Below are 56085 nucleotides of genomic sequence, written 5' to 3' on the forward strand. Positions count from 1 at the left end.
GGCGCCATGACCGGTTCCGGTTGGACACTGGTGTCGAACCGGTGGCTGCCGGTCGACGAGACCAGGACGACTGCCATGCAACATGACACGACACCCACGGCCCGTGCGACGGACGTGGTCTCCACGAGTGACGCCTTCGGTGCGCCCTGCTGGGTGAGCCTCACCAGCCGCGACGTGCGCGTCACCGAGGAGTTCTACACCGCCGTACTGGGCTGGGAGTGGCGGAAGGCCAAGCTCGGCGACCACTTCCGGATCGCGGTCGTCGACGGCGCGCCGGTGGCCGGCATCGCCGCGGTGGCCGCGATGTGGCAGATGGCGGTCGCCTGGACGCCCTACTTCGCCGTCCCCAGCGCGGACCTGGCGGTGGCCAGAGCACAGGAGCGCGGCGGCACGGCGGCGGTGGGGCCCATCTCGCTGCCGCCCGGCCGGGCGGCGCTGCTCGCCGACCGCGACGGAGCGACCTTCGGCATCTGGGAGGGCGAGCTGGTCACCGACTGGGAGACCTGGCACCGCGCCGCGCCGGCCTTCATCCGGCTGCACACCCGGGACGCGTTCGACGCCGCGATCTTCTACGGAGAGGTCCTGGAGTGGGCCTCGGCGACCCGCGGCTGCTGCGAGATCAACTACGAGGGCGAGGAGGTCGTCCTGCGCAGCGGCGGCGACGTGGTGGCCCGCATCGAGTCCGGCGCCCTCGGGGCGGCTCCCGATCCGACGATCCGGCCGCACTGGCAGATCCACTTCGCCGTCGGCGACGTGGCGGCCTGCGCCCGGGCGGCGGAACACAACGGCGGCAGTGTGCTGCGTCTGCACACCGAGGAGGCCGTGCTGCGCGACCCCGACGGGGCGCAGTTCACGGTGACGTCGCGCCGGGAGCCATGAGGGCCCCCGGCGTTCTCGCCTCCTAGGAGCCCGAGGGCCGCGTGCTCCGTGACGGCCGGGACAGCAGGACGAGGCTGCGCGCCTCCACCGTGAGGACGGTGGCCGCCTTGTGCTCGGTCTCGTCCGGCGGCCCCTGGGGATCGGCGGTGTCGATGAGGGTGGTCCAGTGCTCGCCGTACGCGCGGTCCGGCAGCCGGAAGTCCACCGGCTCCCAGTAGCTGTTGAGCAGCAGCAGGAAGGAGTCGTCGACCACGCGGCACCCGTGGGCGTCGGGTTCGGCGATGGCGTCGCCGTTGAGGAACACGCCGACGGTGTGCGCGTCGGAGCGCTGCCAGTCCTCGTCCGCCATCTCGGTCGCGTCCGGCTGCAGCCACACCAGGTCCGGCAGCGGCTGCCCGGCGTGCCGGACCGTCTCGCCCCGGAAGAAGCGCCGTCGGCGCAGCACCGGGTGGGCGGCCCGCAGCGCGATCACGTAGCGCGTGAAGTCCCGCAGGTCCCGCTGCTGCCCGGTCAGCCGCCAGTCGATCCAGGAGACCTCGTTGTCCTGGCAGTAGGCGTTGTTGTTGCCGCGCTGGGTGCGTCCGATCTCGTCGCCGTGGCTGAGCATGGGGATGCCCTGTGACAGCAGCAGGGTGGCGAGGAAGTTGCGCTGCTGACGGGCGCGCAGGGCGAGCACCCCCACGTCGTGGGTGTCGCCGTCGGCGCCGCAGTTCCAGGACCGGTTGGCACTCTCGCCGTCCCGGTTGCCCTCGCCGTTGGCCTCGTTGTGCTTGTCGTTGTACGACACGAGGTCGCGCAGGGTGAAGCCGTCGTGCGCGGTGACGAAGTTGACGCTGGCTCGGGGGCGGCGCCTGCTGTGCTGGTACAGGTCGGAGGAGCCGGTCAGCCGGGACGCGAACTCGCCGAGCGTGTGTTCCTCGCCGCGCCAGAAGTCCCGTACGGCGTCGCGGTACATGCCGTTCCACTCCGACCACAGCGGCGGGAAGTTGCCCACCTGGTAGCCGCCCTCCCCCACGTCCCAGGGTTCGGCGATCAGCTTGACCCTGCTGATGACGGGGTCCTGCTGGATCAGGTCGAAGAACGCCGACAGCCGGTCCACCTCGTGGAACTGCCGCGCCAGCGTGGCCGCGAGGTCGAAGCGGAAACCGTCGACGTGCATCTCGGTGACCCAGTAGCGCAGCGAGTCCATGATCAGCTGGAGCACGTACGGGTGCCGCATGAGCAGGCTGTTGCCGGTGCCCGTGGTGTCGTAGTAGTGCCGCCAGTCGCCGTCGACGAGGCGGTAGTACGAGGCGTTGTCGATGCCGCGGAAGGAGAGCGTGGGGCCCTTCTCGTTGCCCTCGGCGGTGTGGTTGTAGACCACGTCGAGGATGACTTCGAGCCCGGCCGCGTGCAGCGCCTTGACCATGGACTTGAACTCGGTGACCTGCTGGCCCCGGGTGCCGTGCGCCGCGTAGGCGTTGTGCGGCGCGAAGAAGCCGATCGTGTTGTAGCCCCAGTAGTTGGCCAGTCCACGGTCCTGGAGCACGCCGTCCTGCACGAACTGGTGCACCGGCATCAGCTCGACCGCCGTCACCCCCAGCGAGGTGAGGTGGTCGACGACGGCGGGGTGGGCGAGCCCCGCGTAGGTGCCGCGCAGTTCCGGCGGCACGTCCGGGTGCGTACGGGTCAGCCCGCGCACGTGCGCCTCGTAGATCACCGTGTCGGCGTACGGCCGTCCGAGGGGGCGGTCGCCGCCCCAGTCGAACGCCGGGTCGGTCACCACGCCCAGCATGGTGTGCCCGGCGCTGTCGGCCGGGTCGGGACCGCAGGCCGCGCGCTCGTACAGCGAGGCGTGGTTGTCGAACTGCCCGTCCACGGCCTTGGCGTAGGGGTCGAGCAGCAGCTTCGCGGGGTTGCAGCGCTGCCCGGCGGACGGGTGCCAGGGACCGTGCACCCGGTAGCCGTAGCGCTGGCCGGGCTTGATGTCGGGCAGGTAGCCGTGCCAGACGAAGCCGTCGACCTCGGTCAGGGGGACGTCGCGATGGATGCCGCGCTCGTCCACAAGGACGAGGTCGACACGTTCGGCGACCTCGCTGAACAGCGCGAAGTTCGTGCCCTTGCCGTCGTGGGACGCCCCCAAGGGATAGGGGTGCCCGCTCCACGCGGGCACCCCGTCCTTGCCGTTCGGCTTCTTCTTCGTCACCGCGCGTCCTCCAGGGCGCCGTCGGCCGGCAGCAGCGGTGTGGCGAGGGCGGCGACCGGCATCGCGCGGGGCACCTGCAGCCCCTCGCGCAGATCGGGGGCGGGCGCCTTCGGCACCAGCGGGACGCGCTCGCCGGCGCGGGCCCGCTGGGAGAACCAGATGACCTTGCTGCCGGTCTCGGTGGCGCAGCAGCCCCAGCCGTCGCTCATCGCGGCGATGTGCTCCAGACACGCCCGCAGGTCGAGGTCGGGGCGGAGCTCCTGGTCGTTGTCACCGACGGCGGTGATCAGGTGCTGGCCGTTCCACCACATCTCGATCGACGTGTGCTTGTCCGTCGCGTGCTCGTCGATGGCCTGCAGCAGCAGTTCGAGGCTGCCGCAGACGGGCTTGACCAGCGGGTCGAGGTCCCAGTACTTCAGGTGGGCCGCGAGGATGCGGCTCACCTGTCCTACGCGTTCCGGGCTGACTTCCACATCGAGGTGGTAGTAGCAGGGCACTGCGGTCTTCATCGTGGCTCCTCACCGGCGAGGCTCTCGCACCCTCGCCCTCGCAAGCCGATCCCCGAACACGAAGCGTGAGCACTGATCGCTTCCGAGTCACCACAACAGTGCGGGTGCTAGCCCATTCGTGCAACACGAGCGCACCACCGTGATGGTTGAAGCTCTAACAAGACGCTGGGTCGCCGTACGTGCACCATGAGTGAAGGTGCCTCGATCGCCGTAACGGATCCGTGCCCCCTCGCGGGAGCGGCCGCCGGCCCGACCGTCGGGAACGTGCCCATCGAGCGCCCGGAAGGTGAACGGCGCCATGCTGCTACCCGCCAGAGCCGAAGTCACGCGGCAGCTGCGGCGGTACCGGGCCTGGGAGCGTGCGACGCTCGCGGCCCCCACCGACAGCGCGGTGCGGACCGGCTTCGAGGACTCGGGCTACACCCTCTGCGTGCTGATGGGAAAGCGCTGCGCGCGTGAGGCCGTCGAGGCGGCCGAGCGCTATCTGCGCACCACGCCGGCCGTCTACCTGCTGGACGAGACCTGCCGACCGCGTCCGAGCCGGATACCCCGCAGGGGTTCTCCCCCGGGACGGCGTTCCCGGGCGGGGCTCTAGCCCCCTTTTCAGGTGCAGTATCCCGAGCCGGGCCGAGGGGCCCGGCTTTGAGTACGACGGAGGTGAGACCCATGAGTACGACTGAGGCCATCGGCCGCATTCCGGTCCGGGACGTCCATCCCGCCGTGGAGGGCGGCAGGCGCCCGGCGAAGGCCGTGCCCCGAGAGACGTTCCAGGTCACGGCCACCGTGTTCCGCGAGGGGCATGACGCGGTCGCAGCCAATGTCGTCCTGCGGGATCCCGAGGGCCGCCCCGGCCCCTGGACACCGATGCGCGAACTGGCCCCCGGCACCGACCGCTGGGGCGCCGAGGTCACCCCGGACGCCGTGGGTCTGTGGACGTACTCCGTCGAGGCATGGAGCGATCCCGTCAGCACCTGGCGCCACACCGCCGGCATCAAGGTGCCCGCGGGCATCGACACCGGGCTGGTCCTGGAAGAGGGCGCCGAACTCTACGAGCGGGCCGCCGCCAAAGTGCCCGAGCGCGCGGGGCGCGAGGTCCTGCTGACGGCGGCGCGGACCCTGCGGGACGACTCCCTGCCGGTCGCCACCCGCCTCGCGGCGGCGCTGACGCCGGAGGTGGACGAGGTGCTCGGGCGTTGTCCGCTGCGGGAGTTGGTGACGGCGTCGGATCCACTGCCGCTGCTGGTGGAGCGGGAGCGGGCGCTGTTCGGGTCCTGGTACGAGTTCTTCCCGCGTTCCGAGGGCACGCGGGAGCGGCCGCACGGCACGTTCCGTACCGCCGCGCGGCGCCTGCCGGCGATCGCGGCGATGGGCTTCGACGTGGTCTACCTGCCGCCCGTCCACCCGATCGGCACCACCTTCCGCAAGGGCCCCGACAACACCCTCTCCGCCGGCCCCGACGACGTGGGGGTGCCCTGGGCGATCGGCTCGCCCGAGGGCGGGCACGACGCGATCCACCCGGACCTGGGCACCCTGGAGGACTTCGACTGGTTCGTGGCCCAGGCCCGGGCGCAGGGGCTGGAGATCGCGCTGGACTTCGCGTTGCAGTGCTCGCCGGACCACCCATGGGTGGAAAAGCACCCGGAGTGGTTCCACCACCGCCCGGACGGGTCCGTCGCCTACGCGGAGAACCCGCCGAAGAAGTACCAGGACATCTATCCGCTGGCCTTCGACCGGGACATGGACGGCCTGGTCGCCGAGACCCTGCGGGTGCTGCGGCACTGGATGTCCCACGGTGTGCGCATCTTCCGTGTCGACAACCCGCACACCAAGCCGGTGGTGTTCTGGGAACGGGTCATCGCCGACGTGAACCGCACCGACCCGGACGTGATCTTCCTGGCCGAGGCGTTCACCCGGCCCGCGATGATGCACACCCTGGCCCAGATCGGCTTCCAGCAGTCCTACACCTACTTCACCTGGCGCAACACCAAGCAGGAGCTGACGGAGTACCTCACGGAGCTCTCCGGTCCCTCCTCGGCGTACATGCGGCCGAACTTCTTCGTCAACACGCCCGACATCCTGCACGCCTACCTCCAGCACGGCGGCCGGCCCGCCTTCGAGGCCCGTGCCGTCCTGGCCGCCACCCTCTCCCCCACCTGGGGCGTCTACTCGGGCTACGAACTCTGCGAGAACGTCCCCCTGCGCGAGGGCAGCGAGGAGTACCTCCACTCGGAGAAGTACCAGCTCACACCCCGTGACTGGGACGCCCCGCACAGCATCGCCCCCCTCATCACCCGGCTCAACGCGATCCGGCGCGAGCACCGCGCCCTGCACGGGATCCGCAACCTCCGCTTCCACCACACGGACAACGACGCGGTCCTCGCGTACAGCAAGCGCACGGGCTCCGACGTCGTCCTCGTGGTCGTGAACCTCGACCCGCACCACACCCAGGAGGCCACGGTCTCGTTGGACATGCCGCAACTCGGCCTGGATCGGCACGCCTCCGTGTCCGTGCACGACGAACTGACGGGTGAGGCCTATCCGTGGGGCAGCACCAACTATGTGCGCCTGGAGCCCGGCCGGGCTCCCGCCCATGTGCTCCATGTCCACAGGCCGCCCGTCTCGCCGCAGAACGGAGGGTCAGCAGCGTCATGACCGTCAACGAGCCCGTGCCGGACACCTTCGAGGACACGCCCGCCAAGGACCGGGACCCCGAGTGGTTCAAGCGTGCCGTCTTCTACGAAGTCCTCGTCCGCTCCTTCCAGGACAGCAACGGCGACGGCGTCGGCGACCTCAAGGGCCTGACCGCCAAGCTCGACTACCTGCAATGGCTCGGCGTCGACTGCCTCTGGCTGCCGCCCTTCTTCCAGTCGCCGCTGCGCGACGGCGGCTACGACGTCTCCGACTACACCGCGGTGCTCCCCGAGTTCGGCGACCTCGCCGACTTCGTGGAGTTCGTCGACGCCGCCCACCAGCGCGGCATGCGCGTCATCATCGACTTCGTCATGAACCACACCAGCGACCAGCACCCGTGGTTCCAGGAGTCCCGCAAGGACCCCGACGGCCCCTACGGCGACTACTACATGTGGGCCGACGACGACAAGCAGTACCAGGACGCCCGCATCATCTTCGTCGACACCGAGGTCTCCAACTGGACCTTCGACCCGGTCCGCAAGCAGTACTTCTTCCACCGCTTCTTCTCCCACCAGCCGGACCTCAACTACGAGAACCCGGCCGTCCAGGAGGAGATCCTGGCCGCCCTGCGCTTCTGGCTGGACCTCGGCATCGACGGGTACCGGCTGGACGCCGTGCCCTACCTCTACGCGGAGGAGGGCACCAACTGCGAAAACCTTCCGGCGTCGCACCACTTCCTCCAGCGCGTCCGCCGCGAGATCGACGCGCTGTACCCGGACACGGTGCTGCTGGCCGAGGCCAACCAGTGGCCCGAGGACGTCGTCGACTACTTCGGCGACTACGCCTCCGGCGGCGACGAGTGCCACATGGCCTTCCACTTCCCGGTCATGCCGCGCATCTTCATGGCCGTCCGGCGGGAATCGAGGTATCCCGTCTCCGAGATCCTCGCCAAGACCCCCGCGATTCCGACCGGCTGCCAGTGGGGCATCTTCCTGCGCAACCACGACGAGCTCACGCTCGAGATGGTCACCGACGAAGAGCGCGACTACATGTACGCGGAGTACGCCAAGGACCCGCGGATGCGCGCCAACATCGGCATCCGCCGCCGGCTCGCCCCTCTGCTCGACAACGACCGCCATACGATCGAGCTGTTCACCGCCCTGCTGCTCTCGCTGCCCGGCAGCCCGATCCTCTACTACGGCGACGAGATCGGCATGGGCGACAACATCTGGCTCGGCGACCGGGACGCGGTGCGTACCCCGATGCAGTGGACGCCGGACCGCAACGCCGGATTCTCCACCTGCGACCCCGGCCGGCTCAGCCTCCCCACGATCATGGACCCGGTGTACGGCTACCAGGTCACCAACGTCGAGGCGTCCATGGCGTCGCCCTCGTCGCTGCTGCACTGGACCCGCCGCATGATCGAGATCCGTAAGCAGAACCACGCCTTCGGGCTCGGCTCGTACACCGAACTGCCGTCGTCGAACCCCGCGGTGCTCGCCTTCCTGCGCGAGTACGAGGACGACCTGGTGCTGTGCGTCAGCAACTTCGCCCGGTTCGCCCAGCCGACCGAGCTGGACCTGCGCGAGTTCGCCGGCCGGTATCCCGTCGAGCTGTTCGGCGGGGTGCGCTTCCCCGCCATCGGCGAACTGCCGTACCTGCTGACCCTGGGGGGTCACGGCTTCTACTGGTTCCGGCTCGTCCGAGTCGCATCGCGTATCGGCCGACGACTGTGAGCGTGCGCCGACGAAAGGAGGCGTCACCATGACGAAGACCGCATCCCTCCTGCCCAGCGACAGCGGGCTCGCCGCGTCCATGACCTCGCTCGACGGGCTGCTGCGCGAGTGGCTGCCCCGGCAGCGCTGGTTCGCCGGCAAGGACCGGCCCGTCACGGACCTTCGCCTGGTGTCGATGACGGAACTGTTCCCGGGCTGTCTGCACCTGCTGGTGCACACCGGCCACGCGGGCGGTCACAGCAGTCTCGCCGGGGTGCCCTCGCCCGGCGGCACGACCCCGCCCGGGGACTGCTACCAGCTGTTCCTCGGCGTCCGGCAGACCCCCTCGCCACGGCTGGGGCGGGCCCTGATCGGCCAGGCGCAGGAAGGGCCGCTGGCCGGGATGACGGTCTACGACGCCCTCCAGGACCTCCGTTCGGCGCAACTGCTGCTGGAGCGCCTGCGTCACCCGGGCACCGCGGGCCCCTTGCGTTTCGAGGCCGATCCCGCCAAACCGATCCCGGCCGGACTGGTGCCGCGCGTGCTGGACGCCGAGCAGTCCAACTCCTCGCTGGTGTACGGCGACGAGTTCATCCTGAAGGTCTTCCGGCGCATCCAGCCCGGCGTCAACCCGGACCTGGAGGTGCCGGGCGCGCTGGCCGGGCAGGGCTGCGAGCGGGTGCCCGCGCCGGTGGCCTGGTTCTGCACGGCCCAGCCGCAGGAGGCCACGCTCGGGGTGCTCCAGCCCTTCCTGCGCAACGCCTCCGACGGCTGGACGCTCGCGCTGCACGCGCTCGCCACCGGCAGCGACTTCACCGCCGAGGCGCATGAGCTGGGGCAGGCCACGGCCGAGGTGCATCTGGCGCTGGCCGCCGCGTTCACCGCCGGCGGGCGGTCCGAGAACGGGCGCATGGCGGCGGCGATGACCGAGCGCCTCGACGCCGCCGCGCACAGCGTCCCGGCGCTCCGGTCCTTCGTGCCCGGCCTGAGGTCGGCGTTCAGCGCGCTGCTGACGTGCGACGCCGGACCACCCGCTCAGCGCATCCACGGCGATCTGCATCTGGGGCAGGTGCTGCGGGCGGGACGCGAGTGGTTCGTCATCGACTTCGAGGGCGAACCGTCCCGTCCGCTGGCGGAACGGCGCGGTGCCCAGTCCCCCGTGCGGGACGTCGCCGGGATGCTGCGCTCCTTCGACTACGCGGCCCGGCAGCGCCGGCCCTGGCGTCCTCAGTGGGCGCGCCGCTGCCGGGAGGCCTACTGTGCCGGATATGCGGCCCGGGCCGGCTGGGATCCCCGTAAGAAGCACGGACTGCTGCGTGCCTACGAGACGGATCGGGCGGTGTACGAGGTGCTGTACGAGGCCAGGCACCGTCCGGACTGGCTCCCCGTACCCATGGCGGCGATCGAACGACTCGCCGTGAGAGGAGACTGAACGCCGTGGCGCTGCGCGACATCACATCCCCCAAGGCCTCCGGCCCGCTCCCGTCGGTGCGGACACCTGGCGGGTGCGCTCCCGAGCTCGATCCGGCCGACCGCGGGCGCCTGCTGGCGGGCGCCCATCACGACCCGCACGCCCTGCTCGGCGCGCATCCCGTACCGGGCGGTCTCGCGGTGCGGGCGCTGCGGCCGTTCGCCCGCGCGGTGAGCGTGCTGGCCGGCGGGGAGCGCTTCGCGCTGACCTCGGAGGGCGAGGGCCTGTTCTCGGCCGTGCTGCCGTGGCGGACCGTTGTGGAGTACACCCTGCTGGTGGCGTACGAGGAGGGGGAGCACGAGGTCCACGACCCGTACCGGTTCCTGCCCGCGCTCGGCGAGCTCGACCTGCACCTGATCAGGGAGGGCCGGCACGAGCAGCTGTGGCAGGCGCTCGGCGCCGAGCCGATGACCCATCAGGGCGTGACCGGCACCCGTTTCACGGTGTGGGCGCCGAACGCGCGCGGGGTGCGGCTCGCGGCGGACTTCTGCCACTGGGACGGCACCGCGTTCCCGATGCGCTCGCTGGGCGCCAGCGGGGTGTGGGAGCTGTTCCTGCCGGGCGTGGGCGAGGGCACCCGGTACAAGTTCGAGATCACCTCCCAGTACGGGCACCGGTTCCTGAAGGCCGACCCGATGGCGCGCCGAACGGAGGTGCCTCCGGACACGGCCTCGATCGTGACCGCGTCGCACTACGAGTGGCACGACCAGGACTGGATGGCGCACCGAGGCGACACGCCGGTGCACCAGGCACCGATGTCGGTGTACGAGGTGCACCTCGCCTCCTGGCGGCCCGGGCTCGACTACCGCCGGCTGGCCGAGGAGTTGCCGCGCTACGTCAAGGACCTCGGCTTCACGCACGTCGAGCTGATGCCGGTCGCCGAGCACCCGTTCGGCGGCTCCTGGGGCTACCAGGTCACCGGCTTCTACGCGCCGACCTCGCGCCTCGGCACCCCGGACGACTTCCGGTACTTCGTGGACGCCTGCCACCGGGCAGGCCTCGGCGTGATCATGGACTGGGTGCCCGCGCACTTCCCCAAGGACGACTGGGCGCTGGCCCGGTTCGACGGGGACGCGCTGTACGAGCCCGGCAACGCGCAGCGGGCCGAGCACCCGGACTGGGGGACGTACGAGTTCGACTTCGGGCGGACCGAGGTGCGCAACTTCCTCGTCGCCAACGCGACCTACTGGTGCGAGGAGTTCCACATCGACGGGCTGCGGGTGGACGCCGTCGCCTCCATGCTCTACCTCGACTACTCACGGGACTCCGGGCAGTGGACGCCGAACGTCCACGGTGGCCGGGAGGACCTGGACGCGGTGGCCTTCCTCCAGGAGATGAACGCCACCGTCTACCGGCGCAACCCCGGAGTGGTGACGATCGCCGAGGAGTCCACCGCGTGGGGCGGGGTGACCCGGCCGACCGACAGCGGCGGGCTGGGGTTCGGGCTGAAGTGGAACATGGGCTGGATGCACGACTCGCTCGAGTACATGAGCAAGGAGCCGGTCCACCGCAAGTACCACCACCACGAGATGACCTTCTCGATGATCTACGCGTACAGCGAGAACTACGTGCTGCCCATCTCGCACGACGAGGTCGTCCACGGCAAGCAGGCCCTGGTCAGCAAGATGCCCGGCGACTGGTGGCAGCGGCGCGCCAACCACCGCGCCTACCTCGGCTTCATGTGGGCCCACCCGGGCAAGCAGCTGCTGTTCATGGGCCAGGAGTTCGCGCAGGGCGGCGAGTGGTCCGTGGAGCACGGCCCCGAGTGGTGGCTGCTCGACCCCGGCCACTGCGCCGCGGGCGACCACCGCGGGGTGCAGGACCTGGTGCGCGATCTCAACGCCGGCTACCTGGACACCCCGGCCCTGTGGCAGCGCGACACCGACCCCGGCGGCTTCCAGTGGGTGGAGTGCGACGCGGCCGACGACAACGTCCTCGCCTTCCTGCGCTACGACGATCAGGGCGTCCCGCTGCTGGCGATCTCCCACTTCTCCCCCGCCGTCCGGCACGACTACCGGCTCGGCGTCCCCGGCGACGTCCCGGCCTGGCGGGAGGTCCTCAACACCGACGCTGCGCGCTACGGCGGCAGCGACGTGACCCACCCCGACCCGGTCAAGGCCGAGGCGCAGGAGTCCCACGGCCGCCCCACGAGCATCCGGCTGACCCTGCCGCCACTGGCCACCATCTGGCTGCGCCCGGCCTGACGGGAGACCGCACGGCACAGGTGTCCGAGGGGCCTTCCGGGGGCATTCGGAGACGTACGGCGGGTCCCGCCGTCCCGGAAGGTCGTCGAAAGGCCGCATGACGTGCGCACCGTCGGAGTGGAGGAGGAACTCCTCCTGGTGGACCCGGAGAGCGGGGAACCGCGCGCGCGGTCGGCCGCCGTGCTGGCGCGCGCGGCTCACGACCATGCCGAGGGCTTCGTCTTCGAGAAGGAACTCCACGAGCAGATGCTGGAGTTCAACACCCATCCGCAGACGCGCATGGCGGAGCTGAGTGCGGAGATCGTGCGCTGCAGGCGGGAGGCGGCGCGCAACGCCGGGGACATCGGCTGCTCGGTGGCGGCGCTGGCTACGTCGCCGCTGCCGGTCAAGCCCGCGATCGGCGCGCACCACCGCTACCAGTGGATGGCGGAGCAGTACGGGATCGCCACCCAGGAGCAGCTGGTCCTCGGCTGCCATGTCCATGTGGCCGTGGACTCCGACGAGGAGGGTGTCGCGGTCGTCGACCGGGTGCGGCCGTGGCTCTCGGTGCTGGCGGCGCTGAGCGCCAACTCACCGTTCTGGCAGGGCAAGGACACCAGTTACAGCAGCTACCGCAGCAGGGTGTGGCAGCGCTGGCCGTCGGCCGGGCCCACCGAGCTGTTCGGCTCGGCGGAGGGCTATCGCCGGCGGGTGGCGGACATGATGGCCACCGAGACCCTCCTGGACGAGGGCATGCTCTACTTCGACGCCCGGCTGTCCCAGAACTACCCCACGGTCGAGCTCCGGGTCGCGGACGTCTGCCTGCACGCCGACACCGCCGTCCTGGTCGCGGCCCTGGCCCGTGGTCTGGTCGAGACGGCCGCGCGGGAGTGGCAGGCGGGCCGGGGCCCCGACGAGCACAGCGTGAGCGTGCTGCGCCTCGCGGCCTGGCGGGCCGCCCGCTCCGGTCTCACCGGGGAGCTGCTGCACCCGGCGGCGATGCGGCCCGCGCCCGCCGAGACGGTCGTCCGCGCCCTGCTGGAGCACGTGGGCGAGGCGCTCGCCGACAACGGGGATCTGGACCGGGTGAAGGAGTCCTGCGCGGAGCTGCTGCGGCGGGGCAACGGGGCGCGGGTGCAACGCGAGTCGCTGCGGCGTACCGGCAGCTTCCGGGACGTCGTACTGGAGTGCGCGCGGCACACCCAGGGTGACGCCGCGCGCCTGGAGTGACGCCCGCCCCCCGGTGGCGTCACGGGACCGGGTGCTCTCAGAGGATCAGCACCAGGCTGTAGACCAGGAAGAAGGCGGCCACCAGCACCACCAGGACGAGGATCATCGTCAGTGGTGCCTTGGCCCAGCCCTTGGTGGGGTTGTGGGTGTCGCGGGGCAGGGCTCCCGGCATGCTGCTCTCCGCGGGCGGGGTCTCCCCCGGCGGCACACCGCCGCCCGGTTCCAGCCCTGTCGAGCGCTCGGGTTCGGGGTCGGGATTGGTGTGACTCATGCCGCCCGAGTCCCCCGAACCTGCCGAGATCATCAGGACGGAAGGCCAGTTCCCGGTTCCTGGCACGAAACGGTCTGACCTGGGCTAGATTCGACCACCGTCGATAACGGTTCTCGTCGGCGGGGTCACAGCCCGTACATGTCAGGAGCAGCGCATGCGCGACTTCGCCCTCGCTCCCCCCGCCGTCTCGTCCCTCACCGGCGGACTGGCCGACAGCCTCTTCGAGACGGCGGCGGCCAACCCGACCCTGCCGTTGATCGCGCGCCGCAGCGGCCCCGCGGGCCCGTGGGAGGAGGTCACCGCGATCGAGTTGCGCGACGAGGTGGTCGACCTGGCCAAGGGGCTGGTCGCGTCCGGGATCTCCCCCGGCCACCGCGTGGCGATCATGGCCCGCACCCGGTACGAGTGGACCGTCCTCAGCCACGCCCTGTGGGCGGTGGGCGCCGAGGTCGTACCGATCTATCCGACCTCCTCGCGCGAGCAGGTCGAGTGGATCCTGCGGGACGCGAACTGCGTGGCCGTGGTCGTCGAGGACGAGCAGGGCGTGATGACCATCGGCCCGGTGTGCGCGCGGCTGCCCGCGCTGCGGCACGTCTGGCAGCTGGACGCCGGCGCGCTGACGGACCTGGCGGCGCGCGGCGAGGTCCTGCCGGCGCTCACGGTCGACTCGCTGCGCCGTATCGTGCTGCCGGACTCGACCGCCGTGATCGCCTACACCTCGGGCACCTCGGGCCGCCCCCTGGGCTGCGCGCTGAGCCACCGGGGCATCGCGAGCCCGTGCGACGTCCTGCTGGCGGGGTGGGGCCACACGGCGGCACCGCCCGGTGAACAGGCCCGGGTCCTCGCCTTCCTGCCCTTCTCCCATGTGTACGGCCTGATGATCCAGGGCCTGTGCATCCGCGGCGGGCTGCTGATGGCGCACGAGCCGGACCCCGGCGCGGAGTCGCTGGCGGCGGCGCTGCAGTCCTTCCGCCCGACGTACTTCTACGCCGTGCCGTCGGTCTTCGAGAAGATCTACAAGAACTTTCTGCTGGCGTCCCAGGCGGCGGGTCGCGGTGCCCTGTTCGAGCGGGCCGCGGAGACGGCGCGGGCCTTCGCCGCGGCCACCGAACGGCAGCGGCTCGGCCGGGGTTCCGGGCCCGGGCTGGAACTGCGGATGCAGCACGCGCTGTACGAGCGGACGGTGTACCGCAGGCTGCGTGCGACGCTGGGCGGCCGGGTCCGCCGGGGGACCTCGGGCGGCTCGTCGCTCCACCGCGAACTGTCCTTGTTCTACGAGGGCATCGGCATCTACGTCCACGACGGCTACGGCCTGACCGAGACCAGCGGCGGCGTGACCATGCAGCCGCTGGGCCGGGAGAAGTCGGGGACGGTGGGGCAGGCGCTGCCGGGTTCGGAGATCCATCTGGCCGAGGACGGCGAGATCCTGGTACGCGGGCCCTCGGTGTTCCAGGGGTACCTCAACGACGAGGGGGCGACGAGGGCCACGCTGTGGGCCGGCTGGCTGGCCACCGGGGACCTGGGGCGGCTGGACTCCGAGGGCTATCTGACGATCACCGGCCGCAAGAAGGACGTGATCGTCACCAGCAGCGGCAAGAGTGTCGCCCCGGCGGCGCTGGAGCAGCGGCTGCGGATGCATCCGCTGATCCACCAGGCGGTCGTCGTGGGCGACGACCGGCCCTGCGTGGGCGCGCTGATCACCCTGGACCCCGATTTCCTGCTGCACTGGCGGGCGTCGCTGGCGTTGCAGGGGGATGCCACCGTCCGGGAGGCGCGTGAGGAGAACGCGCTGCGCGAGGAGGTCGGGCGGGCGGTCGCCGCGGCCAACAGCGCGGTGTCGCGCCCGGAGTCGATCAGGGTGTTCCGGGTGCTGCCGCAGCCGTTCGACGTGGCGAGCGGGTTGCTGACGCCGTCCATGAAACTGCGGCGGGACGCGATCGTGCGGCACTACGCCGGGGAGATCGACGCCATGTACCAGGCACGTTCACGCCCGCCGCGGCTCGCCACGCCGGAGGAGCAGGTCGGCTGGGACGACTCGGACAGCGTGTTCCGGTGAGCCGTCCGTCAGCTGCCGACGTACCAGGAGAATCCGCCGTCGGAGGCGGCCAGCGCCAGCAGCACGCCGAAGATCACCAGGTCCAGGATGCCGAGGACGATTCCGGCCTTGGCCATTCCGGCGCCGCCCTTGGCGGGGGCCTGGCGCATTCCGACGGCACCGAGCACGATCGCTATCGGCCCGAGAATGACGTTGAAGAGGAATATGCCGATGATTCCGCAGGTGAGGCTCGCGATGGCCAGGCCGTTGGTGCGCGAGCCGGGCGACGCGGCGGGATTACTGCCGTAACCGGTCATCACTTTCCCTCCGAGGTGGGGATCGGTGTGGTGTCACGCCCTTTCGGTGACTCCCGGGTGCCCGTCAATTCACGGCACAATCACCTGAGTTGGGCAATTCACTCGGGCCGCGGCCGATCACGGGAAAGGGTGTCTTCGCAGAACCTTTCGGGGACGCGAACAATTTCTTTGCACCCGCCCGACGGCTCGCTGCTCCGGGACGCGGCCCGGCGTTCGCGCCGGCAAGGGCCCGCGTCCGGCGAATCGGGTGCTCCCCGGGGGTGAGACGCGTAGGCCCCACGGGTACGGGAACCCGCACAGTGCGATGCGAGAGACACGAGCGCAGCCTTGCGACCGAAAGGCTGGAAAGGCGACATGGCAACCGAGCCGCGTTGGGACGGAACACTGGCAGGCCAAGGAATTCCGAGCCGGACGGCCGGCTTCCCGGGTGAGCCGCAGGACGTGACCGGGGCGCGCCTGGCCGCGGAGAGTTTTCTCCGTGACCTGGCCCGCACCGCACCGCCCGCCACCCCGGAGTCCTGGCACGACATCCTGCTGGTGGTCACGGAGCTCGCCGCGAACGCGGTCCAGTACGCTCCCGGACCCTTCCATCTGCAGATCAGGCGAACCTACGACGGAGTGCACATCACCGTGCACGACACCAGCAGCACACCTCCGGCCCCCCGCCCGTTCCATCCGAACACCGGCGGTGGCGGCATCGGCTGGCATCTGATCCAGACGTTGTGCGACCAGGTCAGCGTGGTCGGCGAGGCCGAGGGCAAGGACATCCACGTGTTCCTGCCCTGGTGAGACGGAGCGGTGGGCCGGGCCCCGGGCCGAGGGGCTACGCCGGCCGCAGGGGCACCAGCACGCTGACGGTCTTGCCGCCCCCCGGCCGGGGCTCGACGGCGATCTCCCGGGCCAGGCGGATGATCAGGGGCCAGCCGTAGCCGTTGCCGTGGTGGCCGCTCGGCAGGTCCCCGGAGCCGAAGGCCGCGGCGGGGACGACCGCGCTGTGGTCGTGGACCGCGAGACGTACGCCTTCCGCGGTGGGCACCGCCTCGAAGCCGGCCAGCCCGCCACCGTGCCGGATGGCGTTGCTGACCAGCTCCGAGACGACCAGTTGCAGGTCGATCAGATCGCGCTCGTGTGCCGTGCGGGAGACGGAGTTCCACTCGTCGAGGACCACCGACAGAGCATGCGCCCGGGCCTCGGCCGCGCTGCGCACGGGGGCCGAGGGATGTGCGCCGCCGGGCGCAGGCCGGCCGGCGTGGACAGGGGCTGCGACATCGGTCTGGTCCATGCGGTGTGGTCTTCCTGGGCTCCGCCCCGCTGCCGGGGGCTGTCGGTCAGGTGGTGGTCGGCTCGCGCGGCGGCAGGTTGCTGTAGTAGTCACCCACCGTCGTCAGATAGTCCGGGTCGAGGGTCTCGCTGTCGGTGCGGAAGCGCGGGGCCTCCTTGACCTCCGCCCGGGTGCAGGACAGCGAGACCAGACGGTGCTCGGTGTCGATGCCCGTCACCAGGCCCACCGGAACCAGGACACTCCTGCCGAACACCCAGACGCCCGTGTCGACCACCAGATGCCGCATGCCGTGCGGGTCCGCCAGCCGGTCCACGTGTCCGAGCGTGCCGTCCGTTGCGTCGACGGTGAACCCCGTGAGGTCCCGCTCCGCGACTTGGCCGGTGCCCGATGCGTACGACCAGATTCTGTCGATGGTCACGCCGATGACTCCTCCTCCTTCGCGCCTGTGCTCCATGGGTCCCCCTACCCCCGGTGCCTGTCGGCATTCGGCCGGGCCGGGGACTGCATAGGAGACCGATACGGGGGTACGCGCGCCTGGCGTCGACCGACATGATGATCGACGTAGTTGATCGGCTCAGGGGCGTGCACCGAGTGCGCCGAGCTGGGTGACCAGCCCTGGCAGTCGGCCTTGTGGGAGGTACTCGTGACAATTGCCCAGAACCCGCTGTCCGTCGAGGTCACACTGCCGCGGGAGGATGTCGCCCTGGTACGGGTGGAGGGCTATCTGGACGTCGACACCGCGACCGAGTTCCAGCATCACCTGGCGAACCAGCTGCATCACGGCCGGCGTCACTTCGTGCTGGACGTGTCCGAGGTGCCGTTCATGGACTCGTCGGGGATGAACATCATCCTGCGCATCTACCAGGAGACCCGCCGCAGCGGCGGCAGTGTGCACATCCTCTCGCCCACGCCGCCCGTGCAGCGCGTCCTGGACCTCACCGGGGTCAGCATCACGGTGCCGGTGTCCGGGAGTTTCGAGGACGCGCTGGCCCTGATCGACGGGCAGGAGCGGGCGGAGGCGGAGGACTGAGTCCCGGGGCCGGCACGCCGGTCGTCCCGCCCCTTCGTCTGCCTGCCCCGCCCGACTGGCGCGGCCGCCCGTGGCGCGGTGGGATCAAGGGGAGGTGCGAAGCCACGATCCAGGGGCACGCGCATGGCGTCGGGGCAGACCGCCCGGAAGCGCGGAAGGGATGGACATCGTGACACGACCCAGGATCCTGGTGGTGGGCGCGGGCTTCGCCGGAGTGGAGTGCGTACGGCGCCTGGAGCGCCGCCTCTCCCCCGACGAGGCCGCGGTCACGCTGGTGACGCCGTTCGCCTACCAGCTCTATCTGCCCCTGCTCCCCCAGGTCGCGTCCGGCGTGCTCACACCCCAGTCCATCGCGGTGTCGCTGCGCCGCAGCAGCAAGTACCGCACGCGGATCCTCCCGGGCGGGGCGATCGGCGTGGACCTGGAGGCCAAGGTCTGCGTCATCCGCACGATCACGGACGAGATCGTCAACGAGCCGTACGACTACATCGTGCTGGCCCCCGGCAGCGTCACGCGCACGTTCCACATCCCGGGGCTCGTCGACAACGCCTTCGGGATGAAGACGCTCGCGGAGGCCGCCTACATCCGCGATCACGTGATCTCGCAGCTGGACCTCGCCGACGCGAGCAATGATCCGGCCGAGCGGGCCGCGCGGCTCCAGTTCGTCGTGGTCGGCGGTGGTTACGCCGGCACCGAGACGGCGGCCTGCCTGCAGCTTCTGACCTCCAACGCGGTCAAGCGCTACCCCCGGCTGGACCCACGGCTGATCAGGTGGCACCTGATCGACATCGCCCCCCGGCTGATGCCGGAGCTGGGCGAGAAGCTGGGCCGCAGCGCGCAGGAGGTCTTGCGGCGGCGCGGTGTCGAGGTCTCGCTCGGGGTGTCCATCGAGAAGGCGGGGCCGCAGGAGGTCACCTTCACGGACGGCCGGGTGGTGCCGACGCGCACGCTGATCTGGACCGCGGGCGTCGTCGCCAGCCCCCTCATCGCGACGCTGGGCGCGGAGACGGTGCGCGGGCGGCTCGCGGTCACCACCGCGATGAATCTGCCGGGACACGACGGGGTGTTCGCGCTCGGCGACGCCGCGGCGGTCCCGGACGAGGCCAAGCACGAGGAGGGGGCGGTCTGCCCGCCCACGGCGCAGCACGCGATGCGGCAGGGCAGGAAGGTCGCCGACAACGTCATCGCGACCCTGCGCAACCAGCCGATGCAGCCGTACGTCCACAAGGACCTCGGTCTGGTCGTCGACCTCGGCGGCCGCGACGCGGTCTCCAAGCCGCTCGGCGTCGAGCTGCGCGGCCTGCCCGCCCAGGCCGTGGCCCGCGGCTACCACTGGTCGGCGCTGCGCACCAACGTCGCCAAGACCCGCGTCATGACCAACTGGCTGCTCAACGCGGTCGCCGGCGACGACTTCGTCCGTACCGGCTTCCAGGCCCGCCGCCCGGCGAAGCTCAAGGACTTCGAGTACACCAACTCCTACCTGACGCCGGAACAGATCCGGGCGCAGGTGGAGGAGGCGAAGCCGGCGCAGGGCTGACGTACCGGTCGGGCCCGCGTCCGGATGCCGCTCGGCATCCGGACGCGGGCCCGAGTGCGTGTACCTGGGCCGCGGTGCCCCCTTCGCGGGCGCGCGCCGGGCCACGACGCGACCGGGCCCCGCGGTGTCGCGGGGCCCGGTGCGTGTGGCGGTGGGTCAGTGCGCGCTGGATCCGGGCTGGTTCGGTCGGCGGCCGAGGGCCTCGTCCCGAACCCGGGCACAGCTGCGGCTGATGAGGCGGGAGACGTGCATCTGGGAGATGCCGAGCTGGTCCGCGATACGGCTCTGCGTCATGTCCTCGAAGAAGCGCATGTAGAGGATGGCCCGCTCACGCTCCGGCAGATTGCGCAGGCTCTGCTTGGCGGACTCCCGGTCGACCACCACGTCGTACGAGCCGTCCGGCGCGCCGAGGGTGTCCGCGAGGCTGTAGCCCTCGTCGGCGGAGGAGAGTTCGGCGTCGAGCGAGAGGGTGCTGAAGCTCTCCAGGGCCTCCACGCCCGTGGCGACCTCCTCCTCGGTGAGCCCGGTGTGCGTGGCGATCTCCGCGACGGTGGGCTCCGGCGCGCCCGGGTTCTGGGCCAGCTCCCGGCGGGCGAGCCGCACCTTGTTGCGGAGTTCCTGCACACGCCGCGGCACCCGCAACGCCCACATCCGGTCCCGGAAATGCCGCTTCACCTCTCCGGTGATGGTGGGCACCGCGTAGCTCTCGAAGGCGCCGCGGGAGGGGTCGTACCGGTCGATCGCCTTCACCAGGCCCAGCGCCGCGACCTGCTTGAGGTCCTCGAGGGACTCGCCCCGGTCCCGGAAGCGGCTGGCGATGCGATGGGCCATCGGCAGCCAGGCGGTGGCGAGTTCGTCGCGCAGGGCCTCCCGCTCGGGCCCCTCCTGGAGCTCGTGCAGGCGGGCGAAGAGGTCGGCGGTGACGGGGGCGTCGTCGTGACGCCGCCGGGCTGTGGCGGGCGAGTTGGGGGAGTCGGGCGTGCCGGGACGGCTTGTCGACATGTCGATGAGCATGCGGAATCGCTCCTGAACGGTCTTTAAGGGACTTCAGGGACTGTCCGCGGGAAGGGTGTCGGCCCCCCGATCACCCGGAGGCCCTCGGAGCGCGTACCGCTCCCCGCTGGCGCGCCTCCGGTCCGAAGCACGAAAATGCGTCTGCCCGGGTGCCGGAGGAACAAACTCCGGGCCGCCGAAGGTCTTCCGAAGGTCTCTCAGAAAACAAGGTCTCTCAGAAAACAGGGACCGCCGCGGTGATGCGCTTCCCGCCGGTCGGCAGATCGGCCACCCGGACGTCGCACGCCAGCCGGCAGACGATCGGCCAGCCGTGCCCGCCGACCCGCCGGCGCCCCCGCTCGTCCACCGGCGCCCTCGTCACCGGCAGCCGGTCGCTGCGATCACTCACCGAGACCCGCACCTCGTGACCGACGACGTCGATCTCGACGCCGGTCACGCCACCGCCGTGCAGGATGGCGTTGGTCGTCAGCTCCGAGGCGACGAGGAGCGCGTCGGAGAGACCTCTCTCGTCACACGGGGTACCGACGTCCCGGCAGCGGCCGGCCACCGCGTGCCGTATCGCCTGCCGCACGTCCGCCGGCCGGCACAGGTCGCTTCTGCAGGCGCGTACCTCGTCGGCCGGTCCGCCTGCGGGTTCGGTCCACCGCTGCGCGCTCACTGCTCAGCTCCCTGATCGATCGAGTGGTAGAGCAACCACTGGGCCGGAAGGGACGGGGGTCTGTCCGGCGCCGCCCTCATAGGTCGGCTCACCCTCTCGCGGCACACCAAACGCGTCATCCGGCCATCGATCACGGACACGGGGGTATGTGGACAACATGACCGATGTGGTGGACTCAGACGAGCTGTTGCGGCGCATCCGGCGCGGCAGGGCCTGCGCGGAGCAGGAGGAGCGCGCGTGGCGGGAACGCAGTGAGGCCCTGGAACCGACCGACCCGGCCGGAGCCCGGGAGGCCGCCGTACGGCGGCTGACCTACGAGGCGGTGCTCAGGGTCCTGGACGAGATCCTGACCCCCGGCCGCCACGCCGAGGTGGGCTGACCGGCGGCGCGGCGGCGAGTTCGCGTGAAACGGGTCACGTGACCCGCTTGGGAGGGGGTGGCACCGCCCGCGATGGTTTATCGTTCATACATGTGATGACGGGGTCGAGGGCCTCCTCCTCCGGACATCACCCCCTACGGCCCTGGCTGGCCTCCCCCGTCCAGCCAGGGCTTTTCCATGCCCCGAGGTGCTCCGGTCGCCGGCAGCGGCTGAAATGGGCATAGACAGAGCACCGGTCCTTTCCGTCGGCGAGGAGCTTTGCGCCATGACCAAAGCGACGAAACTGCTGACCGCCCTGCCCCCGCCCCAGCGACAGCGCCTGATGACGCTGGCGAAGGAGGTGTCCTTCCCCGAGGACGCCCGCATCTTCGAGGCCGGCGGCGCCGCCGACCGCTTCTGGGTGATCCGCTCAGGGGCCGTCTCCCTCGACCAGCAGGTGACGTCGGCGCAGCGGGTGACCGTCGCCAGCCTCGGCGCCGGAGATCTGCTGGGCTGGTCGTGGCTGTTCCCGCCGCACCGGTGGGACTTCGGCGCGGAGGCCTTCAGCCAGGTCCGCGCCTACGAGTTCGAGGCGGGGCCGGTGCTGGAGCTGTGCCAGCAGGACCCGCAGCTCGGCATGTCCCTGGTCCGGATCGTCGCCGAGATCCTCGCGCACCGGCTGGAGACGACCCGCGGGCAGCTCATGGAGCAGTACACCCTGCGGCGGCGCGGCGGCAGATAGCACCGCGCCACCGCGTCGCCCGGCCCTCAGACGCGATAGCGCCGCAGGTCCGGTACGAGCGCCGCCAGCGCCAGCATCACCACGACGACCAGCACACCCCCGCCCACGACGGCCGTGCGGGCGCCGAAGGCCGAACCCGCCGTGCCGTGCAGGACGTCGGCGAGCCGGGGGCCGCCCGCGACGACGACCGTGAAGACGCCCTGCATGCGGCCGCGCATCTCGTCGGTCGCGGCGGACAGCAGGATCGCGCCGCGGAACACCATCGAGACCATGTCGGCCACTCCGGCGACGGCCAGGAACGCCACCGCGACCCACAGACCGGTGCCCAGCCCGGACCCGGCGACGGCCAGACCCCAGGCGACCACCGCGCCGATCACCATCCAGCCGTGCCGGCGGACCCGCGAGAAGGTGCCGGAGAACAGGCCGCCCGCCACCGCGCCGATCGGGATGGCCGCGAACAGCAGGCCGAGGGCGAGGCCCTCGCCCCAGGGGGCGTACGTCTCGGCGGCGAGCTGCGGGAACAGGGCGCGGGGCATGCCGAACACCATGGCGACGATGTCGGCCAGGAAGGACAGCAGCAGCACCTTGTGCCGGGCGATGTAGCGGAAGCCGGCCACGACCTCGCGCACTCCGGCACGCCGCGCCACCGCGCTCGCGAGCGGCGGCAGCGCGGGCAGCCGCAGCACCGCCCAGACGGCGACGCACAGCGCGAGGGCGTCGATGAGATACAGCTCGGGCAGGCCGATGACGGGGATCAGCGCCCCGGCGAGCAGCGGCCCGGCGACGAGCCCGATCTGCATGACGGTCGAGCCGAGGGCGCTCGCGGCGGCCAGTTCGTGCTCCGGGACCAGTCGGGCGATCGAGGCGCTGCGGGCCGGCGCGTTCAGGCCGAAGAAGGCCTGCTGGAGGGCGAGCAGGACCATCAGCACGGCGACCGAGTCGAGGCCGGCGACCGCCTGGATCCAGAACAGCACGGAGGTGCCGGCGATGCCGGCGTTGGTGATCAGCAGCAGCTTGCGGCGGTCCATGGTGTCGGCGACGGCGCCGCCCCACAGGGCGAACACCACGAGCGGCAGCAGGCCGGCGAAGCTCGCGTAGCCGACCCAGGCGGAGGAACCGGTGATGTCGTAGATCTGCTTCGGTACGGCGACCGCGGTGAGCTGGCTGCCGACCGCGGTGACGACGGTCGAGGCCCAGAGCCGGCGGTAGGCGGGGCGGCGCAGGGGGCGGGTGTCCATCGCCCAGCGCCGCCAGCCGCCGCGGGGCGGCTTCGCGGCGGCGGGATCGTCCGCCGGGTGCTCGGTGCTGCTCTCGCTGGTGTCCACGCGCTTCCCGGTTGCTCGTTACATCTTTCGAATCCGGGGATCACTATCGCAGGCCCGTGTGAGCGCTCACGTCCGGGTGGGCGTGCCCTCGTTCCGCCGCCCGGCCGGGCCGGCCGGGTCGGCGGACTCAGCCGCCGGCGATGAGGGTGACGCCGAGGACGATCATGGTGGCGGCGACCAGTCCGTCGAGCACGCGCCAGGCCGCCGGCCTGGCGAGCCAGCGGCCGAGCAACCGGGCGCCGAAGCCGAGCGCGGCGAACCAGCAGAGGCTGGCGGTGACGGCGCCGATCCCGAACGTCCACCGCAGCGGCCCCCGGTCGGCGGCGAGCGAGCCCAGCAGGAAGACGGTGTCGAGGTAGACATGGGGGTTGAGCCAGGTCATCGCCAGGCACATGAGGACCGCCCGCCGGCGCGAACCCGCCGTCTCGCCCTCCGTGCGCAGCGCCGCCCCCTGGGGCCGGACGACCCGGCGGGCGGCCAGGACGCCGTAGCAGATCAGGAAGGCGCCGCCGATCCAGCCCACGGCGGTCAGCGCGCCCGGCCAGGCCACCACCAGCGCGCCGACCCCACCGACTCCGAGGGCGATCAGGGCGGCGTCGGAGAGCGCGCAGATGCCGACCACGGCGAGGACCGCCTCGCGGCGGACCCCCTGGCGCAGCACGAACGCGTTCTGGGCACCGATGGCGACGATGAGTGAGAGGCCGGTGCCGAATCCGGCTGCCGCGGCGGAGAGAGCTGGGGACATGCTTCGACGCTACGGAGACGATCACTCTAGGTACAGCTAAAGATTCTTACGTATCCTTAGCGCACGTAATGTCGACAGCCACACGGGCGGGCGCGTGATGACGGAGCTTCCTCTCGACCAGGTGCGGACCCTCCTGGCGGTCGTGGACGAGGGCACCTTCGAGGCGGCGGCCGCCGCGCTGCACGTGACGCCCTCGGCGGTCAGTCAGCGGGTGAAGGCCCTGGAGCAGCGCACGGGGCGGATCCTGCTGATGCGCACGAAGCCGGTGCGGCCGACGGAGTCCGGCGAGGTCGTGGTGCGGCTGGCGCGCCAGCTGGGCCGGCTGGAGCGGGACGCGCGCGCCGAACTGGGCATGAGCGGCGCCGGGGAGGCGACCCGGGTGTCGGTCGCTGTGAACTCCGACTCGCTGGCCACCTGGTTCCTGCCGGCGCTCACCCGCGTCCCGCAGGATCTGCGGCTCTGCTTCGAACTGCGCCGCGAGGACCAGGACCACACGGCGGCGCTGCTGCGCGAAGGCCTGGTCATGGCCGCGGTGACCTCGTCGTCGGTGCCCGTGACGGGCTGCTCGGTGCGGGCTCTGGGCATCATGCGGTACGTGGCCGCGGCCCGTCCCGACTTCGCCGCCCGGCATCTGGACGGGCCGCTGCGCGAGACCCTCCCGGACGCGCCGGTCGTGCTCTTCGACCGGCGGGACGACCTCCAGGACGCGTTCGTCCGCCGGCTGCGGCGGGGCGGCGGCGCGAGCGCGGTACGGCACTACGTGCCGACCTCGGACGGCTTCGTCGAGGCCGTGGCGGCGGGCCTCGGCTGGGGGCTGGTCCCCGAGGTCCAGGCCGAGCCGCTGCTGACCTCCGGCCGCCTGGTCCGGCTCGCGCCGGACCGGGCGGTGGACGTGCCGCTGTACTGGCAGCAGTGGAAGCTGGACTCCCCCGCGCTGGCGACGCTGGCGCGGGCGGTGACGGCGGCCGCCGCGGAGGCACTGCGCCCGCGGTGACCCGGTAGGAGCGGGAACCGGCCGGTGCGTCCGATCACGGGTGGCCTCGACCGACACGGGTGGATCTCGGGCCGGGTTCCGCGGTGGCGTCCGCCCGCCGGGCGTACGCTCCCGTCACACCCCTCCCCGTGCGAAAGGCCGCCCGCATGAGTGTCCGAGTCCGACGAGTCTACGAACCGCCGGAGCCCGAGGACGGCGTACGCGTCCTGGTCGACCGGCTGTGGCCGCGCGGTCTGGCCAAGGACGAGGCCCGCGTGGACGAATGGCCCAAGGGGCTCACCCCGTCCACCGAACTGCGCCAGTGGTACCACGCGGGCGAAGGGTCCTACGAGGAGTTCGCGCGCCGGTACGAGGCGGAGCTCGCCGAGCCCGAGGCGGCGCGGCTCCTCGACGGGGTGCGCAAGACGGCGGCCGAGGGCACGGTGACGCTGGTGACCGGCTCGAAGAACCTGGAGCAGGGTCACGTCGCGGTGCTGGCCCGCCTTCTGGAGTCCTGAGGAAGGCGGGCCCTCGCGGGTGTCAGCCGGTCTGCCGGGCGGCCGCCCGCCCCGCCGCGCGGCCCGAGAACAGGCAGCCGCCGAGGAAGGTGCCCTCCAGCGCGTTGTAGCCGTGCACGCCCCCGCCCCCGAAGCCGGCGACCTCGCCCGCCGCGTACAGTCCGTCGATCGGCTGCCCGTCGGCGCCCAGGGCGCGCGAGTCGAGGTCGGTCTGGATGCCGCCGAGCGTCTTGCGGGTCAGCACGTGCAGCTTGACGCCGATCAGGGGGCCGGCCGCAGGGTCGAGGATCCGGTGCGGGGTGGCGACGCGGCCGAGGCGGTCGCCGATGTAGCGGCGGGCGTTGCGGATGCCCTGCACCTGGGCGTCCTTGCCGTAGGGGTTGGCCAACTGCGCGTCACGGGCCTCGATCTGACGGCGTATCGCGTCGGAGTCGAGCAGCGGCTTGCCGGTGAGGCCGTTCATCTTCTCGACGAGCTGTTCGAGACCGGGGGCCGTCACGAAGTCGGCGCCGTTGCGCAGGAACGCAGCCACCGGGCCGGGCGCGCCCTTGCCGAGGACACGTTCGCGCAGGAAGGCCTTGCGGTCCTTGGCGGTGATGTCGGGATTCTGTTCGGAGCCCGACAGCGCGAACTCCTTCTCGATGATGCGCTGGGTGAGGATGAACCAGGAGTGGTCGTACCCGGCGATGTCCTCGGTGGTGCGCAGGTACTTGAGCGTGCCGAGGGTGTCGTAGCCGGGCAGGCAGGGGTCGGGCAGCCGGCGGCCGAGGGCGTCGAACCACATCGAGGACGGGCCGGGCAGGATGCGGATGCCGTGGCCGGGCCATATGGGGTCCCAGTTCCGCAGTCCCTCGGTGTAGTGCCACATGCGGTCGCGGTTGACCAGCCGCACGCCCGCCTCGGCACTGATGTCGAGCATCCGTCCGTCGACGTAGGCGGGGACCCCGGTGACCATCTCGGCGGGCGGGGTGCCGAGCCGCTCGGGCCAGTGGCGGCGGACGACGTCGTGGTCGGCGCCGATGCCGCCGGTGGTGACGATCACGGCCTGGGCGGTGAGTTCGAACTCGCCGGCCCGGTCGCGGTTGGAGGCGACGCCGCGCGGGGAGTCGTCCTCGGCGAGCACCGTGCCGCGTACGCCGCGGGCGGTGCCGTCCTCGACGACCAGCTGGTCGACCCGGTGCCGGTGGTGGAAGGTCAGCAGCCCGTCGCGGGCGGCCTGCCGGGCGTGCTTGACGAAGGGTTCGACGACCCCTGTGCCGGTGCCCCAGGCGATGTGGAAGCGGGGCACGGAGTTGCCGTGCCCGTCGGCGCGCAGGTTCCCGCGCTCGGCCCAGCCGACCGTGGGCAGGAACTTGATGCCGTGCCCCTCCAGCCAGGACCGCTTCTCCCCCGCCGCGAACTCGACGTAGGCCCGCGCCCAGCGCACCGCCCAGGAGTCCTCGTCCTCGGTACGGTCGAATCCCGCGCTGCCCTGCCAGTCGCTCCAGGCGAGGTCGAAGGAGTCCTTCACGCCGAGCCGCCGCTGCTCCGGCGTGCCGACGAGGAACAGCCCGCCGAACGACCAGAACGCCTGGCCCCCCAGGTTGGCGGCGTTCTCCTGGTCGACCAGCGCGACCCGGCGGCCCCGGCTGGTGAGTTCGTGCGCGGCGACCAGACCGGCGAGGCCTGCTCCTACGACGATGACGTCGGCGTCCATGGCGATCGTCCCTTCCTGACTCGTCGGGGGGTGCCGCTGCCGTCGGTCAGCAGCGCGGTGAGCAGCTGCTGGAGCCACCGGCGCGCGTGCTCGACGTCCTTGTCCAGCAGCAGTTGGGTGGTGACTCCGTCGTACGCGGCGACCACCGCGTGGGCGGCGGCGTCGACGCCGCCCAGCACGGCGGGCAGTCGGGTGTGGGCGGGCACGGCACGCGCGAGCCGTTCGGCGATCGCGCCGCGCAGCCGGGCCCGGTGCTCCAGCAGGGTCTGGGCGACGGCCGCGTCACGCGCGGCGTGCACCAGGAAGTCCGTCTTGACCAGCAGCCAGTCCAGGTCGAGGAGCAGCACCTCGGTGACCCGGTCGACTGCGGCCGGGACGTCGAGGTCGGGGCCGTCCTCGGCGAGCGCCGCGGAGACCTGCTCGGCGATCAGGTCGGCACGCTGCCGGTAGAGGGCGAAGAACAGCTCGTCCAGGCTGGCGAAGTTCGAGTAGAAGGCACCCCGGCTGTAGCCGGCGGCCTCGCACACCTCCTCGATCGACACCCGCCCGAAGCCCTTGGCGGCGAACACGTCGAACGCGGCGTCCAGGAGGTTGGCGCGGGTGCGGACGCGCCGCCTGGTCACGCGCCCCGCCGTGCGCTCACCGTCCACTCCTGCCCACCCCTCGTTCGATACGCGAATGTATCCGATACACCGGTGCATCCAAAGGGTCCCGACCATCTTGGAACACTTATTCGAATCGGGGTTACGCTGGGAGCCATGACCAGGCACCTCCAGGGATCGCTCTTCGACCAGACCGACGAGGTCCGGCTCGGCCCCCTCGACGGGCTTCGCCGTACCGTCCTCGGCTCGGGCGCCTGGATCGACGTGCTGCCGGGGTGGCTCGCCGGGGCGGACGCCCTCTTCGAACACCTGGCGGCCGAGGTCCCGTGGCGGGCCGAGCGCCGCACCATGTACGACCACGTCGTCGACGTACCCCGGCTGCTGGCGTACTACGGCGCGGGCGACCCGCTCCCGCATCCGGTGCTGGCCGAGGCCCGGCAGGCGCTGTCCGGGCACTACGCGGGCGAGCTGGGCGAGCCGTTCGCCACGGCGGGGCTGTGCCACTACCGCGACGGCCGGGACAGCGTGGCCTGGCACGGCGACCGGATCGGGCGCGGGGCCCGGGAGGACACGATGGTCGCGATCCTGTCCGTCGGCGCACCCCGCGACCTGCTGCTGCGCCCGATGCACGGCGGCGGCCGAACCGTGCGGCGCCCGCTCGGGCACGGCGACCTGATCGTGATGGGCGGCTCCTGCCAGCGCACATGGGAGCACTGCGTGCCGAAGTCCACCCGCGCCACCGGGCCGCGGATCAGCATCCAGTACCGCCCCCGCGGAGTGAACTGACCCCCATCTGATTTGCTGTCCCCGTCGGGAGCGAACTCACCAGGCGGGACGATCATGCAGGCAGACGTGCGGGAAGTCGCCGAGGGAATCCACCTCGTACACGGCAGCAACACCAACTGGGTCATCATCAAGGACGGGGACGCCGTCACCCTGGTCGACACCGGCTACCTCGGGGACCGCCCCATGCTCCTCGACTCGCTCGCGGCGGTGGGCAGCGCGCCCGAGGCCGTGACGGCGGTACTGATCACCCACGCCCACAACGACCACCTGGGCTCGGCCGAGTACCTGCGCGCGACGTACGGCACGCCGGTGTACCTGCACGAGGCGGAGGTGCCGCACGCGCGCCGGGAGTTCCTGCACCAGGTCTCCGTGGGCCAGGTGCTGCGCAACGGCTGGCGTCCGGGCGTGCTGCCGTGGGCCGTGCACGCACTGCGGTCCGGCGGCACCGCACACCTCCCGGTGGCCTCGCCCGAGCCGTTCCCGGTGGCGGGCCCGCTGGATCTGCCGGGGCGGCCGGTGCCGGTGCACACGCCCGGCCACACCGAGGGACACGCGGTCCTGCACCTGCCGGACGCCGGAGTCGTGATCTCCGGGGACGCGCTGGTCACCGGCCACGCGACCACGCGTGTGAAGGGCCCGCAGCTGCTGCCCGACATGTTCCACCGCGAGCGAGTGCGGGCACTGGCCTCGCTGGAGCTGATCGAAGCACTGGCGGCCGACGTGCTGCTGCCCGGGCACGGGCCGGTCCACCGGGGATCCGTGCCCGACGCCGCCCGCCGGGCGCGGGAGCGCGCCCTCTAGGCTCGCGCCATGGCTTTGCAGATCAGCGCCACCAATCCGGAGCACCCGGCACTTCTGCTGGAGCTGCCGTGGCAGCTGCCGCTGGCGGAATGGCCCGAGGAGTACCTCGTGCTGCTGCCCCGCGGCATCTCCCGGCACGTGGTGCGCTACGCCCGCGCGGGCGGGGAGATCGTCGCCGTCAAGGAGCTGGCCGAGCGCCCCGCCCTGCGCGAGTACGAACTCCTGCGCGACCTGGACCGGCTCGGCATCCCCGCCGTGGACCCGCTCGGCGTGGTCACCGGCCGCACGGACGCGGACGGCGGCCCGCTGGAGTCCGTGCTGATCACCCGGCACCTCGGCGGCTCGATGCCGTACCGGTCGATGTTCGAGACCACCATGCGCCCGGCGACCATGCACCGGCTGATGGACGCGCTGGCGGTGCTGCTGGTGCGGCTGCACCTGGCCGGCTTCGCGTGGGGCGACTGCTCGCTGTCCAACACCCTCTTCCGCCGGGACGCCGGCGCGTACGCCGCGTACCTCGTCGACGCCGAGACCGGTGAGCTGCACCCCCGGCTCAGCGACGGCCAGCGCGACTACGACCTCGACCTCGCCCGCGTCAACATCAGCGGTGAGCTGCTCGACCTGGAGGCGTCCGGCGCGCTGCACCCCTCGGTCGACGCCATCGCGTTCGGCACGGAGATCTGCGCCCGCTACCACGACCTGTGGCGGGAACTGACGCGCACCTCCGTCTACCCGGCGGGCAAGTACCACTACATAGAGCGCCGGATACGCCGCCTGAACGACCTGGGGTTCGACGTCGCGGAGATGCAGATCGAGCACTCGTCCAACGGCGACACCGTCACCTTCGTGCCCAAGGTCGTCGACGCGGGCCACCACCAGCGGCAGCTGCTGCGCCTGACCGGGCTCGACACCGAGGAGAACCAGGCCCGCCGGCTGCTGAACGACCTGGAGAGCTGGATGGCCACCCAGGACGACCACGCGCCCGGCGACCCCGGTGCCGCCCGCCCCGAGGTGCTCGCCCACCGCTGGGTGCGGGAGGTGTTCCGGCCGACCGTGCGCGCCGTGCCGATGGACCTGCGCGGCGCGATGGACTCCGCCGAGCTCTACCACCAGCTCCTCGAACACCGCTGGTACCTCTCGGAGCGGGCCCAGCACGACATCGGTCTCGACACCGCGGTCAAGGACTACGTCGAGAACATCCTGCCGCGGGCCCGTGAGCCGCTGGAGACATCCGGACCCGAGTGAGTCACACGGGCGGCACGACCGCCACGGGGCACGGCGCGTGGTGCAGGACGCCGTGCGCCACCGACCCGATCCTCGACCCCACCGCCGTCCGGCGCGCACGCCGGCCCACGACCATCAGCTGGGCGCGTCCCGCGACGGACAGCAGCACCTGCCCCGCGCTGCCCATCTCCACGTGCTCCACCACGTGCACGTCCGGGAACCGCTCCCGCCACGGCTGCACCGCCTCCCGCAGCGCCTTCGTCTCGTAGGGCTCCGGCCCGCCCGCCTCGTCCAGCAGCTTCAGCGAGCCGGGGCTGTAGGCGAACACCGGGGGCAGCGTCCAGGCCCGTACCGCCCGCACCGCCGCCCCGCGCGCGGCGGCCGTCTCGAAGGCGAACCCGAGGGCATCGGCGCCGTCCTGCGCGTCGCCCTCGTGGCCGACGACGATCTCGCGGCCGTCCACCTCGCTGGTGGCGCGGTCGCCCGAGCGCACCAGCACCACCGGGCGTGACGTCCCGGCGATGACCTGCTGCCCCACGGAGCCGAGCAGGAAGCCCACGACCCGGCCGTGCCCGCGGGACCCGAGCACCAGCATCCGCGACTGATCCCCCGCGGCGGCCAGCACGTCGGCGGCGTCGCCCTCGACCACGTCGGTGGTCACCTCCAGGCCGGCGTACCGGCCCCCGACGGACCGCACGCCCGCGTCCACGGCCTCCCGCACCCACCGTGCCTGCGTCTCGTGGTCGCCCTGGACCGCCTCGTGCGGCTCGAACCGCCAGGCGTGCACCACCCGGAGCGCCGACCCGCGCCGTACCGCCTCGCGGGCCGCCCAGGCCAGGGCGGCGAGGCTCTCCTCGGATCCGTCGAACCCCGCGGTGATCGGGCGCGTCATCCCGGCTGCCTCCTCATGTGGCTTTCCCGTGCGTCACGCCCAGTCTTCCGCACACCGTGGGCACGAGCAGCGAGGGGGAGGCGGGACAGAGCGGCCCCGCCGTCGCCCCGGGGCATGCCTGAGCGAAGCGGCGCGATCGAACATACGATGGCCGGAGCCGGGTGCGGTGACGAGGGGGACGCCGCGTCCTGACAACGACCACTCGGGGTGGGAGACGCATGGCAGAGGCCGCCGACACAGCGCGGACCGTCATCTTGACCGTGGACGACGATCCGGGGGTCTCCCGTGCGGTGGCACGGGACCTCAGAAGGCGCTACGGCCAGTCGTACCGGATCGTGCGCGCGGAGTCCGGCGAGTCGGCGCTGCAGGCGTTGCGCGAGCTGAAGCTGCGCGGCGACCTGGTGGCGGTCATCCTCGCCGACTACCGCATGCCGCAGATGAACGGCATCGAGTTCCTGGAACAGGCCCTGGACGTGTACCCGGGTGCGCGCCGGGTGCTGCTGACCGCGTACGCCGACACCAGCGCCGCGATCGACGCGATCAACGTCGTCGATCTCGACCACTACCTCCTCAAGCCGTGGGACCCGCCCGAGGAGAAGCTCTACCCGGTCCTCGACGACCTCCTGGACGCCTGGCGGCGCAGCGACTACCGGCCCGTGCCGAGCACCAAGGTGGTCGGCCACCGCTGGTCGGCGCGTTCGACGGACATCCGCGAGTTCCTGGCCCGCAACCAGGTGCCCTACCGCTGGTACTCGGCCGAGGAGCCCGAGGGGCAGCGGCTGCTGGACGCCGCCGGCGTGGACGGGCAGCGGCTGCCGCTGGTGATCACGCCGGACGGCACGCCGCTGGTGGAGCCGGAGCCCGCCGAACTCGCCGCCCATGTGGGGCTGGCCACGACACCCGACGCCGACTTCTACGACCTGGTCGTCATCGGCGGCGGCCCGGCCGGTCTCGGCGCGGCGGTGTACGGGGCCTCGGAGGGGCTGCGGACGGTGCTCGTCGAGCGGTCGGCGACCGGCGGTCAGGCCGGGCAGAGCTCACGCATCGAGAACTACCTGGGCTTCCCCGACGGGGTCTCCGGCGCGCAGCTCACCGACCGGGCCCGCCGGCAGGCTTCGCGGTTCGGCGCGGAGATCCTCACCGCGCGTGAGGTGACGGCGCTGGAGGTCAACGGGGCCGCGCGGGTCGTGCGGTTCTCGGACGGCTCGGAGATCGCCGCGCACAGTGTGATCCTGGCGACCGGTGTGCAGTACCGGCAGCTGGCCGCCCAGGGCTGCGACGAGCTGAACGGCTGCGGGGTGTACTACGGCTCGTCGCTGACCGAGGCGTCCTCCTGCCAGGGCCAGGACGTGTACATCGTGGGCGGCGCCAACTCGGCGGGGCAGGCTGCGATGTACCTGGCCCGGGGCGCCAAGTCGGTGACGCTGCTGGTGCGCGGGCAGTCGCTGGCGGCGTCGATGTCGTACTACCTGATCCAGCAGATAGAGCAGGAACCGAACATCTCGGTGCGCTGCGGCACGGTCGTCGAGTCCGCGCACGGCTCCGACCACCTGGAGCAGCTGACGCTGTGCGACACGGCGACGGGCCACACCGAACTCGTCGACGCGCAGTGGCTGTTCGTCTTCATCGGCGCGGCGCCGCTGACCGACTGGCTGGACGCCACGGTGCTGCGCGACGAGCGCGGGTTCATCCTGGCCGGCCCCGACCTCACGCCGGACGGGCGGCCCCCGTCGGACTGGGAGCTGGACCGGCCGCCGTACCACCTCGAGACCAGTGTCCCGGGGGTGTTCGTGGCGGGCGACGCGCGCGCCGAGTCCGCCAAGCGGGTCGCGTCGGCCGTCGGGGAGGGCGCCATGGCCGTCATGCTCGTCCACCGTTATCTGGAGCAGTCATGAGTGGTCGGCAGATGCCGTGCAACCCCCAGGAGATCGGCTCCCTGTTCCTGTTCGAGCGGCTCACGCCGGAGCAGCTCGGACGGCTGTGCGCCGCGGGGCGGGTGGAGCGGTACGAGGCCGGGCCGGTGTACACCGAGGGCGACCCCGCCACCTGCTTCTACGTGATGATCGAGGGCACGGTCGTGCTGTCCCGGCGGGTCGGCGCGGACGACGTCGAGGTCACCCGGACCTCGCAGAGCGGGGTGTACGCCGGCGCCATGCAGGCCTACCTCGGCGACCGGGTGCGGCAGGTGTACAACAACTCGATGCGCGTGACCGGGCCGACGCGCTTCTTCATCCTGCCCGCGGACACCTTCGCGAGCATCATGCAGGAGTGGTTCCCGATGGCGGTCCACCTGCTGGAGGGGCTGTTCTTCGGCTCGAAGACCACCCAGCGGATGATCGGTCAGCGCGAACGGCTGCTGGCGCTCGGCTCGTTGTCGGCCGGGCTCACCCACGAGCTCAACAACCCCGCCGCGGCGGCGGTCCGGGCGACGTCCTCGCTGCGGGAGCGGGTCGCGAAGATGCGGCACAAGCTGCGCGTCATCTCGGCGGGACCGTATCCTCGCGAGGCCCTCGCCAACCTCATCGAGATACAGGAGCGCACGGCGGAACGCGTCGCCAAGGCTCCCGCGCTGAGCCCCCTGGAGGCCGCGGACCGTGAGGACGCCGTCGGCGACTGGCTGGAGGAGCACGCCATCCCCGACGGCTGGCGGATCGCGCCCACCTTCGTCCAGGCCGGCCTGGACCTGGACTGGCTGGACCAGATCGCGGCCGCCGTGGACGAGGAGATCCTGCCGGGCGCGATCGGATGGCTCAACTACACGGTCGAGACCGAGTTGCTGATGGACGAGATCCTGGACTCCACGACCCGGATCTCCCACCTGGTGGACGCGGCGAAGCAGTACTCGCAGCTCGACCGCGCCCCCTACCGGATGGCCGACGTGCACGAACTCCTCGACAGCACGCTGCTGATGCTGTCGGCCAAGATCGGCCCGCAGATCAAGGTCGTCAAGGACTACGACCGTACGCTGCCGAAGGTGCCCGCCTATCCGGCCGAGCTCAACCAGGTGTGGACCAACCTGATCGACAACGCCGTCTCCGCGATCAACAGCGACGGCGGCGAAGGGGCGTTGACGGTGCGCACGGCGCGCGACCGCGAGTGCCTGCTGGTGGAGTTCCGCGACACCGGTCCCGGGGTGCCGCCCGAGATCCGGGACCGCATCTTCGACCCCTTCTTCACCACCAAGCCCGTGGGCGAGGGCACCGGGCTCGGCCTGGACATCTCCTGGCGGATCGTGGTCAACAAGCACCACGGCACCCTCCAGGTGGAGTCCGTGCCGGGCGACACCCGCTTCCAGGTACTGCTCCCGCTCACCGCCACCGAGGACGAGACGGCCCCCGAGGAGTCGGCATGACAAGTGACATCAGCGGCATCGACCCGAGCGTCCCGCCCAGCGGGGCGGGCTGCGCGGAGTGCGACGAGGCCGGAGGGTGGTGGTTCCATCTGCGGCGCTGCGCCCAGTGCGGGCACATCGGCTGCTGCGACTCCTCGCCCGCCCAGCACGCCACCGCGCACTACGAGGCCACCGGGCACCCGGTGATGCGCAGCTTCGAACCGGGCGAGCGGTGGTTCTGGAACTTCGCGACCAAGGAGGCGTACGACGCCGGGCCCGACCTGGCGCCTCCGGTGTGCCATCCCGCGGACCAGCCGACGCCGGGCCCGGCCGGCCGGGTGCCCGCCGACTGGGCCCGCGCGCTGCGGCAGTGAGGTCCGGCCGCCGGGTCAGTGCGCGCCCCCCGGCGCCCCTGTGCGGGGCCCGTCGGCGCATTCGAGGCTCTTGAGGTCGACGGCGTCGGCGAGCGCCTGCATGCCCTTGTCGTTGGGGTGCAGGTGGTCGCCGTTGTCGAGGAACGGCATCATCCGCTCGGGGTCGTAGGGGTTGCGCAGGATCCGGTCGAAGTCGGTCACCGCGTCGAACGTGCCGCTGTCCCTGATGAACGCGTTGACCTCCTGGCGTACCGCCTCGGCGGCCGGGTCCCACTCCGACCAGCCCTTGAAGGGCCCCACGGTGGCGCCGACGACGCACTTGCCCGCCGCGTGCGCCCGCTCGGCGAGCTCCCGGTAGCCGCTGATGAGGTCCGCTGCGGTGACGCCGGTGTGGGCCTTGAGGTCGTTGACGCCCTCGAACACGAAGACGGTGCGGACGCCCAGATGGGACAGCACGTCCCGCTCCAGCCGGTTGAGGGCGCTCTGCCCGGCCCCGTCGGCCAGGACCTTGTTGCCCGAGATCCCCTCGTTGGCCACGCCCCGCACCGTCGCCCCGGGCGCCGCCGCGAGCCTGCGGGCGAGGTAGTCGGGCCAGCGCCGGTTCAGGTCGGTGCTGGACTCCCAGCCGTCGGTGATGGAGTCGCCGAGGGCGACCACGGCGCCGGTCGAGGCGCCGGTGCGCACGGTGACGGCGTCGAGGTAGAACCAGGAGCCGATGGTGTCCGTGAAGTGACCGGCGCCCTCCTCGGCCGTGTGGTCGCCCTGTGCCGCGTACGAGGTCTGCATGGCCATGCCGTGGCCGGTCGCGGGACCGGCCGCGTCGGGACTGTGCAGGCTGATCACGAGGTTCAGGCCTGCGGCGGCCCTGCCGGGCAGCGGGTCGCTGAGGACGGTGGCGCCCGCGGGGACGCTGACGGAGCGCGCGCCGCCGAAGGTGATCCGCCGGTTGCTGCCGGGGACCAGCGCGGCACCCGCCCGCTGGACGCCGGCGTGCACGCTGTCGAAGGTCACCGGCCGGTCCCCGAAGGCGTTGGAGAGCCGGACGCGCAGCTGGTCGCCGCCGACGCTGGTGCGCACGACCAGCCGGTAGCTGCGGTCGGCGACGGCGTCACCGAGCCGGTCGGCGCCGGCTCCCCAGGTGACGACGTCGTGCCGGGCAGGCGCCGCCTGCGCGGCCACCGGGACCTGCGGCACCGACGCCAGCAGCAGGACACCGATGACGCCTCCCAGGCGTGCCCCGCGGCCGCTCACCGGCCGAGGTCCTTCAGTGTGACGGACTCACCCGGCTTCAGCGTGACCGTGCGGGAGGTGCTCCCGTACGCCACGGTCGTGCTCCGGCCGCCGACGCTGCGCAGCCGGACCGAGGTCGGCCGCCCGTCCCGCCACTGGAGGTCCACGACGAAGCCGCCGCGCGCCGCGACGCCCTTGAGGTGGCCGGACGCGGCCCAGGCCGGGGGAAGGGCCGGGAGGACCTCCAGGTGGCCGGGGCGCGAGTACAGCAGCATCTCGCTCAGGGCGGCCGGGGTGCCGAAGTTGGCGTCGATCTGGAAGATGCCGCGGCCCTGCTCGACCTCGTAGATGTCGAACAGGTTGAAGGCGGTGCCGTTGGTGCCGCCGGTGGACGGACGCAGATTGTTCACAATGAGCTGGTAGGCCTTCTCGGCGTTCTTCAAACGGGCCCAGCACAGCGCACGCCAGGCGTTGGCCCAGCCGAAGCTGTTCATACCGCGCGCCGTGAGCTGCGCGGTGGCGCCGTCGACGATCTCCTTCGGCGTGGATCCGTCGGGGCGGATGCGGTCGCCCGGGAACAGCCCGACCAGCCCGGACAGGTGCCGGTGGGTCGTCTCGCCCAGGTTGTCCGGCGACATCCACTCCTGCAGCCAGCCCGTCTTCGGGCTCACCTCGGGCAGGTACAGCTTCTTGCGCAGGCCCGCGATCGTGGCGGCGTAGCCGGTGTCCCTCCCCAGCCGGGCGGACGCCTCGCAGAAGTTGCCGAAGAGCGCCCAGACCATCTCCTGGGAGTAGGTGTTGCCCTTCGCGTCCTGCGGGCCGTGCTCGGGCGACCAGTCGCTGTCCGCGATCAGCACTTCACGGGAGGTGCCCGGCGCGGTGGCGGTCAGCAGCCGCGTCTCCCAGAACTCGCAGGCTCCCTTGAGCAGCGGATAGATCTTCGCCAGGTGGTCAGCGGACTGGGTGTACTCGTAGTGCTCGAACAGGCTGTTGCAGAGCCAGGCGTTGCCCGTGGGGTGCCACCACCAGCCGTTGCCGCCGTACGGGTTGGTGGAGAAGGCCACCGTCCAGCCGGCGATCCGCCCGCTGGAGTTGCGGTAGCGGTTGCGCGGGTCGTTGAAGTGTTCTTGCGTGAGCTCGGTCCAGGACGGGAGCTGGGCGAGACAGTAGTCGGTAAACGCGTCGAAGCAGGGGGACAGTCCGGTGCGGTCGGCCATCCAGTAGTTCATCTGGACGTTGATGTCGGTGTGGTAGTCGCCCATCCAGTCCGGGTCGTTGCCGTCCAGCCACAGTCCCTGGAGGTTCAGGGGGAGGCTGTCGCGGGAGCCGGAGATCATCAGATAGCGGCCGTACTGGAGGTAGGCCGCCTCCAGTTCGGGGTCGGGGACGTCGTCGCGGGCGCGTGCCTTCAGCCGCTCCCAGGTGTCCAGCCCGCGCTGCTCGGCGCTCGACTCGCCGAGGGAGAGGTCCAGTCGGCCGTACAGGTCGCGGTAGTCGGCGACATGGGTACGCAGGAGGGTCCCGGCCGGGTGGGCGGCGGCGTCGCGCACCTTCGTCCGGGCCAGCCGCTCGGGGTCGAGGGACGGATCACGGTAGCCCGTGCGGGCGTCGGGCGCGTAGTTGGTGCCCGCGCTGACGACCACCGTGAGTTCCGCGCAGCCGGCGAAGTCGATCCGGGTGCCGTTCACGGCGACCCGGCCGCCGCTGCCGCGTGCGGTCACGGCGGCGCCGTAGCGCAGCCCGTTCGCCAGTGCCGCCCCGAAGGACTCCGCGCCCGGCTGCTCGCCGTGGGTGCCGTCCAGGGTGATGGTGCCGGTGTACCGGCCGCCGCCGCTCTGGGTGAAGTGCAGCACGATCACGTCGTCGGGCCGGCTGGCGAAGATCTGCCGCCGGTAGGTGACCTTGGAGCGCACGTAAGAGGAGGCCACGACGCCCTGGGCCAGGTCGAGGGAGCGGCGGTAGTCGGTGACGGCCGACAGGTCGTGGTCGGGGATGTCGACGGTGAGCCGGGCGAGCAGCGTGAAGGAGCCGAAGTCGGCGCGGCCGTAGGGGAACTGGCCGTCGGCGTCGAGGGTGTCGTTGAGTCCGCCGGTCCACATCGTGGCGTCGGTGAGGAGCAGCAGTTCGCGGCCGGGGTCGTTGCTCGCGAGGGCGCCGATGCGGCCGTTGCCGACGGGCAGGCCCTGCTCGATCATCGAGTGGGCGTCGCCCGGGGCCCGCCACCACAGGGTGTCGCGCGCGGTGCCGGTGGGGAGCGGGGCGTCGGCGGCGGGGCGCCGGGGGGCGGCGCTCGCGGTGAAGGCGGGCAGGCCGGCGAGGGCGGTGGCGAGGCCGGCCGTGGTGGCGGCGGAGAGCAGGGTTCTTCTGCTGGGTTCGGACATACGGCGGCTCCGGGTGCGAGGGGGGAGAGGGACCCGGCCGGCGCCGGGTCCCTCGGGGTTCAGAGCGACTTCGGTACGTCGATGCGGTCGATGTCCGGCGCGTAGCCGGTGCCGCTGTCGAGCGTGATCGTGTTGGCGCCCGCCTTGAGCTTCACGGGCACGCTGACGGTGGCGGCGGTTCCCCAGTCGCCGGTGGAGGCGAACTTGTGGCGCACGGCGCCGGCCCCGTTGGCCGAGACGTCGAGGGTGCGCGGGTCACCGCTGACGTAGGCGACCTTGACCTGGTAGGTGCCGGCCTTGGCGACGACCACGTCGTTGAAGGTGAGCTTGCCGCCGAGGTAGAGGTTGCCGACCTTGTGCTCGCCGGAGCAGGCGGAGCAGTCGGCGACGGAGGCGTTGCCGCCGAGGGTGTTGGCCTCGGATTCGGCCTCGTAGGCGGTCGTGGTGACGGCGGTGCCGCGCGGGGTGACGGTGAACAGCCGGGAGCCGTGGGCGGGCAGGGCCTCGGTGATGCCGCCCCGGTGCGAGCCCAGGTTCTCGTGGTTCCACAGGTCGCGCACGTCGGCCTTGCCGGTGAAGCCGAGCATGCCCCAGTCGGCGGTGACGGCGGCCGGCGCGTCGCCGAGGTTGAACAGGGCCACCGTGTAGGTGCCGTCGGGGTTCTTCGCCGCCCACACCTGCTGCGGGTCGGACGGCGTGACCGGCTTCGCGGGCGGCGTCGCGGCCTGGTTGAGGGCGATGACCTCGCGGTTGGTCAGCAGGGACAGGCCGTAGGAGTCGAGCCGGGTCAGGTCGTCGCCGCTGAACAGCGGGGACTTGGCGATGGCCCACAGGGTGGCCTGGCTCTGCCGTTCGGCCTTGGTCAGGCCGCCCATCTCGCCGTTGCCGACGACGAGCGCGTCGAGGTCGTTCCAGCCGCCCGGCCCGGCGTGCCGGCTCCAGGCGGGGGCGTCGTCCCAGCGGTCGACGACGCTGTTCTCCCAGGTCGCGAGGGTGTTGCAGTAGCACTCGACGTCGGTGTCGATGCGCCAGCCGTTGGAGTACTTCTTCCAGTCCGCGACGTGCCCGATGTCCAGGGACCAGGACAGTTCGAGGTGGATCGGCCGGCCGGCGGCGGCGATGGCCTTCTGCCAGGCGGCGACGTCGGCGACGTTGTCGTAGTTCTCGCCGCTCTTGAAGGAGCCGGGGCCGACGCCGTCGAGCTTGAGGAAGTCGTACCCCCAGTCGGCGAAGAGCCGGGCCTGGGAGTCGATGTACTTCTGGGCGCAGGGATCGGAGAAGTCGATCTTGTAGGCGCTGTCCCAGCCGTTGGTGGTGCGCAGGTCGTCGTGCACGATGTCGGCGGTGGTGCAGCCCTCGGCGTTCCAGATCGGCACCTTGCCCTCGCCGTACGCCTCCTTCTCCAGGCCGACGGGGAGGTAGATCCCCGCCTTGAGACCCTTGGCGTGGATGTGGTCGGCGACGGCCTTCATGCCGCGGGGGAAGCGGTCCGGGTCGGCCTTCTGGCGGCCGTGGTCGTCGAACCAGGGCTTCCACGCCTTGTCACGCCACCAGCCGGCGTCGATGTTGACGTACTCGTAGCCGTACCGCTTCAGCTTCGTCGCCATGGCGTCGGTCTGCTTCAGCACGTTCGCCTCGGTGAGGTAGCTGTAGTCGCCGTCCGGGTTGAGGCCCGGGTACTTCGACGACTGCATGCTCCAGCTCGACCAGCCCATGTAGGGCTTGGCGGCCAGGGCCGGGGCGGCGGCAGCGGCCGCGGCCCGGTCGGGGGCGGCGGTGCCGTCCGGGGTCCGGGCCTGGGCGGCGGGGACGGCGGTGGCGAGGCCCGCCGTGAGGGCGAGGACGACGACGGCTCTCAGGCCACGTGCGGGCAGGACGGAGTACGAGGGTGACCGCATGGGTCGTACCTCCTGGGTTCGGTACAGCTGGGGGCGGGTCGGGCTAGTTGGGGTCCGTGGTGATGAAGCTCTGGATCGCGGTGGCGGCGGCGCCGCGTGCCCATTCCTCGAAGGGCAGCGGCCGGGTCCGTACCGCGCACCGGGCGGCCGAGCCGAAGGCGGCCGCGGCGAAGGCGTCGCGGATCTGTTCGGCGAACAGGTCGTAGGCGGCCAGTCCCTCGCCGGAGATGGTCACCAGCTCGGGTCCGAAGAGATTGGCGACCGTGGCGATGCCCCGGCCGATGGCCTCGCCGGCGCGCGCGTACACCGCCCGGGCCCCGGCGTCGCCCGCGTGGGCGAGGGCCAGGGCCGCGTCGGCGTCGGCGACCCGGACACCCGTCGCCTCCCTGACCCCGGCGACGATGGCCTCCTCCCCGGCGATGGCCTCGACGCAGCCTCGGTTGCCGCAGTGGCACGGCGGGCCGGCCGGGTCGATCGCCACGTGCCCGATCTCGCCGGCCACGCCGTGCGCCCCGGAGACGACCCGCCCGTGCACGACGAGACCGCAGCCGATACCCGCGCCGACGGTGACCACGGCGAAGTCGGACAGGCCCACCCCGGCGCCGAACCACTGCTCGGCGACGGTCAGGGCCCGGACATCGTTGTCGACGGTCACCGGCAACCCGGTGGTCATGGCGGCGAGTTCGGCGAGCGGGACGTCGTGCCACTCCAGGAACGGCGAGTAGCGCACGGCACCCGCCGCGCGGTCGACGTCGCCGGAGACCGCGAGTCCGATGCCCCGTACCGGGACGCCGAAGCCGTCCGCCTCCGTGAGCAACTCGCGCACCAGTTCCGCGAACTGCGCCAGGACCGGCTCGGGGGCGCGGGCGGGCAGCGGGAGGTGGCGTGCCACCCGGATGCGGCAGCACAGGTCGGTGAGGACGCCGATGAGTTCGTCGCCGGTCACCTTGACCCCGATGAACAGCGCCCGGCCGCCGTCGACCCGCACCGGGTTCGCCGGCCGGCCCAGCGCGCGGCGGGCCTCGGCCTCCTCGTCCGCGTCCTCCACCAGGTAGCCGGCCTCGATGAGGGGCCGGACCGCCTTGGTCACCGCGGCGGCGGACAGCCCGGTCCGCTCGGCCATCTCGGAACGGGTGAGGGGGCCGTGGGACAGGACGGTGGTGAAGATCTGCGAGGCGGCCGGCGTGGGGACCGGGAACACCTCGGCAGGGGTGGTCGAGGGCATGGCGGGAACCTAGGCGGCTTATTTTCCGCTGTCAATGAAAGAAGCAGGAATCAACAGAAGATAGAGTTGAGTAGCCCTCAGGCTTTCAATTCATAGCCGGACAGGACTTGTTGCGGGTCTATCAAAGGCGTCTTCCGGCCCGGGAACCGCCGGCCGTCGGCGTGCGTTCTTCGGCAACGACACCCCTGGACCCTCCATCGCGACGGACACCGGCAGGGCGGCAGCATGAGCGAGTTGGTCCCCGGAGGCAACGCACCACTCCCGGGCGGTGCCGTGACCGTGCGCGTGCCGGGTCCCTTCGACCTGTCCGCGCTCGTCACCGACGACGGCCGCAAGGTGCGCGGCGACGGCGATTTCGTCTTCTTCAACCAGCCCGCCGCCCCGGGGGCCGTGCTGCGGGGCGACACGCTCACGGTCGACCCGCCGCGGCTGCGCGCCGGGGCCACGCGCGTGACGGTCGTCGTCAGCCCCGCCGACCCCACCGTGCCGCTGGGCAGCCTTCCGGTCCCCACGCTGTTCATCACCGACACGCACGGCCGCCACGTGGCCCGGTTCACTCCCCCACGCCCGAGCCAGGAGACGGTGCTGCTGCTCGCCGAGCTGTACCGGCGCGGCGCGGACTGGAAGGTGCGGGCACTCGGGCAGGGATACGCCGACGGACTGGCGGGCCTTGCGCGCGACTTCGGCGTCGACGTCGTGGACGACGGCGCCCCGTCGGCCCCTTCGGCCCCCGTCCCGGCCGGGGCACCGAGCGGCGGGCGTCGGGCCGCCCCGCCCCGCCCACCGTCGGACGCGGAGGCGCCGGGCTTCCTCCCCCTCGTCAACTCCACCCGTGCTCGCGCCGGTTCGCCGCCCGTCTCGCTCGACGCGCGCCTGGCCGAGGCCGCCCGGCGCCATGCCCTCGCCATGGCCGCCGCCGGCCGGCTCGGCGTGGAGGGCGGCGACGGCGTCGCGGTCCACCAGCGCGTGACCGCCGCCGGATTCGCGTACCTCACCGTCGGCGAACATCTGGTCTCCGGCCCGCGCACCCTCACCGAGTTCGTCGACCACTGCCTGCGCACCGAGAGCCTGCGCCGCACCCTGCACGAGCCCGCCTTCACCCACGCCGGGCTCGCCTCCGCCGTGGGCGGCCCGTCCGGGGACACGTTCTGGACCGCGCTGTGGGCGACTCCCCTCACCCCTGCCGGTCTCATCCGCGCGAGGACCGACGTCATCGCCCTCACCAACCACGAGCGCGCCCGCGCCGGTCTGCCGCAACTGACCCCCGACCCGGCGCTGACCAGGGCCGCGCAGGCGCACAGCGACGACATGGTGGCCCGCGGCTTCTACTCCCACACCGCGCCGGACGGCAGTCGCCCCTGGGACCGGGCCGCCGCCGCGGGCTCCGCCCGCCGCTCGATCGGCGAGAACATCGCCTGCGGCCAGCGCTCCCCCGCCGAGGTGGTGACCGGGTGGATGAACAGCCCCGGGCACCGCGCCAACATCCTGGCACCGGGCTTCACGCACATCGGCATCGGGTTCACGGGCGGCGGCCGGTCGGGCACGTACTGGACCCAGTTGTTCGGCGGCTGAACCGGTTCGGCGGCCGATGTTGGCAGAACGGCATACACCGGACAGGATGCCCGTATGAAGGGTGACCTCTTTTCCAATGAGCACATGGTCCAGCCCGCGCAGGCGCCGGGCATGACCGTCGAGAACGCCAAGTGCATCAGATACGCCGTCAACGGCGAGATGCTGGCCCGGCAGGGCGCGATGATCGCCTACCGGGGCAACCTCGCCTTCGAGCGCAAGGGCCAGGGCGTGGGCGGCATGCTCAAGCGCGCGGTCACGGGTGAGGGGCTGCCCCTCATGGCGGTGCGCGGCCAGGGCGAGGCCTGGTTCGCGAACGAGGCGCAGAACTGCTTCGTCGTCGACGTCGAGCCGGGCGACGAGTTCACGGTCAACGGCCGTAACGTCCTGTGTTTCGACGCCACGTTGTCGTACCGGATCGCCACGGTGAAGGGCGCGGGCATGACCGGCGGCGGCCTGTTCAACAGCGTCTTCAGCGGGCAGGGCAGGCTCGGCCTGGTCTGTGACGGCAGCCCGCTCGTCATCCCGGTCTCGGGGCAGTACCCGGTGTACGTCGACACGGACGCGGTGGTCGGCTGGACCGCCGGGCTGCAGACCTCCCTGCACCGCTCGCAGTCCATCGGCTCGATGCTGCGCGGCGGTTCGGGTGAGGCCGTCCAGCTGATGCTCCAGGGCGAGGGGTACGTCGTCGTGCGGCCCAGCGAGGCCTCGCCCCACAAGGCCCAGCAGCACTGAGCGGACCGGGCCCCGCACGAACCGGAAGTGGACGCACCACGCGAGCAACCCCCCGGACCGTACTGACGTCTTGATCGACAACAGCGACGCCCTGGCCCCTCGGGCCAGGGCGGTTTCCCCCCGACCGTGCCGGACGCCGTTTCGGCAGGCGGGACACGCCGGCACGGACTGACGGAACGTCAAAACCGGGCCGCCGGGCGAATAGGCGCTCAGGACGTTGAACACACTCCGTGGCGCCCCGCGTACCTCTGGAAAAGGTGAGAGCCAGGCGTTCAGAGGGATGACCATGAGCAAGGCGTACGTCTCCGCACACCAGTTGGTCGCCGGGAGGTACCGGCTCCTGGAGACCGTCCATCGCGAGTCGAACCGCGTGTGCTGGTACGGCGAGGACGTCGAGGCCGCCCGCCCCTGCCTGCTGACCCGGGTCGGGCTGCCGGGCGAGCCCGACGGGGATGCCGCGCGCCGGACCGTCGGCCGCATCATGCGCACGTCCGAGACGATGGGACGGCTGTGTCCCGGCCGGGTCGCGGGCGTGATCGACGCGGTCGCGGAGGAGGGCGCGCTGTGGACGGTGACGGAGTGGCTCGGCGGTACGCCGCTCGGGGAACTGCTCGCCGGGCACGGCTCGTTCAACTACGTGCGGGCGGCCCGTGTCGGGCTGGAGCTGCTCGACGTGCTGGAGGTCGCACACGGCGAGGGCATCACGCACGGCGAGCTGAGCCCGGGACAGATCCTCGTCCGCGACGACGGACCGGCGGTCGTCGCGGGCTTCGGGCTGGCGGGCGCGACGCTGGCCCCCCGGCTCACGGCGCTGTCGTACGCCTCGCCGGAGCAGGCCCGCGACGAGCGCATCGGACCCGCCGCCGACCTGTGGGCGCTCGGCGCGATCCTCTACACCATGGTCGAGGGCCGCCCGCCGTTCCGGGAGCGGGAGCGGCCCGAGGCCACGCTGAAGGGCGTGGACCGGCTTCCACTGCGCACACCGCTGCGTGCCGGGCCCCTCGCGCAGGTGGTGCAGGGCCTGTTGCGCAAGGACGGCCGGGAGCGCCTCACCCGGCCCGTGGTGCGCGAGGCACTCACCAGGGTGGTCGGCGAGGACGCCGACGCGGCCCCCTCCCCCGCGCCGGTCCCCCGGCTGCGCCGCGCCTACGCCACCGCCCTGCACGTCACCGACCCGGGGTGGAGCAGACGGACCATGGTCGCCGGGACGGCGCTGGCCCTCGTCACGGTGGCGGTCGCGGTGCTGGCGGTGACCCGTGACCCGTCCGGCACGGACACGTCCGCCTCCGGCGGCGAGACCCGCCCGCCGGCCTCCGCCGGGGCCCCGGACCCGAACCGCCCGTCCACCCCCGCGCCCACGCCCACCGCCCCGGCGCCGAGCACTCCGGCCGAGCCGCCCTCCGGTGTGGCCCCGTCGCCCTCGGCCCCCGCCCTGCCACCCGGCTTTCGCACCTATCGCTCCCCCGACGGCTTCTCCGTCGCCCTACCCGAGGGCTGGAAACCCCTGAGCACGACACGCGCGTCCGATCTCGCCTACCGCGTGGTGCTCGGCGCGCCCGGCGACGCGCGCACGCTGGCGGTGACGTACAGCGCGCGCGTCGGACCGGACCCGGTCGCGGTCTGGCGCGACGACGTCGAACCGGGGCTGCGGCAGACCGCCGGGGACTACCGGCGGATCGGCGACATCCGCGCGACGACCTACCAGGGGCGGGCCGCCGCCGACATGGAGTGGCTGGCCGACGCCGACGGCAGCCGGGTCCGCACCCTCGGCCGGGGCTTCCTCATCGGCGGCGGACGCGGCTACTCACTGCGCTGGACGACCCCGGCCGAGGTGTGGGACGACGCGAGCAACCGCCGCGCCCTGGAGACCTTCCTGCGCACCTTCCGGCCGGCCGAGAGCTGAACGCCACCGGCCGGGATCCATGGGGCACTGCGCCGTTTCCCCCGGCCGGTCACGGAAACTCGCCCCCTATGGTGCAAATCGGATACACGATGATGACCGAACAGGCCGGTCCCCGTGATCTCGTGGACCACGTGGTGCGGGCCGAGGCAGCCGGTTTCGACTTCTCCGTGACCTCGGACCACTACTTTCCGTGGCTCCGCTCGCAGGGTCACTCACCGTACGCGTGGAGCGTGCTCGGCGCGGCCGCGCAGGCGACCGAGCGCATCCCGCTGATGACCTACGTGACCTGCCCGACCGTCCGCTACCACCCGGCGGTGGTGGCGCAGAAGGCGGCGACCATGCAGTTGCTGGCCCAGGGCCGCTTCCGGCTCGGGCTCGGGTCGGGCGAGAACCTCAACGAGCATGTCGTGGGGGGCGGCTGGCCGTCCGCCGACGTGCGGCACGAGATGCTGGAGGAGGCCGTCGAGATCATCCGCGCGCTGTTCGCGGGCGGCCATGTGAACCATCACGGCACGCACTTCGACGTGGAGTCGGCCCGGCTGTGGGACCTGCCCGACGAGCCGCCGCCGATCGGCATCGCCGTCTCCGGTGAACAGTCCTGCGCGCTGGCGGGGCGGCTCGCGGACCTCGTCATCGCCACGGAACCGGAAAAGGGGCTGCTGGAGGCCTTCGACCGGCACGGTGGCACCGGCAAGCCGCGCGTGGGCCAGCTGCCGGTCTGCTACGACCCCGACCGCGACACGGCGGTGAAGCGGGCGCACGCGCAGTTCCGCTGGTTCGGCAGCGGCTGGAAGGTCAACGCCGAGCTGCCGCACCCGGACTCCTTCGAGTCGGCGACGCAGTTCGTCACCCAGGACGACGTCGCCGCGTCGATCCCGTGCGGCTCCGACCCGGAGGACTTCGTCGAGGCGGTGCGCCCGTACGCCGAGGCCGGCTTCACGGAGATCGCCCTGGTGCAGATCGGCGGCGACTCGCAGCCGGAGTACCTGGACTGGTCGGCGAAGACCCTGCTGCCGGCGCTGCGCGACGCCCTCGGCTGAACGTCCTTCCGCCGCTCTCCGCGTCGCACGGCGCGCCGGAGAATCACCCTCAGGACTGAGCATCAGACGCACGACGGGGGTACTAGAGGGTCTCCACGACCGTTCTCCTCGGAGGCCCTCTGGTGAACACCGATGTGCACAAGACCCTGGTCATGCAGCTCCAGGCGGGCACCGCGGACCGCTTTCCCGTGCTCGCCCACCTCGGTTACGAGGCCGACGACCCCTTCGCCGTCACCATGGCGTTCAGCCATGACGGCCATGTCCTCGCCCGGTGGCGGCTGGACCGCGAGATGGTCCTCGACGGGCTGCGGCGGCCCGTCGGCATCGGCGACGTGCGCTTCCGCCCGGTGTCCACGGGCATGTGGGACGAACTGCGCATGGAGTTCTTCGGCGACGCCCGGTCGGACGGGGAACGCCATCACGCGGTGGTGTTCGCCTGGGCCGCCGCCGTCGACTCCTTCCTGCGCCGCACCCACGAGATCGTCCCGCCCGGGCAGGAGCAGTTCGAGGTGGACGACTTCCTGGCCGAGGTCATCGCCGACGGCTGAGTAGCCGCGGTGAGTAGCCGTACTCATGACCGGGTCCGGCGGCGCCGACACGATGGGGCTCCCACCAAGAGGAGTGCGCCCATGTCCGCTGTCAGTCCCGACCCCCGCCGGATCTCCCCGCTGTCCGCCGCCCGCGCCGGCCGGCGGCTGCCCCTGCTGCTCGCCGGGCTGGTGACCGTGGCACTCGCGGTGTCCGCCTGGGAGCCGCACGACCGGGCGACCTGGTTCCTGGAGACGGTGTGGGTGATCGTCGGACTGCCGGTGCTGTTCCTGACCTGGCGGCGGTTCCCGATGACGGGGCTGCTGTGCTGCCTGCTGGCCGCGCACGCGCTGGTCCTGATCGTGGGCGGCCACTACACCTACGCGCAGGTCCCGCTCGGCGACTGGGTGCGCGACACCTTCGGCCTGGACCGCAACCCCTACGACCGCTTCGGTCACCTCATGCAGGGCTTCGTACCGGCCGTCCTGGTACGGGAGTTGCTCGTGCGCACCTCGCCGCTGCGCGGCAGCCGCTGGCTGGCGCCGCTCGTCGTGTGCGCGTGCGTGGCCTTCAGCGCGGTCTTCGAGATGCTGGAGTGGGCGGCGGCCGTGATCGGGGGCGAGGCGGCGGACGCGTTCCTGGCCACACAGGGCGATGTGTGGGACACGCAGTGGGACATGTTCTGCGCCCTGGTGGGCGCCATCGCCTCGCTGCTCCTGCTCAGCCGGTTCCACGACCGGCAGCTGGGCGCACCGGCCCGTCGGTGACCCTGAGCCCTCAGTGGTCGTTGCTCGTGTGGCGGCGCCGGGTCCACAGCGGCAGCGCGAACCAGCACAGCGTGTACCAGAGGGCGATGCCGGCCACGATCCACGGGACGTAGGGGTCGTGGGTCGCCACGCGCAGGATCAGCAGCAGCGCGCAAACCATGGTGACGAGCAGCAGGATCAGGCCGACGAAGGTGAGCCGGGAGGCCCAGGTGACCGCCTGCGGCTTCACCCGGCGGCCGGCGACCAGGCGGTGCAGCGACACCGGGCCTATCAGCGCGCCGGTGGCCGCCGCGCCGACGACCACCGTGACGATGTAGATCCGGCGGTCCATGTCCGACAGGTCCGCGAAGGTCGGGGTGAAGACCACGGTGAGCAGGAAGCCGAACAGGATCTGGACGCCCATCTGGGCGATCCGGACCTCCTGGATGAGCTCGCCCCACATCCGGTCGGCCCGCTCCTCCTCGGTCTCGTCCCGCCCTCTGTGCCGCTGCACACTGCCTTCCGCGGTCGCCACGGTTCCTCCCGGTCGAGAACGTCCGAAAACTCTTCCCCACCGGGTTCCCCGGGAGCGGTGCCGTTACCAGCGAGACTCGACCTGGTCCTTGATCCGTGCGGTGTAGAGGTCCTGGATCGCGCCGAGGGTCGCCTCGGACAGGTCCGGAAGGTGGGCCGCGGCGGCGTTGGCGCGGGCCTGCTCGGCGGAGCGGGCGCCGGGGATCACCGTGGTGACGCCGGGCTGCTGGACGATCCAGCGCAGTGCGAGCTGGGCCGGGGTGCAGCCCTCGGGGGCAAGGGCGGCGAACTCGGCCGCGGCCTCGACGCCGGTGGCGTAGTCGACGCCGGAGAAGGTCTCGCCCTGGTCGAAGGACTCGCCGTGCCGGTTGTACGTGCGGTGGTCGTTCTCCGGGAAGACGGTGTCCTTCGTGTACTTGCCGGACAGCAGGCCCGAGGCGAGCGGCACCCGGGCGATGATGCCGACGCCGGCCTCCCGGGCGGCGGGCAGCACCTCACGCAGCGGCTTCATCCGGAACGGGTTGAGGATGATCTGCACGCTCGCCACGTTCGGCCGGGCGATCGCGGTGAGGGCCTCGGCACAGGTCTCCACGCTCACCCCGTACGCGGCGACGCGCTCCTCCTCGACCAGGGTGTCGAGGGCGTCGAAAACCTCGTCGGAGGAGTAGACGGGGGTGGGCGGGCAGTGCAGCTGCACCAGGTCGACGCGGTCGACGCCGAGGTTGCGGCGGGAGCGGTCGTTCCAGGCGCGGAAGTTGTCCAGGACGTAGTTCTCGGGGATCTGCTCGACCCGGCGGCCCATCTTGGTCGCGACCAGCACGTGCAGGTCCGGCCGGCTGCTCAGGAACGTGGCGATGGTCTGCTCGCTGCGCCCGTCGCCGTAGACGTCGGCGGTGTCGAAGAACGTCACCCCCGACTCGGCCGCCGCCTCCAGCACCGTGAGGGCTTCCTTGTCGTCGACGTCTCCCCAGTCGGCGCCCAGTTGCCAGGTGCCCAGACCGACGACCGACGCATGCTGACCCGACCTGCCGAATTCACGTTCTTCCATGGGGATCAGTCTGTCACCTGCCACCGGCGCGCACGGAGGCGGTCGCCCCGGGCGGCCACCCGCGCATCCCTCACTCACACGAGTGAGGGAACACGGGCGGGCGGACGGTGCGCGCCCGAACCGCCCTAGCGTGAACGCGTGACCGACGGTTTGACCGAAGAGCCCCCTTTCCCCACCCGGCGCGGCTTCCTGCGCACCGCCGCCGCCCTGTCCGCCGTACCGGCCGTGCTGGCGCCCGATCCGGCCGCCGCCGCGCGGGAGCTGCCCGGATTCCCCGAAGACGTCAGCCTGTACCGGACCGCGTACCGGAACTGGACCGGCGAGATCACCGCCACCGGCCTGTGGGCCTGTGCCCCGGGCGGGCCGCGGCAGGTGGTCGCGGTCGTCAACTGGGCCCGGCGCGCGGGCTGGACGGTCCGCGCCCGGGGCGCCTCGCACGGCTGGTCCCCGCTGACGGTCCCGGAGGGGACGCGCCCCGACGCTCCCGTCCTGCTCGTCGACATGACCCGGCACTTCACGGGCCTCGCCCTCGACGGACGGACCGCCGTGCGCGCCGGCACCGGCGTCACGACGGAGGCGCTGCTGACCCATCTGGAGGGGCACGGGCTCGGCCTCACCGCCGTACCGGCGCCCGGCGACCTCACCCTGGGCGGCGTCCTGGCCGTCGACGGACACGGCACGGCCGTGCCGGCCCGGGGCGAGCGGCGGCTGCCCGGGCACACGTACGGCTCGCTGAGCAATCTGGTGCTGTCGCTCACCGCCGTGGTGTGGGACGAGGGCAGCGACGCCTACGTCCTGCGCACCTTCCGGCGCGACGAGCCCGACTGCGCCGCGCTGCTCACCCATCTGGGGCGGGCACTGGTGACGGAGGTGGTGCTGCGGGTGGGGGCCGACACCCCGCTGCGGTGCGTCAGCCGCGTCGACATCCCGGCGGGTGAGCTGTTCGCCGCGCCGGGTTCGGGCGGGCGGACCTTCGAGAGCTTCCTCGACGCCTCGGGGCGGGTGGAGGCGATCTGGTTCGCCTTCACGGAGCTTCCCTGGCTGAAGGTGTGGAGCGTGGCCCCGACGCGGCCGCCGGCCTCACGGCGGGTCTCGGGGCCGTACAACTACCCGTTCTCGGACAGTGTTCCGCGACCGGTGGCGGATCTGGTCGGTCGGATCGTGGCGGAGGGCGCCTGGTCGCTGGCTCCGGTGCTGGGGAACCTCCAGTACGACGTGGCCGCGCTCGGGCTGGCGGCGACGCTGTCCGGGGACATCTGGGGGCCTTCCAAGAACACGCTGCTGTATCTGCGTCCGACCACCCTGCGGGTGCACGCCGACGGCTACGCCGTGCTCACCTCACGGGGGCAGGTGCAGCGGGTGATCCACGAGTTCACCGGTTTCTACCGGGAGCTGCTCGCGTCCTACGCGTCCCGGGGCCGCTTCCCGGTCAACGGCTCGGTCGAGATCCGCGTGACCGGCCTCGACGACCCTGCCGACGCCGAACTGGCGGGCGCCCTTGCCCCGTCGCTGTCCGCGGTGCGGCCGGCCGAGGACCGTCCCGAGTGGGACTGCGCGGTCTGGCTGGACGTGCTCACGCTGCCGGGCACGCCGCACGCGGAGTCGTTCCTGCGCGAGCTGGAGCGGTTCCTGCTCGGCGGCTACGACGGCCGGAGCGGCGGCGGGTACGCGCTCGCGCGGGTCGAGTGGTCCAAGGGCTGGGCGTACACGGACTCGGGCGCGTGGCAGGACGAGGACGTCATCGGCACCGCGGTGCCCGCCTCGTTCGGGGAGGGCGTGTGGGGGCGGGCGGCCGGCGTGCTGGACCGGCTCGACCCGCACCACGTGTTCAGCAACGCCTTCCTGCGGCGGCTGCTGGGCTGAGCGGGACTATTTCAGGGTGCGGCCGTGCGCCGTGCGGGCGAGCCGCGGGCCCAGCCAGCGCTTGAGCCGGCGCAGCGCCTCCAGTTGCCCGGCCGCGCGGTCGAGCCGGTAGTACAACTGCGGCGGGACGTAGGGCAGCAGGGGCGAGTGGCGCTGGCCCAGCAGGGCGAACATGCGCTCCGGCGGCAGGTGGATGTAGCGGGGCAGGTTCTCGTACCACTGGGCGCTGTAGCGCGCGGCGCTCTGCGTGGACAGCAGTGCCGCCTTGCGTTCGCGCTCGTAGCGGGCGAGGGCGTCGGGAACATGGGCGTGCTCGCGGAGCGCCGCCGCCAGCGCGATGGCGTCCTCCAGGGCGAGCGTGGTGCCGGCGCCGATGGAGTAGTGCGTGGTGTGGGCGGCGTCGCCGACGAGGACGAGGTTGTCGCGGGACCAGGTGCGGTTGGTGAGGGTGCGGAAGTTCAGCCACTGGGCGCCGCGGCGCGCGCAGGAGCGCGAGATGAGCCGGTGGCCGTCGAGGACGACGGCGAAGAGCTTCTCCAGCAGTGCCAGTCCGTCCGCCTCGTCGGCGCCGTCGAGACCGAGGCCGTGGAGGGTCTCGGGGGCGCACTCCACCACACAGGTGCTGCGCCGGTCGTCGAACGGGTAGCCGTAGCACCAGATCCAGCCGTGCGGGGTCTCGACGAAGGCGAAGGTGAAGGAGTCGAAGACCTTGGTGGTGCCGAGCCAGATGTAGGAGTTCCGGCCCGTCGTCACCTCCGTGCCGAAGTGGCCCGCGTGCCGGGTGCGCAGGGCGCTGCCGACGCCGTCGGCGGCCACGACCAGGTCGGAGTCGGGCAGATGGTCCGGGGTGGTCTCGCGCTCGTACTCCACGCGGACGCCCAGGGCGCGGGCCCGGTCGGCGAGGATCTCCAGGAACCGGTGCCGGCCGATGCCGAAGCCCTGGTCGCCGGGGTGCCGGGTGGTCAGGTCCCGTACGTGCGCGACGCCTTCGTTCCAGCGGACGGAGTGCGCGTCGAGGGCACGGGCCGACTCGGGGTCGTGCGCGTGGAGGGTGTCGAGCAGTCCGCGCCAGTAGGTGACTCCCCAGCCGTAGGTCGAACCCTCCGGGTCACGTTCGTGCACGGTGATGTCATGGGACGGGTCCTGCCGTTTGAGCAGGATCGAGAGATACAGGCCGGCGGGCCCGCCACCGACACAGGCGACCTTCACGCACACCCCTAGGAATTACCCAAAGCGATCATTTCGCGACGCAGGGTAGCAGGCGGGTCGAGGTGCGGGCCGCCTCTCGAAAACGCGTCATCTTCCGGGAGTGAGCCAGGCCACGCGGGGTGCTGCGGCCGGCGAAGGATCGCCGTCAAGATCGCGACCTGGGGAAGGAATTCCCCCTTCCGGGCTGTCCTGGCAGCCATGTCGGCAAGATCAGCTTGCTTCAACCTTGCACGAGATATGGCTGCTTGTCCGGATCGGGGCCAACCACACCCGGGGGATTTCTCCCGCTCTCGCACCGGCCGGTAGGCATGCGGGGTCGTCGATCGAACGACCTGCCGAATCACCCTCATCGAACCTGGAGGTCCGCATGCCGGAACTCAGCCGTCGCCGCGCGCTCACCGCCGCGGCCGCACTCGCCGCGACCGCCGGCGCCACCGCGGCCGTCGCCTCCGGCGCGGCGGCCGACGCCGCCACCGCCACCCCTGTGCCCGGCACGCCGCAAGCGGCCGGGCACGAACACGGCCACCACTCCCCCGCGCCCTTCGACGAGGTCTACAAGGGCCGCCGCATACAGGGCCACCCGGTCGACGGGGGCGGTCACGCACATCACGGCGGCTACGCCGTGTTCGTCGACGGCGCGGAACTGCATGTGATGCCGAACGCCGACGGCACCTGGATCAGCGTGGTCAGCCACTACGACCCGGTGGCGACCCCGCGGGCCGCCGCGCGCGCCGCGGTCGACGAGCTCCAGGGCGCCCGGCTCGTCCCGTTCCCCGCCAACTGACCTTCCCCGCACCACATCTGGAGTCTCCGCACATGACCGTCCGCAAGAACCAGGCGAGCCTGTCCACCGACGAGAAGCGGCGTTTCGTCGCCGCGCTCGTGGAGCTCAAGCGCAGCGGCCGCTACGACGAGTTCGTCACGACGCACAACGCCTTCATCCTCGGCGACACCGACAACGGCGAGCGCACCGGGCACCGTTCACCGTCCTTCCTGCCCTGGCACCGCAGATTCCTGCTCGAATTCGAACGGGCGCTGCAGTCGGTGGACGCGTCGGTGACACTGCCCTACTGGGACTGGACCGCCGACCGTTCCGTGCGCTCCTCGCTGTGGGGTCCGGACTTCCTCGGCGGCACCGGGCGGGCCCGGGACGGGCGTGTGTCGGACGGGCCGTTCTCCGAGGCGAGCGGCAACTGGCCGATCAACGTGCGGGTCGACGGCCGGACGTTCCTGCGCCGGTCGCTGGGCAGCGCGGTCCGGGAGCTGCCCACCCGGGCCGAGGTGGACTCGGTCCTCGCCATGGCGACGTACGACATGGCGCCGTGGAACAGCGCCTCGGACGGGTTCCGCAACCACCTGGAGGGCTGGCGGGGGGTCAATCTGCACAACCGGGTGCACGTCTGGGTCGGCGGCCAGATGGGCACCGGTGTCTCCCCGAACGACCCGGTGTTCTGGCTGCACCACGCCTTCGTGGACAAGCTCTGGGCCGAGTGGCGGCGCAGGCACCCGGCGTCCGGCTACCTCCCGGCGGCCGGGACGCCGAACGTGGTCGACCTCGACGAGCCGATGAAGCCGTGGAACGACGTCACCCCGGCGGACCTGCTGGACCACACCGCCCACTACACGTTCGACACGGACGCCTAGGGCCCCGGCGGACGGGGAGCGCCGCGCCGGGCAGCGGTCACTCGCGTGACCCGGACGGCGCTCCCGCCGTGGCCGACCCGTTCACCACGTCCACGTCGCTCGCGCGGACGTAGGCCAGCCGGTGACCGAACTGGATCTCGTAGTACTCGTCGTCGCCCTTGACGACCCGGAAGGCGCTGTCGGAACCCGACTTGTCGACATAGGTACCGGCGACGCGGTCCTGGGTCACGTAGCGCTGACCGGCGAGGAGGCTGTAGGGAAGCGGCGCGTCGTCCGACACCGGCACGTCGTCGGGATAGGCGTCCGGCTCCGGGTAGGCGCGCCCGTACACCGGGATCTCGCTCAGCCCCGCCTTCGGGGTCACCATCCGGCCGGTCGTGCCGATGGCCGTCGGGCGGGTCCTGGGGTTCTTGAACCAGGCCTGGTTGCCCTGGTACCAGATCGCCGTCCAGTCGCCCTTGCGTCCGGCGACGGCGAAGACCTGGCCCGTGGAGACCCGCGACCCCAGGTCGTTGACGTCCTCGGTCGAGGCATCGCCCTCCGGGCGGCGGCCGGGGTCCTGGATGAGCGGGGCGTCGTCGCGCGGCTCGGTGTGCAGCCGGACCGCGCTGGAACCGTGCGGCGCGCACGGCACGCCGCTGGCCTTGCATCCCGTGAACAGCGGCTTGTGCGTGTCGTAGTCGGGCAGCATGACCACCATGTCGCTGTCCCGTCCCGCCCGGCCGCGCAGCGGGGCGCCGAGCAGGTCGAAGTAGTGCTCCCAGTCCCAGTAGGGGCCCGGGTCGTCGTGCATGTCGGGGATGGTCACGCCCATCGGGGAGGGCACGTTGTCGTGGCCGAAGATGTGCTGCCGGTCGAGCGGGACGTCGTACTTCTTGGCCAGGTAGCGCACCAGGCGGGCCGAGGCCTGGTACATCTGCTCGGTGTACCAGGTGTCCGGCTGGGCGAGGATCCCCTCGTGCTCGATGCCGATCGAGCGGGCGTTGACGTACTGGCTGCCGGAGTGGCGTGCCGCGTCCTTGGTCTTCACGTGCTGGACGACATGGCCGTCGCTGGAGCGGACGGAGTAGTGCCACGACACCTCGGTCGGGTCCTGGACCGTCTGGAGCATGGCCGGCAGCGGGCCCTCGGTGTCATGGATGACGATGTACTCGACCTTCTGGTCGTTGGGCCGGTCGGCGGGGTCGAAGTTGCCGTACTCGCCGTCCCCGATCTCCA

51 protein-coding genes (1 of these 51 running past the window's edge) are annotated in these 56085 nt (G+C 72.0%); 30 read left to right on the forward strand and 21 right to left on the reverse strand.

Features of this window, described 5'->3' with window-relative positions; all coding sequences use genetic code 11:
* Window positions 1–75: 75 nt before the first annotated feature.
* Window positions 76–879, forward strand: a complete 804-nt coding sequence (locus ACIP2X_RS11860) for a VOC family protein (protein ID WP_401670799.1) — start codon at window positions 76–78, stop codon at window positions 877–879.
* A gap of 22 nt (window positions 880–901) precedes the next feature.
* Here the strand turns inward: ACIP2X_RS11860 and glgX are convergent, their stop codons facing one another.
* Together glgX and ACIP2X_RS11870 are read right to left on the reverse strand one after the other, a co-directional pair.
* The gene (gene glgX, locus ACIP2X_RS11865; RefSeq protein ID WP_401670802.1) at window positions 902–3064 is read right to left on the reverse strand and encodes a glycogen debranching protein GlgX; all 2163 of its coding nucleotides are present in this window, start codon (window positions 3062–3064) and stop codon (window positions 902–904) included.
* A complete protein-coding gene (locus tag ACIP2X_RS11870; protein ID WP_401670805.1) occupies window positions 3061–3573 on the reverse strand; it encodes a pep a2 in 513 nt (170 codons plus the stop codon). The genes glgX and ACIP2X_RS11870 overlap by 4 nt, the downstream gene beginning before the upstream one ends.
* 298 nt (window positions 3574–3871) lie before the next feature.
* On the opposite strand from ACIP2X_RS11870, the gene ACIP2X_RS11875 reads away from it, so the two are divergent.
* The 6 genes from ACIP2X_RS11875 to ACIP2X_RS11900 all read left to right on the forward strand — a co-directional run bounded on the left by ACIP2X_RS11875 (window position 3872) and on the right by ACIP2X_RS11900 (window position 12803).
* A complete protein-coding gene (locus ACIP2X_RS11875; RefSeq protein ID WP_401670808.1) occupies window positions 3872–4168 on the forward strand; it encodes a DUF5133 domain-containing protein in 297 nt (98 codons plus the stop codon).
* A gap of 71 nt (window positions 4169–4239) precedes the next feature.
* On the forward strand, window positions 4240–6225 hold the full coding sequence (locus ACIP2X_RS11880) for an alpha-1,4-glucan--maltose-1-phosphate maltosyltransferase (RefSeq protein WP_401670811.1): 1986 nt from the start codon (window positions 4240–4242) through the stop codon (window positions 6223–6225).
* Window positions 6222–7940, forward strand: a complete 1719-nt coding sequence (gene treS / locus ACIP2X_RS11885) for a maltose alpha-D-glucosyltransferase (RefSeq protein ID WP_401670813.1) — start codon at window positions 6222–6224, stop codon at window positions 7938–7940. The genes ACIP2X_RS11880 and treS overlap by 4 nt, the downstream gene beginning before the upstream one ends.
* A 28-nt stretch (window positions 7941–7968) precedes the next feature.
* Window positions 7969–9351 carry a maltokinase gene (locus tag ACIP2X_RS11890; protein ID WP_401670816.1) on the forward strand — a complete coding sequence of 461 codons (1383 nt, stop codon included), beginning with the start codon at window positions 7969–7971 and terminating at the stop codon, window positions 9349–9351.
* A 5-nt stretch (window positions 9352–9356) separates the two neighbouring features.
* Window positions 9357–11594, forward strand: coding sequence for a 1,4-alpha-glucan branching enzyme (gene glgB, locus ACIP2X_RS11895; RefSeq protein ID WP_401670818.1), 2238 nt, complete (start codon window positions 9357–9359; stop codon window positions 11592–11594).
* A 102-nt stretch (window positions 11595–11696) separates the two neighbouring features.
* Window positions 11697–12803: a glutamate--cysteine ligase gene (locus ACIP2X_RS11900; protein WP_401670820.1), complete on the forward strand. Its 1107-nt coding sequence runs from the start codon at window positions 11697–11699 to the stop codon at window positions 12801–12803.
* Window positions 12804–12840: 37 nt separating this feature from the next.
* Here the strand turns inward: ACIP2X_RS11900 and ACIP2X_RS11905 are convergent, their stop codons facing one another.
* Window positions 12841–13074, reverse strand: coding sequence for a DUF6480 family protein (locus ACIP2X_RS11905; RefSeq protein ID WP_401670823.1), 234 nt, complete (start codon window positions 13072–13074; stop codon window positions 12841–12843).
* Between the two features lie 154 nt (window positions 13075–13228).
* On the opposite strand from ACIP2X_RS11905, the gene ACIP2X_RS11910 reads away from it, so the two are divergent.
* The gene (locus ACIP2X_RS11910) at window positions 13229–15130 is read left to right on the forward strand and encodes an AMP-dependent synthetase/ligase (RefSeq protein WP_401670825.1); all 1902 of its coding nucleotides are present in this window, start codon (window positions 13229–13231) and stop codon (window positions 15128–15130) included.
* Window positions 15131–15138: 8 nt separating this feature from the next.
* Here ACIP2X_RS11910 and ACIP2X_RS11915 read toward each other — a convergent pair whose 3' ends face one another.
* On the reverse strand, window positions 15139–15426 hold the full coding sequence (locus ACIP2X_RS11915) for a DUF4190 domain-containing protein (RefSeq protein WP_401670827.1): 288 nt from the start codon (window positions 15424–15426) through the stop codon (window positions 15139–15141).
* A gap of 354 nt (window positions 15427–15780) precedes the next feature.
* Between ACIP2X_RS11915 and ACIP2X_RS11920 the strand changes: the two genes are divergently transcribed.
* Window positions 15781–16215 carry an ATP-binding protein gene (locus tag ACIP2X_RS11920; RefSeq protein WP_401670829.1) on the forward strand — a complete coding sequence of 145 codons (435 nt, stop codon included), beginning with the start codon at window positions 15781–15783 and terminating at the stop codon, window positions 16213–16215.
* A gap of 34 nt (window positions 16216–16249) precedes the next feature.
* Here the strand turns inward: ACIP2X_RS11920 and ACIP2X_RS11925 are convergent, their stop codons facing one another.
* Window positions 16250–16708: an ATP-binding protein gene (locus ACIP2X_RS11925; protein ID WP_401670832.1), complete on the reverse strand. Its 459-nt coding sequence runs from the start codon at window positions 16706–16708 to the stop codon at window positions 16250–16252.
* Window positions 16709–16754: 46 nt separating this feature from the next.
* Entirely contained in the window at window positions 16755–17126 is a 372-nt protein-coding gene (locus ACIP2X_RS11930; protein WP_401670835.1) for a PRC-barrel domain containing protein, read from the reverse strand.
* Between the two features lie 225 nt (window positions 17127–17351).
* Here ACIP2X_RS11930 and ACIP2X_RS11935 point away from each other — a divergent pair, with 225 nt between their 5' ends.
* A complete protein-coding gene (locus ACIP2X_RS11935; protein ID WP_401670837.1) occupies window positions 17352–17738 on the forward strand; it encodes an STAS domain-containing protein in 387 nt (128 codons plus the stop codon).
* A gap of 160 nt (window positions 17739–17898) precedes the next feature.
* Window positions 17899–19275 carry an NAD(P)/FAD-dependent oxidoreductase gene (locus ACIP2X_RS11940; protein WP_401670839.1) on the forward strand — a complete coding sequence of 459 codons (1377 nt, stop codon included), beginning with the start codon at window positions 17899–17901 and terminating at the stop codon, window positions 19273–19275.
* Window positions 19276–19431: 156 nt separating this feature from the next.
* Here ACIP2X_RS11940 and ACIP2X_RS11945 read toward each other — a convergent pair whose 3' ends face one another.
* Complete coding sequence (locus tag ACIP2X_RS11945; RefSeq protein ID WP_401670842.1) at window positions 19432–20289, reverse strand: SigB/SigF/SigG family RNA polymerase sigma factor; 858 nt, start codon at window positions 20287–20289, stop codon at window positions 19432–19434.
* Window positions 20290–20503: 214 nt separating this feature from the next.
* Window positions 20504–20947, reverse strand: coding sequence for an ATP-binding protein (locus tag ACIP2X_RS11950; protein ID WP_401670844.1), 444 nt, complete (start codon window positions 20945–20947; stop codon window positions 20504–20506).
* A 157-nt stretch (window positions 20948–21104) separates the two neighbouring features.
* Between ACIP2X_RS11950 and ACIP2X_RS11955 the strand changes: the two genes are divergently transcribed.
* Window positions 21105–21326 carry a hypothetical protein gene (locus ACIP2X_RS11955; protein WP_401670847.1) on the forward strand — a complete coding sequence of 74 codons (222 nt, stop codon included), beginning with the start codon at window positions 21105–21107 and terminating at the stop codon, window positions 21324–21326.
* A gap of 265 nt (window positions 21327–21591) precedes the next feature.
* A complete protein-coding gene (locus ACIP2X_RS11960; RefSeq protein WP_401670849.1) occupies window positions 21592–22047 on the forward strand; it encodes a cyclic nucleotide-binding domain-containing protein in 456 nt (151 codons plus the stop codon).
* A gap of 26 nt (window positions 22048–22073) precedes the next feature.
* On the opposite strand, the gene ACIP2X_RS11965 is transcribed toward ACIP2X_RS11960, so the two are convergent.
* Together ACIP2X_RS11965 and ACIP2X_RS11970 are read right to left on the reverse strand one after the other, a co-directional pair.
* Window positions 22074–23372: an MFS transporter gene (locus ACIP2X_RS11965; protein ID WP_401670852.1), complete on the reverse strand. Its 1299-nt coding sequence runs from the start codon at window positions 23370–23372 to the stop codon at window positions 22074–22076.
* 127 nt (window positions 23373–23499) lie between these two features.
* The gene (locus ACIP2X_RS11970; protein WP_401670855.1) at window positions 23500–24117 is read right to left on the reverse strand and encodes a LysE/ArgO family amino acid transporter; all 618 of its coding nucleotides are present in this window, start codon (window positions 24115–24117) and stop codon (window positions 23500–23502) included.
* Window positions 24118–24214: 97 nt separating this feature from the next.
* Here ACIP2X_RS11970 and ACIP2X_RS11975 point away from each other — a divergent pair, with 97 nt between their 5' ends.
* Complete coding sequence (locus ACIP2X_RS11975; protein WP_401670858.1) at window positions 24215–25111, forward strand: LysR family transcriptional regulator ArgP; 897 nt, start codon at window positions 24215–24217, stop codon at window positions 25109–25111.
* A 146-nt stretch (window positions 25112–25257) separates the two neighbouring features.
* Window positions 25258–25608 (forward strand): DUF488 domain-containing protein, encoded by a 351-nt coding sequence (locus ACIP2X_RS11980; RefSeq protein WP_401670860.1) that lies wholly within the window; start codon window positions 25258–25260, stop codon window positions 25606–25608.
* Between the two features lie 22 nt (window positions 25609–25630).
* Here ACIP2X_RS11980 and ACIP2X_RS11985 read toward each other — a convergent pair whose 3' ends face one another.
* The gene (locus tag ACIP2X_RS11985; protein ID WP_401670863.1) at window positions 25631–27304 is read right to left on the reverse strand and encodes an FAD-binding dehydrogenase; all 1674 of its coding nucleotides are present in this window, start codon (window positions 27302–27304) and stop codon (window positions 25631–25633) included.
* Window positions 27280–27927 (reverse strand): TetR/AcrR family transcriptional regulator, encoded by a 648-nt coding sequence (locus tag ACIP2X_RS11990; RefSeq protein ID WP_401670865.1) that lies wholly within the window; start codon window positions 27925–27927, stop codon window positions 27280–27282. The genes ACIP2X_RS11985 and ACIP2X_RS11990 overlap by 25 nt, the downstream gene beginning before the upstream one ends.
* A gap of 135 nt (window positions 27928–28062) precedes the next feature.
* On the opposite strand from ACIP2X_RS11990, the gene ACIP2X_RS11995 reads away from it, so the two are divergent.
* Genes ACIP2X_RS11995 through ACIP2X_RS12005 form a run of 3 tightly spaced genes read left to right on the forward strand, consistent with a single transcriptional unit; the run spans window position 28063 to window position 30738 of the window.
* A complete protein-coding gene (locus ACIP2X_RS11995; protein ID WP_401670868.1) occupies window positions 28063–28692 on the forward strand; it encodes an alpha-ketoglutarate-dependent dioxygenase AlkB in 630 nt (209 codons plus the stop codon).
* 54 nt (window positions 28693–28746) lie between these two features.
* Window positions 28747–29493: an MBL fold metallo-hydrolase gene (locus ACIP2X_RS12000; RefSeq protein ID WP_401670870.1), complete on the forward strand. Its 747-nt coding sequence runs from the start codon at window positions 28747–28749 to the stop codon at window positions 29491–29493.
* Window positions 29494–29502: 9 nt separating this feature from the next.
* Window positions 29503–30738, forward strand: coding sequence for a DUF4032 domain-containing protein (locus ACIP2X_RS12005; RefSeq protein ID WP_401670872.1), 1236 nt, complete (start codon window positions 29503–29505; stop codon window positions 30736–30738).
* A gap of 1 nt (window position 30739) precedes the next feature.
* On the opposite strand, the gene ACIP2X_RS12010 is transcribed toward ACIP2X_RS12005, so the two are convergent.
* Window positions 30740–31609 (reverse strand): universal stress protein, encoded by an 870-nt coding sequence (locus ACIP2X_RS12010; protein WP_401670874.1) that lies wholly within the window; start codon window positions 31607–31609, stop codon window positions 30740–30742.
* 218 nt (window positions 31610–31827) lie between these two features.
* On the opposite strand from ACIP2X_RS12010, the gene ACIP2X_RS12015 reads away from it, so the two are divergent.
* The 3 genes from ACIP2X_RS12015 to ACIP2X_RS12025 are packed head-to-tail and all read left to right on the forward strand — an operon-like array spanning window position 31828 to window position 35314.
* Window positions 31828–33504 (forward strand): FAD-dependent oxidoreductase, encoded by a 1677-nt coding sequence (locus ACIP2X_RS12015; protein WP_401670877.1) that lies wholly within the window; start codon window positions 31828–31830, stop codon window positions 33502–33504.
* On the forward strand, window positions 33501–34961 hold the full coding sequence (locus ACIP2X_RS12020; protein ID WP_401670880.1) for an ATP-binding protein: 1461 nt from the start codon (window positions 33501–33503) through the stop codon (window positions 34959–34961). Before ACIP2X_RS12015 ends, ACIP2X_RS12020 begins: the two co-directional genes overlap by 4 nt.
* Window positions 34958–35314 carry a UBP-type zinc finger domain-containing protein gene (locus tag ACIP2X_RS12025; protein ID WP_401670883.1) on the forward strand — a complete coding sequence of 119 codons (357 nt, stop codon included), beginning with the start codon at window positions 34958–34960 and terminating at the stop codon, window positions 35312–35314. The genes ACIP2X_RS12020 and ACIP2X_RS12025 overlap by 4 nt, the downstream gene beginning before the upstream one ends.
* Window positions 35315–35329: 15 nt before the next feature.
* Here the strand turns inward: ACIP2X_RS12025 and ACIP2X_RS12030 are convergent, their stop codons facing one another.
* The 4 genes from ACIP2X_RS12030 to ACIP2X_RS12045 are packed head-to-tail and all read right to left on the reverse strand — an operon-like array spanning window position 35330 to window position 42048.
* Window positions 35330–36520, reverse strand: a complete 1191-nt coding sequence (locus tag ACIP2X_RS12030) for an SGNH/GDSL hydrolase family protein (RefSeq protein ID WP_401672311.1) — start codon at window positions 36518–36520, stop codon at window positions 35330–35332.
* A 41-nt stretch (window positions 36521–36561) separates the two neighbouring features.
* Window positions 36562–38925 (reverse strand): glycosyl hydrolase family 95 catalytic domain-containing protein, encoded by a 2364-nt coding sequence (locus tag ACIP2X_RS12035; protein WP_401670885.1) that lies wholly within the window; start codon window positions 38923–38925, stop codon window positions 36562–36564.
* A gap of 59 nt (window positions 38926–38984) precedes the next feature.
* Window positions 38985–40823, reverse strand: coding sequence for an alpha-galactosidase D (locus ACIP2X_RS12040; protein ID WP_401670888.1), 1839 nt, complete (start codon window positions 40821–40823; stop codon window positions 38985–38987).
* Between the two features lie 43 nt (window positions 40824–40866).
* Window positions 40867–42048 (reverse strand): ROK family protein, encoded by a 1182-nt coding sequence (locus ACIP2X_RS12045; RefSeq protein ID WP_401670891.1) that lies wholly within the window; start codon window positions 42046–42048, stop codon window positions 40867–40869.
* A 225-nt stretch (window positions 42049–42273) separates the two neighbouring features.
* On the opposite strand from ACIP2X_RS12045, the gene ACIP2X_RS12050 reads away from it, so the two are divergent.
* From ACIP2X_RS12050 to ACIP2X_RS12075, 6 genes are all read left to right on the forward strand, one after another.
* On the forward strand, window positions 42274–43620 hold the full coding sequence (locus ACIP2X_RS12050; protein ID WP_401670893.1) for a CAP domain-containing protein: 1347 nt from the start codon (window positions 42274–42276) through the stop codon (window positions 43618–43620).
* A gap of 54 nt (window positions 43621–43674) precedes the next feature.
* Window positions 43675–44352, forward strand: coding sequence for an AIM24 family protein (locus ACIP2X_RS12055; protein WP_401670895.1), 678 nt, complete (start codon window positions 43675–43677; stop codon window positions 44350–44352).
* A gap of 286 nt (window positions 44353–44638) precedes the next feature.
* Entirely contained in the window at window positions 44639–46255 is a 1617-nt protein-coding gene (locus tag ACIP2X_RS12060; RefSeq protein ID WP_401670898.1) for a serine/threonine protein kinase, read from the forward strand.
* 68 nt (window positions 46256–46323) lie between these two features.
* Window positions 46324–47295, forward strand: coding sequence for an LLM class F420-dependent oxidoreductase (locus ACIP2X_RS12065; RefSeq protein WP_401670901.1), 972 nt, complete (start codon window positions 46324–46326; stop codon window positions 47293–47295).
* Window positions 47296–47417: 122 nt separating this feature from the next.
* Complete coding sequence (locus ACIP2X_RS12070; RefSeq protein ID WP_401670904.1) at window positions 47418–47843, forward strand: SsgA family sporulation/cell division regulator; 426 nt, start codon at window positions 47418–47420, stop codon at window positions 47841–47843.
* An 81-nt stretch (window positions 47844–47924) separates the two neighbouring features.
* Window positions 47925–48590: a DUF2238 domain-containing protein gene (locus ACIP2X_RS12075; RefSeq protein ID WP_401670907.1), complete on the forward strand. Its 666-nt coding sequence runs from the start codon at window positions 47925–47927 to the stop codon at window positions 48588–48590.
* Window positions 48591–48600: 10 nt separating this feature from the next.
* Here the strand turns inward: ACIP2X_RS12075 and ACIP2X_RS12080 are convergent, their stop codons facing one another.
* The gene (locus ACIP2X_RS12080) at window positions 48601–49104 is read right to left on the reverse strand and encodes a DUF6328 family protein (protein ID WP_401670909.1); all 504 of its coding nucleotides are present in this window, start codon (window positions 49102–49104) and stop codon (window positions 48601–48603) included.
* A 63-nt stretch (window positions 49105–49167) separates the two neighbouring features.
* Window positions 49168–50151 carry an aldo/keto reductase gene (locus ACIP2X_RS12085; RefSeq protein WP_401670912.1) on the reverse strand — a complete coding sequence of 328 codons (984 nt, stop codon included), beginning with the start codon at window positions 50149–50151 and terminating at the stop codon, window positions 49168–49170.
* A 138-nt stretch (window positions 50152–50289) separates the two neighbouring features.
* Between ACIP2X_RS12085 and ACIP2X_RS12090 the strand changes: the two genes are divergently transcribed.
* Complete coding sequence (locus tag ACIP2X_RS12090; RefSeq protein ID WP_401670915.1) at window positions 50290–52014, forward strand: cholesterol oxidase substrate-binding domain-containing protein; 1725 nt, start codon at window positions 50290–50292, stop codon at window positions 52012–52014.
* Window positions 52015–52020: 6 nt separating this feature from the next.
* On the opposite strand, the gene ACIP2X_RS12095 is transcribed toward ACIP2X_RS12090, so the two are convergent.
* Complete coding sequence (locus ACIP2X_RS12095) at window positions 52021–53229, reverse strand: FAD-dependent monooxygenase (protein ID WP_401670918.1); 1209 nt, start codon at window positions 53227–53229, stop codon at window positions 52021–52023.
* Between the two features lie 361 nt (window positions 53230–53590).
* Here ACIP2X_RS12095 and ACIP2X_RS12100 point away from each other — a divergent pair, with 361 nt between their 5' ends.
* A complete protein-coding gene (locus ACIP2X_RS12100; protein ID WP_401670920.1) occupies window positions 53591–54007 on the forward strand; it encodes a tyrosinase cofactor in 417 nt (138 codons plus the stop codon).
* 32 nt (window positions 54008–54039) lie between these two features.
* On the forward strand, window positions 54040–54867 hold the full coding sequence (locus tag ACIP2X_RS12105; RefSeq protein WP_401670923.1) for a tyrosinase family protein: 828 nt from the start codon (window positions 54040–54042) through the stop codon (window positions 54865–54867).
* Window positions 54868–54904: 37 nt separating this feature from the next.
* Here ACIP2X_RS12105 and ACIP2X_RS12110 read toward each other — a convergent pair whose 3' ends face one another.
* On the reverse strand, window positions 54905–56085 hold the 3' portion of the coding sequence (locus ACIP2X_RS12110; RefSeq protein WP_401670925.1) for an N-acetylmuramoyl-L-alanine amidase. Its footprint extends 805 nt past the window's final position; 1181 of the gene's 1986 nt are visible here — the last part of the coding sequence; the start codon falls outside the window, past its right edge; it ends in the stop codon at window positions 54905–54907.

This window comes from Streptomyces sp. NPDC089424, assembly GCF_044749345.1.
GTDB lineage: Bacteria > Actinomycetota > Actinomycetes > Streptomycetales > Streptomycetaceae > Streptomyces.

What these genes read in the sequence shown, in the direction of transcription:
- ACIP2X_RS11980 (WP_401670860.1), top strand. Translation starts at nt 25,258, where the DNA reads ATGAGTGTCCGAGTCCGACGAGTCTACGAACCGCCGGAGCCCGAGGAC.
- ACIP2X_RS11925 (WP_401670832.1), bottom strand. Translation starts at nt 16,708, where the DNA reads ATGGACCAGACCGATGTCGCAGCCCCTGTCCACGCCGGCCGGCCTGCG.
- ACIP2X_RS11915 (WP_401670827.1), bottom strand. Translation starts at nt 15,426, where the DNA reads ATGACCGGTTACGGCAGTAATCCCGCCGCGTCGCCCGGCTCGCGCACC.
- ACIP2X_RS11880 (WP_401670811.1), top strand. Translation starts at nt 4,240, where the DNA reads ATGAGTACGACTGAGGCCATCGGCCGCATTCCGGTCCGGGACGTCCAT.
- ACIP2X_RS12020 (WP_401670880.1), top strand. Translation starts at nt 33,501, where the DNA reads ATGAGTGGTCGGCAGATGCCGTGCAACCCCCAGGAGATCGGCTCCCTG.
- ACIP2X_RS12105 (WP_401670923.1), top strand. Translation starts at nt 54,040, where the DNA reads ATGACCGTCCGCAAGAACCAGGCGAGCCTGTCCACCGACGAGAAGCGG.
- ACIP2X_RS11945 (WP_401670842.1), bottom strand. Translation starts at nt 20,289, where the DNA reads ATGCTCATCGACATGTCGACAAGCCGTCCCGGCACGCCCGACTCCCCC.
- ACIP2X_RS11905 (WP_401670823.1), bottom strand. Translation starts at nt 13,074, where the DNA reads ATGAGTCACACCAATCCCGACCCCGAACCCGAGCGCTCGACAGGGCTG.
- ACIP2X_RS12010 (WP_401670874.1), bottom strand. Translation starts at nt 31,609, where the DNA reads ATGACGCGCCCGATCACCGCGGGGTTCGACGGATCCGAGGAGAGCCTC.
- ACIP2X_RS11890 (WP_401670816.1), top strand. Translation starts at nt 7,969, where the DNA reads ATGACGAAGACCGCATCCCTCCTGCCCAGCGACAGCGGGCTCGCCGCG.
- ACIP2X_RS11970 (WP_401670855.1), bottom strand. Translation starts at nt 24,117, where the DNA reads ATGTCCCCAGCTCTCTCCGCCGCGGCAGCCGGATTCGGCACCGGCCTC.
- ACIP2X_RS11985 (WP_401670863.1), bottom strand. Translation starts at nt 27,304, where the DNA reads ATGGACGCCGACGTCATCGTCGTAGGAGCAGGCCTCGCCGGTCTGGTC.
- ACIP2X_RS11875 (WP_401670808.1), top strand. Translation starts at nt 3,872, where the DNA reads ATGCTGCTACCCGCCAGAGCCGAAGTCACGCGGCAGCTGCGGCGGTAC.
- ACIP2X_RS11910 (WP_401670825.1), top strand. Translation starts at nt 13,229, where the DNA reads ATGCGCGACTTCGCCCTCGCTCCCCCCGCCGTCTCGTCCCTCACCGGC.
- ACIP2X_RS12045 (WP_401670891.1), bottom strand. Translation starts at nt 42,048, where the DNA reads ATGCCCTCGACCACCCCTGCCGAGGTGTTCCCGGTCCCCACGCCGGCC.
- ACIP2X_RS12050 (WP_401670893.1), top strand. Translation starts at nt 42,274, where the DNA reads ATGAGCGAGTTGGTCCCCGGAGGCAACGCACCACTCCCGGGCGGTGCC.
- ACIP2X_RS12060 (WP_401670898.1), top strand. Translation starts at nt 44,639, where the DNA reads ATGAGCAAGGCGTACGTCTCCGCACACCAGTTGGTCGCCGGGAGGTAC.
- ACIP2X_RS12005 (WP_401670872.1), top strand. Translation starts at nt 29,503, where the DNA reads ATGGCTTTGCAGATCAGCGCCACCAATCCGGAGCACCCGGCACTTCTG.
- ACIP2X_RS12035 (WP_401670885.1), bottom strand. Translation starts at nt 38,925, where the DNA reads ATGTCCGAACCCAGCAGAAGAACCCTGCTCTCCGCCGCCACCACGGCC.
- ACIP2X_RS12055 (WP_401670895.1), top strand. Translation starts at nt 43,675, where the DNA reads ATGAAGGGTGACCTCTTTTCCAATGAGCACATGGTCCAGCCCGCGCAG.
- ACIP2X_RS12085 (WP_401670912.1), bottom strand. Translation starts at nt 50,151, where the DNA reads ATGGAAGAACGTGAATTCGGCAGGTCGGGTCAGCATGCGTCGGTCGTC.
- ACIP2X_RS11975 (WP_401670858.1), top strand. Translation starts at nt 24,215, where the DNA reads ATGACGGAGCTTCCTCTCGACCAGGTGCGGACCCTCCTGGCGGTCGTG.
- ACIP2X_RS11960 (WP_401670849.1), top strand. Translation starts at nt 21,592, where the DNA reads ATGACCAAAGCGACGAAACTGCTGACCGCCCTGCCCCCGCCCCAGCGA.
- treS (WP_401670813.1), top strand. Translation starts at nt 6,222, where the DNA reads ATGACCGTCAACGAGCCCGTGCCGGACACCTTCGAGGACACGCCCGCC.
- ACIP2X_RS12075 (WP_401670907.1), top strand. Translation starts at nt 47,925, where the DNA reads ATGTCCGCTGTCAGTCCCGACCCCCGCCGGATCTCCCCGCTGTCCGCC.
- ACIP2X_RS11940 (WP_401670839.1), top strand. Translation starts at nt 17,899, where the DNA reads ATGGACATCGTGACACGACCCAGGATCCTGGTGGTGGGCGCGGGCTTC.
- ACIP2X_RS11995 (WP_401670868.1), top strand. Translation starts at nt 28,063, where the DNA reads ATGACCAGGCACCTCCAGGGATCGCTCTTCGACCAGACCGACGAGGTC.
- ACIP2X_RS11920 (WP_401670829.1), top strand. Translation starts at nt 15,781, where the DNA reads ATGGCAACCGAGCCGCGTTGGGACGGAACACTGGCAGGCCAAGGAATT.
- ACIP2X_RS11955 (WP_401670847.1), top strand. Translation starts at nt 21,105, where the DNA reads ATGACCGATGTGGTGGACTCAGACGAGCTGTTGCGGCGCATCCGGCGC.
- ACIP2X_RS12015 (WP_401670877.1), top strand. Translation starts at nt 31,828, where the DNA reads ATGGCAGAGGCCGCCGACACAGCGCGGACCGTCATCTTGACCGTGGAC.
- ACIP2X_RS12025 (WP_401670883.1), top strand. Translation starts at nt 34,958, where the DNA reads ATGACAAGTGACATCAGCGGCATCGACCCGAGCGTCCCGCCCAGCGGG.
- ACIP2X_RS12065 (WP_401670901.1), top strand. Translation starts at nt 46,324, where the DNA reads ATGGTGCAAATCGGATACACGATGATGACCGAACAGGCCGGTCCCCGT.
- ACIP2X_RS12040 (WP_401670888.1), bottom strand. Translation starts at nt 40,823, where the DNA reads ATGCGGTCACCCTCGTACTCCGTCCTGCCCGCACGTGGCCTGAGAGCC.
- ACIP2X_RS12000 (WP_401670870.1), top strand. Translation starts at nt 28,747, where the DNA reads ATGCAGGCAGACGTGCGGGAAGTCGCCGAGGGAATCCACCTCGTACAC.
- ACIP2X_RS11860 (WP_401670799.1), top strand. Translation starts at nt 76, where the DNA reads ATGCAACATGACACGACACCCACGGCCCGTGCGACGGACGTGGTCTCC.
- ACIP2X_RS11870 (WP_401670805.1), bottom strand. Translation starts at nt 3,573, where the DNA reads ATGAAGACCGCAGTGCCCTGCTACTACCACCTCGATGTGGAAGTCAGC.
- ACIP2X_RS12100 (WP_401670920.1), top strand. Translation starts at nt 53,591, where the DNA reads ATGCCGGAACTCAGCCGTCGCCGCGCGCTCACCGCCGCGGCCGCACTC.